Raw genomic sequence first — 53849 nt, forward strand, 5'->3', positions numbered from 1 at the left:
CGCGATCAGCCGCAGCTCATCGACCTGCTCGACGAGATCCGCCGGCACCCTGGCGTCGCCGCCATCCAGCCGATCATCGTGACCTCCCTCGCGAAGGACTACAGCTGGGGCGGCCTGCGCGGCACCGCCGGGCAGAGCATCAGCGACCCCGACGGCTGAGCCCGCCGCTCGGTCTGCGCTCGGTTGTCGCGCGGCGCCGTTCGGTCGTCGCGCGGCGCCGTTCGGTCGTCGCGCGCCGTCGCTCAGTCGCCGAGCTGCGCGCGCGGCGAGGGCTCGCGGAAGCCCTGCCAGAGGTAGGTGTCCTTGCGCACCTCGAGCACGGTGAGCGTCTCGAGGTCGGAGATGCCGCGGATGCGGCGGAGGTCCTGCAGCACGATCTTGCCGAGGGCCTGGGCGTCGGGCGCGAGCACGTCGAGGATGATGTCGTAGTAGCCGAGCGTGCACGCCACGTACTTGATCTGCGGGTGGTCGGCGAGCTGCTCGGCGACGCGCGCGACGGGCACCTCCGCGACCCGGATGCCGACGTGCGCGGCGATGCCGCCGATCTTCGTCTCGTCGTACATGCCGGCGACGTAGATCACGCCCAGCGAGACGAGGCGGTTGTAGCGCTGGCGGATGGTCGGCTCGGAGAAGCCGATGCGCCGGCCGATCTCGGCGAAGGAGCGGCGCCCGTCGACTCGGAGCTGATCGATGATCTCCCGGTCGACGTCGTCGAGGATCGGATCCCTCGGATGACGCGCGGCTTCCACGGAGTCAGCGTAGTCCCTCTTCGGCGCCCTGCCCCCGGTGCGCCACTTCGGCCGCGTTGCGACACGTGTACTGGCGCGACGCAACGGAAGTGGCGCGGACGCCCTGAACGGGACGGGCACCGGCACCGGCACTGCGACCGGCACCCGGCAGCAGCCGCGGCGGCTACAGCCGGTCGACGAGCTCGTCGGCGAGGCCCGTGTACGAGGCCGGGGCCAGGGCCAGCAGGCGCTGCTTCGCGGCATCCCCGATCTCGAGTCCCTCGACGAAGGCGGCGAGCTCGGTCGCGCCGACCCGCTTGCCGCGCGTGAGCTCCTTGAGGAGCGCGTACGGGTCGCTGATCGTCGAGCGGCCGGCCACGACCTCGCCGCGGATGACCGTCTGGATCGCCTCGCCGAGCACCTCCCAGTTGCCGTCGAGGTCGGCGAGCAGCAGCTCCCGGTCGAGGTCGATCTCGGTGAGGCCGCGCTGGATGTTGTCGAGGGCGAGCACCGAGTGGCCGAAGCCGACGCCGATGTTGCGCTGCGCGCTCGAGTCGGTGAGGTCGCGCTGCAGCCGCGAGGTGACGAGCGTCGCCGCGAGCGAGTCGAGCACGGCGCTCGAGAGCTCGAGGTTCGCCTCCGCGTTCTCGAAGCGGATCGGGTTGACCTTGTGCGGCATCGTCGAGGAGCCCGTCGCGCCGGCCGCCGGGATCTGGCGGAAGTAGCCGAGCGAGATGTACGTCCAGATGTCGGTCGCGAGGTTGTGCAGCACCCGGTTCGCGTGCGAGACCTTGGCGTAGAGCTCCGCCTGCCAGTCGTGCGACTCGATCTGCGTGGTCAGCGGGTTCCAGTCGAGCCCGAGCGAGGTGACGAACTCGCGCGAGACGTCGGGCCACGAGACATCCGGCACCGCGAGGATGTGCGCCGAGAACGTGCCCGTCGCGCCCGAGAACTTGCCCAGGTACTCGGTCGCCTCGATCTGCGTCGCGATGCGCTCGAGCCGGTGCGCGAAGACCGCGAGCTCCTTGCCCATCGTGGAGGGCGTCGCCGGCTGGCCGTGCGTGCGGGAGAGCATCGAGGCATCCCGGTGCTCGCGCGCGAGCTCGGCGATCGCCGCGACGACCGCGCGGTACTTCGGCAGCCAGACCTGCTGCACGGCGTCGCGCACCGTGATCGCGTAGGAGAGGTTGTTGATGTCCTCGCTCGTGCAGGCGAAGTGGGTGAGCTCGGCGATCGCGTCGAGCCCGAGGTCGCTCAGGCGCCGGCGCACGTAGTACTCGACGGCCTTGACGTCGTGACGGGTGGTCGCCTCGAGGGAGGCGAGCTCGTCGATGTCGGGCTGGCCGAAGTCGGCGACGACCTGCCGGAGCGCCTGCTTCTGGTGCTCGCTGAGGGGCGAGGTGCCGAAGAAGCCCCGGTCGGTCTGGGCGATCAGCCACTCGATCTCGACGTGGACGCGGGCGCGGTTCAGGCCCGCCTCCGACAGGTGCTCGCCGAGGTCTCCGACGGCGGCGCGGTAGCGTCCGTCGAGGGGGCTGAGCGGCTGGGGAGGCAGCGAAGTCATCGGATTCCTTGTCTGAGAGCCGGCGCGAGTTGCCGGAAGAGCGCAGTGGTCGACCGCTCTATCATCTCAAGCACGCGATCGAACATCGCATCGTCGGAGTAGTAGGGGTCGGGGACGTCGACGAGCCCGGTCGGCTCCGGCTCGAACTCGAGCAGCAGGCGCACCTTGTCGAGCTCGCCGTCGTGGTGCGCCCAGTTGCGCAGGATCCGCGCCTGGCCGCGGTCGAAGGCGACCACGAGGTCGAGCTCGCGGAACCACTGGGGCTCGAACTGGCGCGCCCGGTGCTGCGTGCCGTCGTAGCCGGCGCGCTCGAGCGCGGCGATGGTGCGGTGATCGGCCTGCTCGCCGACGTGCCAGTCGCCCGTGCCCGCCGAGTCGACCCGGAGCGCGCGCTCGAGTCCGTGCTGCGCGGCGAGATCGCGCAGCACGACCTCCGCCATCGGCGACCGGCAGATGTTGCCGGTGCACACGAACGAGATCCGGAAGGGCTGCGCGGGCGCGCCAACGGGCTCGGCTCGCGTCATGGCTCCATTCTGCTGGAATCGGCGAGCGGCGAACAGGGGGCATCCGCTGCAGGGATGCCCCGGCGCTACGCTGGGGCGGCACTGCGACTCGACGGGGGGAACACGATGGACGCGCCGAGCCCGGACGTCGAGGTCGACGAGGCCCTCGCCGCGCGACTCGTGGACGAGCAGCACCCGGATCTCGCGGGGCCGGTGCGGCTGGTCGCGAACGGCTGGGACAACGCGATGCTCCGGCTCGGCGAGCAGCACCTGATCCGGATGCCGCGGCGCCGGCTCTCGGCCCGGCTCGTCGAGCACGAGCTGCGCTGGCTGCCCGAGCTCGCCCGGCACTCCCCCGTGCCGCTGCCCGTCCCGCTCCGTGCGGGAGCGCCGGGCGCGGGCTACCCCTTCGTCTGGAGCATCGGCCCGTGGTTCGAGGGCGTCCCGGCCGCCGACCTCGACCCCGCGGCGCGGCGGGAGGCGGCTCCCGCGCTCGCCGCGTTCGTCGCCTCGCTGCAGCGGCCCGCACCGGCGGATGCCCCGGTGAACCCGTACCGGGGCGTGCCGCTCGCCGAGCGCGATGCGGTCGTGGGTCCGCGGATCGCGTCCGGGGTGCTCGACGCCGTGGCCGACCGGGCACGACTCGAGCGGGTGTGGCGGCTCGCCCTGGCGGCGCCGGGATGGCGGGGGCCGGCGGTCTGGTTGCACGGCGATCTGCACCCCGGCAACCTGCTGCTCGCGCGTCCGGACGGTCCGCTCGCCGCGGTGCTCGACTTCGGCGACGTGACCTCCGGGGATCCCGCGACCGATCTCGCGGCCGCGTGGCTCTGCCTCGACGCGGAGGGCCGCCGGCGGTTCCGCGACGCGCTGCCCGGCTTCGACGAGGCGGACTGGGCCCGCGCACGGGGGTGGGCGCTCGCGGTGGCGTCGGCGATCGTCGAGACGGTCGGGGTCGCCGGCCCGATGGGACGGGTCGGCGCGCTCGCGCTCGCCGAACTCGCCGACGGCTGAGGGCCGCGGCCGCGCCCGGAACCGTCCCTCCTCCCCAGCCGGCTGAGACGGGTGCCGCTCCACAGATTCCGCCGGACGCGGGAGGCGAATGCCGTGGCCGCGGGATGCTCGACCGGTGCAGCTCGGAACCCCGCTCCCGTTCTCGTCCATCCACGCCCGCTCCCCCGGACCGGCGGACATCGGCTCGCTCGACGCACTCGCACCGCCGCTCGCCGAGCTCGACCGTCGCATCGAGACGGTGCGCAGTGCGGTGATCGACGTTCGGGCGCTGCTCGCCGAGCTCCCGCTGCTCCAGCAGGCGCTGCCGCTCGTCGGCTGCGCGGCCTGGCGCTCGGCGGCCGCCGAGCACTACGAGGCACGGCTCGACGAACTCGTCGCGCGCGTCGGCCTCGCCCGCTCGGCGCTCGAACAGGCGGAGCTCGAGCTCACCGCGACGGTGCTCCGCCTCGAGCGCGAGCGCGATGACGCGGCCCTGCAGCTGAGCCTCGCCGGGGCGTCCGCCGCGACACCCGCGCCCGGCGGTGGGTGGCGATGACGGGCGAGCTGATCGTGTCCGGCGGCGGCAGCACGGCCGTCGCCGTCGACGAGCTCTTCGCCGAGGCGGCGAGACTCGCCGCGGGCGAGGCCGGCTGCGCGCGACTGGCGGAGCTCGCGGGCGGCCTGCTCGGACGGCTCGGGCGCGCCGGCGGCGGTGCCGGGCGTTCCGAGCACGAGCTCGCGCTCGCGACGCATCAGCTCACCGAGGCCGCGGAGCTCGCCGCCGATCTCGGCCGGCGGCTCGAAGAGGCGGCGCTGCGGTACGGCTCCGTCGAGCAGCGGCTCGGCGCCCTCCGCTCCCTCGCCTCCCAGCTCGCCGCGTGGACGCTCGGGGCGTCGCTGCGGGTCGCGGTGTGGCCGCTCCTCGCCGCGGCCGGCGGCGTCTTCCTCGGCGACCGCCTGCTCGCCGCGCTCGGCGTGCCGCGCGATGCCGGCCTTCCCGCTCTCCGACGTCTGCTCGTGCAGCCCGGGGCGGCCGGAGCGCTCGGCGCCGGGCTCGACTCGGTCGACGAATTGGCGGCTGGAGCGATCGGCGTCCCGTTGCCCGTCGCCGTGAGCGCCGGCACCCTGATCGAGACGCCCGACACCGCGGCGGCGGTGCTGCTCGGGGCGTCGGCGCTCGGCGGGCTCGGCCGCGGGCTCCTGGTCGAGGGGCGGGTCGCCGTGCGGCCGGTGCCCGGGCCGGCGGGTGGGCCGGGCACCGGGGTCGTGGGCGCGAGCGCGGGCGCTGCGGCGGGAGCGGGCGCTGCGGCGGGAGCGGGCACGGCAGCGGGCGCGGGCGCGGTGGCAGGTGGGAGTGCGATGCCGGGCGCCGGTGCCCGCGCGGTGCCGGTCGCTCCCCCGGTGGGCGTCGGCGCGCTCGCCGCCCGCATCCCCCCGCCCCGCGAGGGCGGGCCGCAGATCCGCCTCGAACGGTACCCGGCACCGGACGGGACGAGCGGGCGCTGGCTCGTCTACGTCACCGGCACCGTCGATCCCGCGCTCGCCGCGGGCAGGCAGCCGCTCGACATGACGAGCAACGTGCACACCGTCGCGGGCCGAGGAGGCAACGCGTCGCCGTCCGCGCTCCTCGAGCCCGGGGCGGGCGAGCGTGCCGTCCGCCAGGCGCTCGCCGAGGCCGGCGTGCAGCCGGGCGACGAGCTCATCGGCATCGGCTACTCCGGGGGCGGTGCGATCGTCGCCGACCTCCTGGGCGATCCCGAGCTCGGCTTCACCGCGGGGGCGAACCTCGGCGGGCCGGCTCGCGTCGACCCGGGGGTGCCGCTCCTGAACATCGAGCACGCCGACGACCTCGTTCCCGGCTCGGGCGGCGGCGACCGCCCGCTCGGTCCGCTCCTCGTGCAACGCGAGGTCGCGACGCCGCCCGACCAGCCGGGTCCGATCCTCACCGCCCACGAGCTCGACGCCTACCGGCGGACGGCGGAGCTCGTCGACGCCTCCGGCGATCCGAGGCTCGCCGAGTTCAGCGCGCTCGTCACCGACTTCACGGCGGGACGCGACGGCGGGGCGACGTTCTGGCTCGCCGAGCGGGAACCCCGGTCCGCCGAGCGGGACCCGGAGGCGCCGCCCGACGGGGAGCCCGGGATCAGTCCTTCGACGGGCGCACGATGAGGCCGATCAGCCAGCTGATCAGGCCGAGCACGAGCGCACCGAGCACGCCCCACCAGAAGCCGTCGACCTGGAGGCCGAAGCCGAGGAGGCCGCTGATCCAGTCCACGAGCAGCAGCAGCAGGCCGTTCACGATGAACGAGATGAGGCCGAGCGTGATCACGTAGATGGGGAAGGCCACCACGCGGATGAGCCCGCCCACGATGGCGTTCACGACGCCGAAGATCGCGGCCACCAGCAGGTAGGTGAGGATCGTGGCGAGCTGGGTGTCCTCGTAGGGCACCACGGAGACGCCCGCCACGATGAACGTGGTCAGCCAGAGCGCGAGCGCGACGACGATGGTTTTGACGATGAAGCGCATGCCTCAACTCTCCCAGAGCGAGCCCAGTCTGCGAAGGGGGCTGGCCCCCGAACTTCGATTCGATCTGAGATTCGCTCGAGGCGGGCGGGCCGGGGGATGTGGCATCGGGGCCGGGCCGGGGGATGCGGCATCGGCCCAGGCAGGGGGCGGGCCGGGGGATGCAGGCGGCCCGAGACGCGCGCCGATCACGGAATATGCAACGGAGTACGGTGGAACGCGTGACCGCAACGGAGTCTGTCAGCACGGGGGTGCGCCTGCGCCCGGAGATCGCGGCCCTGCCGCCCTACCGTCAGGGGCGCCCCGCGCCCGAGGACGGGTTCAAGCTCTCGAGCAACGAGAACCCCTTCGACCCCCTCCCCTCCGTGCGGGACGCGGTCGCCGCGACCGCCGACTCGATCAACCGCTACCCCGACGCCACGGCGCTCGCGGTGCGCGAGGCGCTGGGCGAGCGCTTCGGCGTCTCGGCCGACGAGGTCATCATCGGCGCCGGCTCGGTCGCGCTGATCGCGCAGTTCGTGCTCGCGGCCGCCGGGCCCGGCGACGAGGTCGTCTACTCCTGGCGCTCCTTCGAGGCCTACCCCGGACTCGTCACGATCGCGGGCGCGACGAGCGTCGCCGTGCCGAACCGCGCCGACCACGGTCACGACCTCGACGCCATCGCCGCCGCGATCACCGAGCGCACCCGCGTCGTCATCGTCTGCACCCCGAACAACCCCACGGGCGTCACCGTCACCCGCGACGAGTTCGACGCCTTCATGGCGCGCGTCCCGGCCGACCGCCTCGTCCTCCTCGACGAGGCGTACGTCGAGTTCGTCCGCGACCCCGACGCCGTCGACGGCCGCGAGCTCCTCGGCCGATACCCGAACCTCGTCGTGCTCCGCACCTTCTCGAAGGCGTACGGGCTCGCCGGGCTCCGCGTCGGCTACGCGATCGGCCCCGTCGAGATCCTCGACGCGGCGCGGGCCACCGCCATCCCGCTCGGCGTCACCGCCGCCGCGAGCGCCGCGGCCCTCGCCTCGCTCGAGCCGCTCGCCGAGGCCGAACTCCGCGCCCGGGTCGAGATCATCGCCGAGCGCCGCGACCGCGTGCGGGCCGCGCTCCTCGCCCAGGGCTGGGCGGTCCCGGTCAGCCAGTCGAACTTCGTCTGGCTCCCCGTGGGCGAGCGCACCGCCGAGATCGCCGAACGGCTCTTCGACGCCGGACTCGTCACGCGCGCCTTCGCCCCCGAGGGCATCCGCGTCTCGATCGGCGAGGAAGAATCTGTCGACACCCTCCTCCGGATTCTCGGAGAGCTTGTCGAGGCCTGACAAGAAGCCCGTCGAAACGAACGGATAGCGTGGAACAGTGGTAGCCCGCGAACGAGACTTCACCGTACCGACGGTTCAGTTCCTGACCCCCGAGGGTCGGCTGCAGCCGACCGCCGAGGCCGAGCCGTACCTGCCCCTCGTCGAGGCGCTCGACGACGCGGCGCTCGAGCAGTTCTACCGCGACATGGTGCGCTCGCGCCGGCTCGACATCGCCGGCGCCAACCTGCAGCGCCAGGGGCAGCTCGCCCTCTGGGTGCCGAGCCACGGTCAGGAGGCCGCGCAGGTCGGCTCCGCGCGGGCGAGCCGCCCGCAGGACCACCTCTTCCCCTCCTACCGCGAGCACATCGTCGGCATCATCCGGGGGCTCGACCCCGTCGCGATCCTCTCGCTGCTCCGCGGTGTGACGCTCGGCGGCTGGGACCCGGCGGAGAACGGCAACTTCCACCTCTACACGCTCGTGCTCGCCTCGCAGACGCTGCACGCCACCGGCTACGCGATGGGACTCCAGTTCGACGGGGCCACGGGCACCGGCGACCCCGAGTCGGACGCCGCGGTGCTCGTCTACTACGGCGACGGGTCCACCTCCCAGGGCGACGCGAGCGAGGCGCTCGTCTTCGCCGCCAGCTACCGCACGCCCGAGGTGTTCTTCGTGCAGAACAACCAGTGGGCGATCTCGGTGCCGGTCTCACGGCAGTCGCCGAGCCCGCTCGCGCTCCGGGGCAGCGGCTTCGGCATGCCGAGCGTGCAGATCGACGGCAACGACGTGCTCGCGAGCTACGCGGTCACCCGGCAGTCGCTCGAGGAGGCGCGGGCCGGGCAGGGGCCGAGCTTCATCGAAGCCGTGACGTACCGAATGGGCGCGCACACGACCGCCGACGACCCGACCAAGTACCGCACGCAGGACGAGGTCGACCTCTGGACGACGCGCGACCCGATCACCCGCTACCGCGCCTGGCTCGAAGGTCGCGGCGCGAGCGAGGCGTTCTTCGAGGATGCCGACACCGAGGCGCAGGACCTGGCGGCCGATGTGCGTCGGCGCGCGCTCGACCTGCCGGCCCCGACGCGCGAGACGATCTTCGAGCACGTCTACCAGGAGCCGCATCCGGTGATGGCCGAGCAGTACGCCTGGCTCGACCGCTTCGAGCGCTCGCTCGACGGGAGCGACGCATGAGCCTCGCCGGCGACACCGTCCGACCCCTCGACGAGCCCGGCACGGCCCGGGCGCAGGATCAGGAGGTCCCCGTGACCAACGACTCGACGGCCGAGGCATCCGCCCGGCCCGCACAGCAGGATGCCGAGCCCGCCGTCCGCGGCGTGCAGACGCTGTCCATGGCGAAGGCCATCACCGCAGGTCTCCGCGACGCCCTGCGCGCCGACGAGAAGGTGCTGCTCATGGGCGAGGACATCGGCCCGCTCGGCGGCGTCTTCCGCGTGACCGAGGGTCTGCAGGCCGAGTTCGGCGACCGCCGGGTGCTCGACACCCCGCTCGCCGAGTCGGGCATCGTGGGCACCGCGATCGGGCTCGCGATGCGCGGCTACCGGCCGGTGATCGAGATCCAATTCGACGGCTTCATCTTCCCCGCGTTCGACCAGATCACGACGCAGCTCGCCCGGATCAACCTCCGGCACGGGGGCGGCATGCCCATGCCGGTCGTGATCCGCGTGCCGTACGGCGGCCACATCGGTTCGATCGAGCACCACCAGGAGAGCCCCGAGGCGTACTTCGCGCACACCCCGGGCCTCCGGGTCGTGAGCCCCTCGAATCCGCACGACGCCTACTGGATGATCCAGGAGGCCATCGCCTCGAACGACCCCGTGCTCTACTTCGAGCCGAAGAGCCGGTACTGGCCGAAGGGGCCGGTCGACCTCGACCACGCCGGCATCCCGCTGCACGCGAGCCGGGTCGTCCGCCAGGGCACCGACGTCACCGTCGTCGGGCACGGCGCGATGGTCGCGACGCTCCTCCAGGCCGCCGACATCGCGGCCGAGGAGGGGACGAGCCTCGAGGTCGTCGACCTGCGCAGCCTCTCCCCCATCGACTACGGGCCGCTGCTCGAGTCCGTGCACCGCACCGGCCGCCTGGTCGTCGCGCAGGAGGCGTACGGCAACGTCTCCGTCGGCTCCGAGATCGCCGCCACCGTCGCCGAGCGGGCGTTCTACTCGCTCGAAGCCCCGGTGCTGCGCGTCTCGGGCTTCGACACCCCCTTCCCGCCCGCGGCCCTCGAGACCGAGTACCTGCCGAGCCCCGACCGGGTGCTCGAGGCGGTCGACCGGGCCCTGGCCTTCTGATCCGATGCATGCCGGGGTCCGCATGCGCCGTCGGGCAGGCTTGAGGCCTGTGCCCCTGACGCAGCACGACCCTTCGAACGAGAGGCGCACCCGCCCATGAGTGAGATCCGGTTCCCCCTTCCCGACGTCGGCGAGGGCCTCACCGAGGCAGAGATCGTGCAGTGGAAGGTCGCCCCCGGCGACCGCGTCGTGCTCGACCAGGTGTTCGTGGAGATCGAGACGGCGAAGTCGCTCGTCGAGCTGCCGAGCGCCTACGAGGGCGTCGTCGCCGAGCTCCTGGTCGACGAGGGCGCGACGGTCGACGTCGGCACCCCGATCCTCGTGATCCAGACGGATGCCTCGAACGGCATGAGCACCCCCGCCCCCGCCGTTCCGGGCGACGCGCCGGCCGCCGCGCCCGCTCCGGCGCCCGCCGCCGACGCCGCCGAGCTCGTCGCGGACACCGCCGCCTCGATCGCCGGTGACGAGGGCGGCGCCGTGCTCGTCGGGCACGGCGCATCCGGTCCCTCGCGGAGCCGTCGCCGTCGCCACCCCGTCGCGGACGGCGCCCACGCGCACCTCGGCGACGCCCACGTGCCGCCCGCTCCCCCGACCGCGCCCGCCGCCGAGGCCGCGCCGATCGCGGCGCAGCGACCCGCCGCCCCGCGTCCCGCGGCCGAGTCGCAGATCCCCGTGATCGCGAAGCCGCCGATCCGCAAGCTGGCGAAGGACCTCGGGGTCGAGCTGAGCCGGGTCACGCCGACCGGGCCGATCGGTGACATCACCCGCGACGACGTGATCCGCGAGGCGACGCAGGCGAGCGTGTTCCGCAACATCCAGACCCCCGAGCTCCCGGAGGACCGCGAAACCCGCATCCCGGTGAAGGGCGTCCGCAAGGCGATCGCGAACGCGATGGTCCAGAGCGCCTTCACGGCGCCGCACGTCTCCGTCTTCGCCGACGTCGACGCGACGCGCACCATGGAGTTCGTGAAGCGGCTCAAGGCCTCCCCCGACTTCGCGGGCGTGAAGGTGTCGCCGCTCCTCATCATGGCGAAGGCGATGATCTGGGCCGTGCGCCGCAACCCGACGGTCAACGCGCAGTGGACCGACGAGGAGATCATCGTCAAGCACTTCGTGAACCTCGGCATCGCCGCGGCGACCCCGCGCGGGCTCATCGTGCCGAACGTGAAGGACGCGCAGAACATGTCGATGGTCGAGCTCGCGACCGCGCTCGAGCAGCTGACCCTCACCGCCCGCGAGGGCAAGACGCAGCCCGCCGAGATGCAGAACGGCACGATCACGATCACGAACATCGGCGTCTTCGGCATGGACACGGGCACCCCGATCCTGAACCCGGGCGAGGTCGCGATCGTCGCCCTCGGCACGATCAAGCAGAAGCCCTGGGTCGTCGACGGCGAGGTGCGCCCGCGTTACGTGACGACGATCGGCGGTTCCTTCGACCACCGCGTGGTCGACGGCGACGTCGCGAGCCGCTTCCTCGCCGACGTGGCCGCGATCATCGAGGAACCGGCGCTGCTGCTCGACTGAGCGCGCCGCTGCTCGACCGATCGGCGCCGCCCCCTCACTCCCAGGGGGCGATCGGTCGCGCCGTGGCCGGCAGCGGTGGTCGCACGGTCAGGGCGAGCCCGGCCTCCTCCGCGAGGCGGGCGAGTTCCGGCGCCGCGCTCTCCGGGGTGTCCTCCCGCAGTTCGACCGTGACGGCGCCGTCCTCGATCGCGACGGTCCCCGTGCCGAGCTCCTGGGCCCGCTCGACGAGCGGGAGGAACTGCGCGAGGTCGTCGTCCGCCGCGAGCACGGCCGCGAGGTGCACGTGATCGGGCGTCGCGGGATCGCCGTCCTCGTCCCAGGTGCCCCGGAAGTCGAGCGGGATGCCGGGCAGCTCGGCGCGCACCGCGCGGAGCGACGCGAGCAGGCGCCCGCGTTCGACCGCGCTCGTCGTGGCGACGACGGGGTCCGCGCCGTCGTCCTCGTCGGCCGGCACCGCGAGGGCGACCGTGAAGCGGCCGTCGAACTCCCCGCCGAGGTGCAGCATCGCCGCGCTCGCCTGCGCGAAGCGGGCGAGGCCTTCGTCCGACAGGCAGGTGGTGCCCGATTCCGGCGAGAACACGTCCAGCACCGTGCCCGGTGCGAGCGGATCCTCGCTCGTCGCGACCGAGATCACCGACACCTCCGCCTCGTCCGCGCAGCTCGCCTCGGCGATGGCGCGGGCCTCCTCCTCGCTGAGCGCGGGGTCGAGCACGATCCGCAACCGGTGCTCGGCCGGCGACACGACTCCCCCGGCGAGTTCGGCCTCCGCCGAGACGACGCCCGGCAGCCCGTCGATCCGCGCCGCGAGGCTCTGCAGTGCGGGCGCCTGGCCGACGCATCCGCTGAGGAGGACGACGGTCGACAGGCCGAGCAGGACCCCGGCACCCCGTCGAACGCGCATCACCCCATCATGCCGTTCGCGGAGGATCAGGCGAAGCGGCGCTCGTAGACGAGCTGGCCGTCGACCTCGGTCGTGCGCTGCATCCCGGCGCGCTCGAGCGCCCGCCGGGCGGGCAGGTTCTCGACCTCAGCCTGGGCGCGCACGAGCCGGGCGCCCGCCGAGCGGGCGAGCTCGAGCGCGGCGACGACGGTCGGCACGGAGAGGCCCTGCCCGCGCACGGCCGGGACGAGTCCGAAGGCGAACTCGACCGCGCCGTGCTCGTCGGGCGGTCCGAAGAGGTTCACTCCCCCGATGGCCGCGCCCTCGGCGCCGCGGTGCACGAGGTAGGGGCCGAAGGGCGCCGGGTCGCCGTCCTCGTGCACGGTGCGCACGAACTCCCGCAGCAGCTCGGGCTCGTCGGTGAAGGCGTATCCGCCCTCCCAGCCGGCCGTCGCGTCGACCTCGCCGGCGAGCAGGCGCTCGGCTTCGGCGACGGTGAACGGATGCAACGTGATGGGCTCGGTCGTCGTATCCACGTGCTTCACTCTCCCACGTTCCGGTGACGGGCAGGTTTCCGATCCGCGTCCGGCGTCACGCAGTGACGTCCCGAGACGGCGGATGACCCGGCCGGAGGCCGCTGGAAGCGCACTGGGCTCCGCGCCGTGATGGTTTTGACAATCATTATCAATAAGCGTACCGTCGAAGCCATGACCGCACGACGCCGCATCCGCCGCCCCGCCATCGCCCTCGCCTCGCTCGCGATCGGCACCACCGGGGTGCTCGTGCTCGCCGGCTGCGCCGGCGGGGGAGCCGCGGCCGACGGGGGCGACGGCGTCTCGATCGTCGCCACGACCACGCAGGTCGGCGACTTCACCCGCGAGCTCGTGGGCGGTGAGGCGAAGGTGACCCAGCTCCTCGGGCCCGGCCAGAGCGCGCACGGCTTCGACCCCTCGGCGGCGCAGCTCGCCGCCATCGCGGGAGCCGACGCGCTCGTCGTGAACGGCGCCGGACTCGAGGGCTGGGTCGACGACGCGATCGCCGCCTCGGGCTTCGACGGCAGGCTGATCGACGCCAGCACGGGCATCGAGCTCTTCGGCACGCACGACCACGACCACGACCACGGCGACGAGGGCGCGGACGAGGGCGACGCCCACGCCGACGAGTCGGCCGAGGAGCACGCCGACCACGATCACGGCGACGCGGCGGAGGAGAGCCACGACGGGCACGACCACAGCGGCGGCAACCCGCACATCTGGACCGCCCCCGGGCTCGCCGAGCAGATGGTCGAGAACATCGCCGACGGGCTCGCCGAGGTGCCCGGGCTCGACGCGGCGGCGATCGGGGCGAACGAGACGGCGTACTCCGCGAAGCTCGAGGCGCTCGACGCGTGGATCGAGCAGAACGTTTCGCAGGTGCCCGTCGCGGACCGACTGCTCGTGACGAACCACGACGCCTTCACCTACTTCGTCGAGGCCTACGACCTCACCTTCGTCGGCAGTGTCATCCCGAGCTTCGACGACAACGCCGAACCCTCGGCCGCCGAGATCGACGAGCTCGTGAAGAAGATCCGCGAGACGGGCGTGAAGGCCGTCTTCTCGGAGGGGTCCATCTCCCCGAAGGCCGCCGAGACGATCGCGAAGGAGGCCGGGGTCGCCGTCTACTCCGGCGAGGACGCGCTGTACGGCGACGCGCTCGGCGCCGAGGGCACCGACGGGGCCACCTACCTCGGCAGCCAGGAGCACAACGTGCGGCTGATCCTCGAGTCGTGGGGCGTCGTGCCGAGCGAGCTCCCCGCCGTGCTGCAAAAATGACGGGCATGACCGAATCCGTCCTGGAGCTGCGGGGGGCCGCGTTCACGCACCCCGGCGGCTCCGGCGTCTCGGGGCTCGACTTCGCGATCGCCCCGGGGGAGGCGGTCGCGCTCGTCGGGCCGAACGGCGCCGGCAAGTCCACCCTGCTGAAGGGGCTGCTCGGCCTGGTGCCGAGGACCGCGGGGCGGGTGCGCATCGGCGGCAGCGAACATGCCGCGAACGGCATGATCGGGTTCCTGCCGCAGACCGCCGAGCTCGATCCGGAGTTCCCGATCACCCTCGAGCAGGTCGTCATGCAGGGGCGGTACCGCAAGCTCGGACTCCTCCGCTGGCCCGGCCGGGCCGATCGCGCCGCAGTGCGCCGGGCCCTCGAGGCGGTCGGACTCGGCGCCCTCGCCAAGCGGCGCTTCGGCGAGCTGTCGGGCGGCCAGCGCCAGCGCGGGCTGCTCGCCCGGGCGCTCGCCTCGGAGCCGGTGCTGCTGCTCCTCGACGAGCCGTTCAACGGCCTCGATCAGCCGAACCGCGACGCGCTCATCGACACCCTGCGACGGCTCAAGGCCGAGCGGGTCGCCGTGCTCGTCTCGACCCACGATCTCGAGCTCGCCCGGCAGGTCTGCGATGCCGTGCTCTTCGTGAACCGGGAGCAGCTGGCCTTCGGGCCGGTCGACGAGGTGCTCACGCTCGACAACGTGCAGGAGTGCTTCGAGGGCGTCGAGGTCGAGGTCGACGAGCACACCCTCGTCGTGCCAGGCCACGAGGGGCATTGATGCCGCAGGCAGCATATGTTCGGCCGGGTCACCCGGGTGGTGCGTCGGGGGAGCGGGGCGCATGAGCCTCGGCGACGCCCTCTTCGGCGCATTCGCGCTCCCCTTCATGGGTCGAGCCCTCCTCGTGATGCTGGTGCTCGCGATCGTCGCGGGCGTCATCGGGGTGCTCGTGAACCTCCGCGGACTGGAGTTCATCACCGACGGGCTCACCCACGCCGTCTTCCCCGGCCTCGCGATCGGGCTCGCCCTCGGCGGCACCGCCGGGCTCATCCCCGGCGCCGCCGTCGCGGCGCTCGTCGCCGCGGTGCTGCTCACCTGGCTCGACCGCGCCGGGGTCACCTCCGACGCGGCGATCGCCATCGTGCTGACCGCGACCTTCAGCATCGGCGTCATCGTGGTGTCGCGCAGCGACGACTACGCGGGCGAGCTCGAGGCGCTCCTCTTCGGGCGGGTGCTCACGGTGCCGCCCGAGCAGCTCGTGCCGCTCGTGGCGGTGTCGCTCCTGGCCCTCGCCGCGATCGGCGCGACCCTGAAGCAGCAGCTCCTCCGGGCGTTCGATCCGGCAGGGAGCCGCGCCGCGGGGGACTCCGCGCTCGTACTCGATCTCGTGCTGAACGCCGCCGTGGCCCTCGTCGTCGTGGCCGCCTCCGCGACGATCGGCTCGCTGCTCGTGCTGGCGCTGCTCATCGTGCCCGGCGCGGTCGCGCGACTCGTGACGGTGCGGCTCTGGTGGCTCTTCCCCATCGCGGCGGTCTTCGCCGGGGTGGCGGCCTGGCTCGGGCTCGCGACGAACTACGCGGTGTCCCTCGGCGCAGGCATCGATCTGCCCGCAGGCTCCACCATCGTCGCGGTCTTCGTGATCGGCTACGCGCTCGTGCTCGCCGCGGCGCTCCTCGTCGGCCGCCGCGGCGGACGCGGTGGAATCGGCGGGCGCCGGGGATCGCGCGCGCTCCGCGCACGCGCCGACGATCACGCGACGGCGACGGCGACGGCGGGGGAGGCGTGATGGGCTACTTCGAGCGCGCCCTGCTCGCGGCCGTCGTGATCGGCGCCGGAGCGGGCTTCGTCGGCGCGCTGGTCGTCCTGCGCCGCCGCACCTTCTTCGCCCAGGCGCTCACCCACGCCACGTATCCCGGTGCCGTCGCGGCCGCCGCCCTCGGGGTCAGCGTGCCGCTCGGCGCGGCGGTCGCCTCGGTGGTCATCGTCGCGATCATGGCGGGGATCGCGCGGGTGCGCCGCCAGGGGGCGCAGGTCGCCGCCGGTGTCGTGCTCACCGCCGGCTTCGCGGCCGGCGCGCTGCTGCAGGCGAGCCTGCCGGGGATGCCGGTGCACGCCGAGTCCTTCCTCGTGGGCTCGATCCTCACGGTCACCGACGGGGACATCGCGCTCGCGGCCGGCGTCGCCGTCGTCGCGGTGCTCCTCGTCGCGGCGTTCGGGAAGCAGATCGTGTACTCGACCTTCGACCCGCAGGGCTTCCGGGCGGCGGGCTTCCGCGAGTGGCCGATCGAGCTGCTGGTGCTCGCGCTCATCGCGGCATCCGTCGTGTCCTCCTTGCCCGCGGTCGGTGCGATCCTCGCGATCGCGCTCATCGCCGCTCCGGCGGCCGCCGCCCGCCTCGTCGTGCCGAGCTATCGCGGGGTGCTCCTCGTCGCTCCGGTGATCGGCGCGGCGTCCGGCGTCATCGGGGTGCTCGTCTCGCGCGCGTTCGCGATCGCGGCGGGGCCGTCGATCGCCCTCGCCGCGACCGCGTTCTTCGCCGTCGCCTTGGGTGTTTCCAAGCTTCGACGGCTACCGTGGAGGGAGCAGATCCCGGTCGAGACGGCAGAGGACGCACGCATCGCATGAAACGCAACACCTGGCAGCGCGAGGCCGTTCGCGAGGCCCTCGACGACACCGAGGGCTTCATCAGCGCGCAGGCCCTGCACTCCGCCCTGCACGCGAACGGCTCGCCGATCGGGCTCGCCACCGTCTACCGCGCGCTCGGCGACCTCGCCTCGAGCGGCGAGGCCGACTCCCTCCAGTCGCCCGAGGGCGAGGCGCTCTACCGCGCCTGCTCGACGACGGGGCACCACCACCACCTCATCTGCCGGAACTGCGGCCTCACGGTCGAGATCGCGGCCGACGAGGTCGAGGCGTGGGCGAAGGGTGTTGCCGCGGAGCACGGATTCACCCAGGCCGCGCACGTCGTCGACGTCTTCGGGCTCTGCGCGAACTGCACCAAGCTCGCGGCATCCGAGTGAACAACCCCTGGTCAGCACACATTTCCAACCGTTCGGTTTGAGTTCTGCTCCGAAACGCCGATAGCGTGGACGCGGTCCTCGTGACCGTTTGAACCCAGTCCGCGGCCCCGCGGCAGACCGTCGCACGGGGTCGTATGGTGGGGGCGTGGTGACCGGTCCCGATGGCCGCTCGCGCTGGATCCCCGGATCGCTGGACCGCGTATCGCGCTCCGCTCCCGGATCCCGGATCGCCCTGACCCGGCCGTGACTCGTGCGCGTCAGCACACAGCACCCTCCGCCGGCGCGCCAGGAGCACCATCGCTATGCCCGTGCGCTCGCAGCAGCCCGAGAATCCGACCCGACCCGATCAGCAGCCCGACCCGCTCGCCCTCCGTCCAGCCGGCGCGGAGGCCCCGGCCGGCGCCGAGACCCCCGCCGTCGAGGTGCGCGGGCTCACCAAGTTCTTCGGCCGCCGTCCCGGCGAGGCCCTCGAGCGCTTGCGCCGCGGCGCGAGCCGCGAGGAGCTCGCCGGACTCGGCACCGCCGCCGTCATCGACGCGGAGTTCGAGGTCGCCCAGGGCGAGATCTTCGTCGTCATGGGCCTCTCCGGCTCCGGCAAGTCCACCCTCATCCGCATGCTCAACGGCCTGCTTCCCGCCACGGCCGGCACCGTCTCGGTGATGGGGGAGCGCATCACCGGCATCGCGCCCAAGCGCCTCCGGGAGGTGCGTCGCCGTCGCATCTCGATGGTGTTCCAGCACTTCGCGCTGCTCCCGCACCGCAGCGTGCTCGACAACGCCGCCTACGGCCTCGAGATCCAGGGCGTGGCCCCGGCGGAGCGCCGCGAACGCGCCGAGCGCATCCTCGAGCGCGTCGGCCTCGGCGGCTGGGGCGACAAGCTCCCGGCCGAGCTCTCCGGCGGCATGCAGCAGCGCGTCGGCCTCGCCCGCGCGCTCGCCGCGGACACCGACATCCTGCTGATGGACGAGGCGTTCAGCGCGCTCGACCCGCTCATCCGCCGCGAGATGCAGGAGCAGCTCATCGAGCTGCAGCAGGAGCTCGGCAAGACCATCGTCTTCATCACCCACGACCTCAACGAGGCGATGTTCCTCGGCGACCGCATCGCCGTCATGCGCGACGGCCGCATCGTGCAGCTCGGCACCGCGGAGGAGATCCTCACCGACCCCGCCGACGACTACGTGGCCCAGTTCGTGCAGGACGTCGACCGCGCCCGCGTGCTCACCGCCGCGAACGTGATGGAGCCGCCGCGCGCGGTCGTCTCCGCCTCGGCGGGCCCGCGCGGAGCGCTCCGCACCATGCGCGACCTGCAGACCTCGATGGCCTTCGTGGTGACCGGCGGCCGGCGCCTCCGCGGCGTCATCCGCGACCGCGACGCGCTCCGCCTCGTGCAGCGCGGCGACCGCTCCCTGGAGAGCGCGATCCGCGACGACCATCCGGTCGTGCACCCCGACGAGCACCTCAGCGAGCTCCTGGAGAGCTCGGTGGAGAGCCCGCTGCCCCTCGCCGTCGTCGACGACGCCGGGCGCCTGCTCGGCGCGGTCCCGCGCGTCACCCTGCTCGCCGCGCTCGGCAACGTCCCAGCCGTGACCGGCGAGCTCGAGATCGTGGAGCCGCCGGCGACGGTCCCCGTCGACGTCGTGACCGCGACGCTCCGGGAGACCGCGGACGGCGGGCGCGCCGACGGCGAGGAGGCCGCCGCCGAACGTCGCGCGGCCGAGCGCGACCGGGGCGCAGGCGACGCGGGCGCAGGCGCAGGCGACGCGGGCGCAGGCGACGCGGGCTCGGGCGACGCCGGCGCGGCCGGGGGAGCGGCGGCCGCTCGGCCGGTCGTCGCCACGATCGAGGGAGGTGCCCGATGAACGACTTCCGCCTGCCGCTCGGAGAGTGGATCGAGACGCTCTTCCGCACCATCACCGACGTCGCCGGGGGCTTCTTCTCCGCGCTCCGCACGATCTTCCTCGCCGCCTACGACGCGGTCGACTGGATCTTCTCCGCGCCGCCGTTCTGGGCCGTGATCCTCGTGCTCGCCGCGATCGCCTGGTGGGCGCGCGGCTGGAAGCTCGGGGTGGGCACCGCGGTCGGCCTCCTCGTCATCCTCGGCGTCGACCAGTGGGACAACGCCATGGACTCCCTCGCCCTCGTGCTCGTCGCGAGCGCGATCGCGATCGCCGTCGCGGTGCCCCTCGGCATCCTCGCCGCGCGGAACGACGTCGCATCCCGCATCATCCGGCCGATCCTCGACTTCATGCAGACGATGCCGGCGATGGTCTACCTCATCCCCGCCCTCGTGCTGTTCCGCGTCGGCGTCGTGCCGGGCATCGTCGCGACGATCGTCTTCGCGATGGCCCCGGGCGTGCGGCTCACCGAGCTCGGCATCCGCGGCGTCGACCGCGAGGTGGTCGAGGCCGGCCAGGCCTTCGGCTCCTCCCCGGGCCGGATCCTCCGCCAGATCCAGCTGCCGCTCGCGATGCCGTCGATCATGGCGGGCGTGAACCAGGTGATCATGCTCTCGCTGTCGATGGTCGTCATCGCCGGCATGGTCGGCGCGGGCGGCCTCGGCGGCCAGGTCGTCGCGAGCCTCACCCGGCTCGACGTCGGGCTCGGCTTCGAGGCGGGGCTGTCGGTCGTGATCCTCGCGGTCATCCTCGATCGGATCACGGGCGCGTTCGGCGGCGGCTTCCGCGGCAAGGCCGGCAAGGCCGGCAAGGCCGGCAAGAGCGGTAAGGCGGGCGCGGGCACGGCGACGGCGACGGCGAAGACCGCGCCCCAGCAGGCCTCCGCCGAGCCCGATGCGGAGCCCGCGCCGCCGCGCGTGCCCGCCGCGACCGCCTGAGCGGCGCTGAGACTCGCGGACGGCGGCGTCTCGACGCCGTCGCCCGTCGATCCCGCGCGGCACCCCCGCGCGGACATCCCCAACACCCGCGACACAGCACGCGGGAGGAAAGGAACACCATGAAGAAGCGACACCTCACCACGGCGCTCGCGCTCGGCGCGGCCGCGACCATCGGACTCGCCGGCTGCGCGGGCGACGGCGGGGGCGGCGGCGACGCCGCCTCGGACAAGCAGCTCACGATCGCCGTGTTCAACGGCTGGGACGAGGGCATCGCCGCCTCCGAGCTCTGGAAGGCCGTCCTCACCGAGCAGGGCTACGACGTGACCCTCGAGTACGCCGACGTCGCCCCCGTCTTCTCCGGACTCTCGACCGGCGACTACGACCTCACCCTCGACGTCTGGCTGCCGCAGACGCACGCGAGCTACCTCGAGCAGTTCGGGGCCGACATCACCGACCTCGGCGCCTGGAACGACGAGGCCTCGCTCACGGTCGCGGTGAACGAGGACGCCCCGATCGACTCGCTCGCCGACCTCGCGAAGCACGCCGACGAGTTCGACAACCGCATCGTCGGCATCGAGCCCGGCGCGGGCCTCACCGAGGCCGTGCAGAACGAGACGATCCCGACGTACGGCCTCGACGGCATGGAGTTCGTGACGTCCTCGACGCCCGCGATGCTCTCCGAGCTGACCGCGGCGACCGAGGCGGGCGAGAACATCGTCGTCACCCTCTGGCGCCCGCACTGGGCCTACGACGCCTTCCCCCTGAAGGACCTGAAGGACCCCGAGGGCACGCTCGGCACCGCGGAGGGCATCCACGCCTTCGGCAGCGGCAGCTTCGCCGACGACCACCCCGAGGTCGCCGAGTGGCTGTCGAACTTCAAGATGGACAGCGAGCTGCTCTACTCGCTCGAGAACGCCATGTTCAACGAGCACACGGGCGACGACTACGACCAGGTGGTCGCGGACTGGATCGCCGACAACCAGGAGTGGGTCGACGGCCTGACGAAGTAGGCGCGACGCGCGCACCCACGGGTGCGATGCGGCGCAGGATGCCGCGGGCCCGACCGGCCCGCGGCATCCGTCGTCTCCGGCTCCCTCTGGACGCCGCTCGTGATCTTCCGTAGCATCCGAATCGGATGCAGGTTCGGGGGAGCCCATCCGTCGCCGCCCGCGGCATCCGCGCCGGCACCGACCGCCGGTGCCGGAGTTCTCGATGCTGGGGGGCCACATGTCCGATCGACTCGATTCCGATGAGACGCCGAACTTCTCCAGGCCGGGCGAGGCGACCGTCGCCGCGCGGCACCGGATCCCGCAGGGCGAGTCCCTGCCGGACACCGCGTACCAGATCGTGCACGACGAGATCATGCTCGACGGCAACTCGCGGCTGAACCTCGCGACCTTCGTCGGCACCTGGATGGACGACGAGGCCAAGAAGCTCTACGAGGACTCGTTCGACAAGAACATGATCGACAAGGACGAGTACCCGCAGACCGCGGCGATCGAGGACAACTGCTGGCGGATGCTGGCGAACCTCTGGAACGCGCCGGACGCGGCGACGGCGATCGGGACCTCGACGATCGGCTCCTCGGAGGCCTGCATGCTCGGCGGCCTCGCCTTCAAGCGCCGCTGGCAGCAGGCCAGGCGCGCGGCCGGCAAGGACGCGAGCTCGCCGAACCTCGTCATGTCGAGCGCCGTGCAGGTGTGCTGGGAGAAGTTCTGCAACTACTTCGACGTCGAGCCGCGCTTCGTGCCGATCTCCGAGGAGCACAAGACGCTCGACGGGCACGACCTCGAGAAGTACGTCGACGAGAACACGATCGGCGTCGTCGCGATCATGGGCGTGACGTACACGGGCATGTACGAGCCCGTCGACGAGATCGCGAAGGCGCTCGACGCCATCCAGGCGAAGACCGGCCTCGACATCCCGATCCACGTGGACGGCGCCTCCGGGGCCATGATCGCGCCGTTCCTGCAGCCCGACACCGTCTGGGACTTCCGCCTCGAGCGGGTGCACTCGATCAGCACCTCGGGTCACAAGTACGGGCTCGTGTACCCGGGCCTCGGCTGGGTGGTCTGGCGCGAGGCGCAGTGGCTGCCCTCGGATCTCGTGTTCAAGGTGAGCTACCTCGGCGGCGAGATGCCGACGTTCGCGCTGAACTTCTCCCGCCCGGGCGCGCAGGTGCTGCTGCAGTACTACGCGTTCCTCCGGCTCGGCATCGACGGCTACACGGCGGTGCAGCAGGCCTCGCAGGATGTCGCGAAGTTCCTCTCCGCCGGCATCGAGAAGATCGGCGCCTTCGCGCTGTGGAACGACGGCAGCGACATCCCCGTCTTCGCGTGGCGGCTGAAGGCCGGGCACACGAAGAACTGGAACCTGTACCACCTGCAGGACCGCCTCAGGATGAAGGGATGGCTCGTCCCCGCGTATCCGATGCCGGACGACCTCGCCGACCTCACGGTGCAGCGCATCGTCGTGCGCAACGGGCTCAGCATGGACCTCGCCGAGGATCTGCTCGAGGCGATCCAGACCGAGACCGCGTACCTCGACGCCCTCGAGTCGCCGATGCCCGTCGAGGGCCAGCACCCCGGGTTCCACCACTAGGGGCGTGAGATGGCTCAGCATCGGACCGAGGCCGCGCGGGCGTCGAACCATCCGCTCGCGCCGCACAACCCCGCAACCGCCTTCCTCGGCGTCGGCCAGCTGGCCCTGCTCACCCTCGTCGTCGTCGCGAGCCTCCGCTCGCTGCCGGCGATGGCGGTGTTCGGGCTCGGCAGCATCACCCTGTACCTGATCCCGGCGATCTTCTTCCTCATCCCGACGGCCCTCGTCGCCGCCGAGCTCGCGACCGGCTGGAAGGGCGGCGTCTACATCTGGGTGCGCGAGGCGCTCGGCAACCGTTGGGGGTTCACCGCGGTCTGGCTGCAGTGGATCCAGAACGTCGTCTGGTACCCGACGCAGCTGTCGTTCATCGCGGCGGCGCTCGCCTTCGTGTTCTTCGACCCCTCGCTGTCGAACTCCGGCTTCTTCACCGCCGTGGTGATCCTGGTGCTCTACTGGGGCTCGACGTTCATCACGCTCCGCGGCGGCAACCTGTTCGCGAAGCTCGGCTCCTGGGGCGGCATCCTGGGCACCCTGCTGCCCGCGGCGCTGCTGATCGTGTTCGGCGCGATCTGGGTGTTCAGCGGCGAGAAGAGCCAGGTGCCGCTCGAGGCGTCCGCCATCATCCCGCCGTTCACCGGCCTCGCGTCGATCGTGCTGATCGTGTCGAACGTGCTCGCCTACGCCGGCATGGAGGTGAACGCCGTGCACGTGAACCAGATGAAGGACCCCGGCCGCGGATACCCGCGCTCGGTGCTGCTCGCCTCGGTGCTGATCCTCGCCGTGTTCATCCTGCCGACGCTCGCGATCTCCGTCGCCGTGCCGCAGAAGGAGCTCGGCCTCACGAACGGGATCATGCTCGCCTTCGGCGAGTACTTCCAGCACTGGGGGATGGGGGAGTGGGCGACCGCGGTCGTGTCCGCCCTGATCGCGGCGGGCGCGCTCGCCTCGGTCATCACCTGGGTCGCGGGCCCGTCGAAGGGCGTGCTCGCCGCCGCCGAGACCGGGCTGCTGCCGCCGCTGCTGCAGAAGCGCAACAAGGAAGGCGTGCAGTCGGGCATCCTCATGCTGCAGGGCACGATCGTCACCGTGCTCGCGGCGATCTTCATCATCGTGCCCGACGTCAGCTCGGCGTTCGTCGCGCTCATCGACATGGCCGCGGCGCTCTACCTGATCATGTACATGATGATGTTCGCCTCGGCGATCGTGCTGCGGCGCACGCAGCCGGACGTGAAGCGCGCGTACCGAGTGCCGGCGCTCGACTTCGTCGCCGGGGTCGGCTTCCTCGCGTGCCTCGCGGCGTTCCTGCTCGCGTTCATCCCGCCCGACGGGTTCAGCGCCTTCTCGCCCGCCGCCTACCCGTGGATCGTCGGCGTCGTCATCGTCGTGCTCGGCGTGCCGCCGCTCATCTTCTACGCCGTCAGACGGCCGAGCTGGGACCGGCGCAGCGACGCGGACAAGCAGAAGCACGGCACGCACGAGGAGGACGGCTGAGCGCGCCGCCGCAGATCCCCCGATTCGGCCCGGACCGGGGGATCTGCTAGGCTGGCTCGTTGGCTGGGTACATCCACTGCCCAGTTCGTAGGCGAATCCCTCGTATCTTCCGCGCAAGCGGTGGGAGTCGCCTGCAGACAAGAGACCTTGGGAGGGGCGATCCGCCCCTCGGTATTGGAGGAAACCAATGGCAGCAGTGTGCCAGGTGACCGGCGCCGTTCCCGGCTTCGGTCACAACATCTCGCACTCGCACCGCCGGACGAAGCGCCGCTTCGACCCGAACGTGCAGAAGAAGACGTACTACGTGCCGTCGCTTCGTCGCAACGTGACGCTGAACGTGTCCGCCAAGGGCATCAAGGTGATCGACGCCCGTGGCATCGACGCCGTCGTCCGTGACATCCAGGCTCGTGGGGTGAAGCTCTAATGGCGAAGCAGCAGGACATCCGTCCCATCATCAAGCTCCGTTCGACGGCCGGCACCGGGTACACCTACGTGACCCGCAAGAACCGTCGCAACAACCCCGACCGTCTCGTGCTCAAGAAGTACGACCCCGTGGTGCGCAAGCACGTCGACTTCCGAGAGGAGCGCTAAGACATGGCGAAGAAGAGCAAGATCGCGCGCAACAAGCAGCGCCAGGAGGTCGTGGACCGCTACGCCGCCAAGCGCGCCGAGCTGAAGAAGGCGCTCGTCGACCCGAACGGCACCGACGAGTCCCGCGAGGCCGCCCGCGTCGGCCTGCAGAAGCTCCCCCGCAACGCCTCGCCGGTCCGCCTGCGCTCGCGTGACGCCATCGACGGCCGCCCCCGTGGTGTGCTCTCGAAGTTCGGCATCTCGCGTGTCCGCTTCCGCGACATGGCGCACAAGGGCGAGCTGCCCGGCATCACCAAGTCGAGCTGGTAAGCCAGCCCGCACCCGCTTCACGACGAGGGGCGTCCCGGTTCTCCGGGGCGCCCCTTCTCGCGTCTCCGGGTCGCCCGCTTCCCTCCGCCCCGCCCCGCGCCCTCCGCACCGTACCCTTCGCATCGGCCAGGGGGTCGAATCGCGACATCCGGATGCCTCGACGGCGAGCGCGCGGTCGGAAAATGACCCCCGCGCGGAACCGACCGGGCGGGATGCGTTCGCCGTGGGCGCACGACACGCCGGTGCGAGAATGCTCGAACGACCCGGAAATCCGCGTGATTCCGGGGAATTCTGTTACATTCGAGGCGGCCTGAACGGCCCCGGGGGTGGTTGAACGATCGTTCCCGAGTTCTTCAACAAGTGCTGTTCCCACAGCGAACGTCCGAGGAGGACACTCAATGGCTGACAAGTCGCTGAACAAGACCGAGCTCGTCGCGAAGATCGCCGCCTCGACCGGTCAGAGCCAGGCCACCGTCGACTCCGTGCTCGGCGGCCTGTTCGAGGCCCTCGCCGAGTCGGTCGGCTCGGGCACCAAGGTTTCCATCCCGGGCTGGCTCGCCGTCGAGCGCTCGCACCGCGCTGCGCGCACCGGCCGCAACCCGCAGACCGGCGCCACCATCGAGATCCCGGCCGGCTACTCGGTCAAGGTCACCGCGGGCTCGAAGCTGAAGGCTGCCGCCAAGTAAGTCTTCGCGACGCTCGAAGGGCGATCGGCTCCGGCCGGTCGCCCTTCGTCATGCCCGGGCGGGTGGCGGCCCGACGCGGGGGCCCGGCTGCCCGGCGTGCGGGCGTCGCCGGTGGAGGAGGCCCGCACCGGCGGAGGAGGCCCCCAGATACAGCGCCTAGGCTGGTGCGGTGCCCCGTTCCGTTCGTGTGCTCGGCCCTGCCGTGCTCGTCGCCGCCGCGCTCGTCGCGGTGCTCGCGGGCCTCGCCTTCGGCGGCGGTGCCGACCCGGTGCTGATCCAGGACCCCGGCCCCCTCGTGCGCTGGAGCCTGCCGATCGCGAAGCTGCTCGTGAACCTCGGCGCCGCGGGCATGATCGGCTCCCTCGTGCTCGCCCTGTGGGCGCTCACCCCCGAGCGCGAGGAGTTCAACGCCGCGCTCGATGTCGCGGCCGCCTCCGCCGCGGTGATGACCGTCGCGTCCGCCGCGACCGCGCTGATCACGTTCCTCGACGTGACCGGCGTCCCGTTCGATCTCGGCGAGCGCTTCGGCATGCAGCTCGGCCAGTTCGTCACGAGCATCGGGCTCGGCCAGGCCTGGCTCACCACCACCCTCGTCGCCGCCGCGGTCACGGTGCTGTGCTTCGCGGTGCGCAACCACACGGCGCTCGTCTTCGTCGCGGTGCTCGCGGTGTTCTCCCTCGTCCCGCTCGCGCAGCAGGGGCACGCCGCCGGCGCCGCCGGTCACAACGAGGCGATCACCTCGCTCGGGCTGCACCTCGTGTTCGCGGCGGTCTGGCTCGGCGGCCTCATCACGATCGTGCTGCTGCAGCGCCGGCTCGAGGGGGAGCGGCTCGTCGTCGTGCTCGCCCGCTACTCGACCGTGGCGCTCATCTGCTTCATCGTCGTGGCGATCTCGGGCTACGCGAGCGCGGCGCTCCGCATCGGCTCCTGGGACGCGCTCGGCACGCCCTACGGCATCCTCGTCATCGCGAAGGTCGGCGCGCTCATCGCGCTCGGCTGCTTCGGTGCGCTGCAGCGCACCTGGCTGATCGGGCGGATGCAGCGCAAGCAGCTCGCGGCCGGGGCATCCACCGCCGGGGCATCCACCGCCGGGGCATCCGCGGCAGGGGCGAAGGCGACGGATGCCCCGCCGCGGAAGCCGTTCGCCGAGTTCTGGTGGTTCGTGGTCGCCGAGCTGGCGTTCATGGGCATCGCCTCGGGCGTGGCGGCCGCGCTCGCGCGCACCGCGACGCCCGTCTCCGAGGACGTCGCGGGCGACCTGGCCCGCACCCCCGCCGAGATCCTGACGGGCGAGCTGCTGCCGCCCTGGCCCGACTGGTACCGCTTCGTCACCGAGTGGAAGCCCGACCTCATCTGGCTGCTCGCCTGCGGCTTCGGCATCTTCTTCTACCTCGCGGGCGTGCGCCGGCTGCGCCGCCGCGGCGACAAGTGGCCGATCTACCGCGCCGTGCTCTGGGTGTCGGGCCTGCTGCTGCTCGCCTACCTCACGAGCGGCGGGGTGAACGCCTACCAGGAGTACCTGTTCTCGGCGCACATGCTCGGGCACATGGGCCTCACCATGGCGGTGCCCGTGCTGCTCGTCCCCGGTGCTCCGGTCACGCTCATCGCGCGCGCTGTGCAGGCGCGGAAGGACGGCTCCCGCGGCGGTCGCGAATGGGTGCTGCTCGCGGTGCACTCGAAGTTCGCCGGCATCATCGCGAACCCGTTCGTGGCGGCGGCCCTGTTCGTCGGCTCGCTCTGGGTGTTCTACTACTCGCCCCTGTTCCGCTGGTCGATGGTCGACCACATCGGGCACGAGTGGATGATCACGCACTTCCTCATCACGGGCTACCTCTTCGTGCAGTCGCTCGTCGGCATCGATCCGGTGCCGTACCGGCTGCCGTACGCGTTCCGCCTGCTGCTCCTGCTCGGGACGATGGCGTTCCACGCCTTCTTCGGCCTCGCGATCATGATGTCGACGGGGCTGATGCTCGCCGACTGGTACGGGGCGATGGGCTGGGGCACCGACGCGCTCGCGGATCAGCAGCTCGGCGGCGGCATCGCCTGGTCGATCGGCGAGATCCCGACGCTGGCGCTCGCGGTGACGGTCGCGATCCAGTGGGCGCGGAGCGACGAGAAGGAGTCGCGCCGCCGGGACCGGCACGCGGATCGCACCGGGGATGCCGAGCTCGAGGCGTACAACGCGCAGCTCGCCGCGATCGCCGAGCACGACCGCTCGCCGCGCGGCTGAGTGCCGGGCAGGGCTGAGCGCCGCGTGCGCGGCGCGGCGGCTCGCTACTTGAGCTGCACCGCGATCGATCCGTCGGGCTTGATCCTGGCGTCGAGCGCGACGGTGAAGCCGCGGTCCTCCTCGAGCGTCGATACGCTGCCGTCGAAGAGTGACTGCACCTCGACCGAGATGTGCGCCGTGCCGGCCGTCGCCGGCATCTCGAACGCGGACTCGCCGGCGGTGAGCGTCACCGTGGGGCTCGCGACGATCGACCACACCGGATCGCTCAGGATGCGGTCGTCGATGTCGATGCCGAAGGGGCAGTCGGTCGGGTTCAGCACCGGCTGCGTCGTGCAGCCGTCGAGGTAGAGATCGAGTTGCGCCTGCACCCGGTCGACGAACGCCTGGGTCGGCTGGGCGTCGACCGTGACGGCGCCGCGGACGCCGGGCTCGGCGACCGCGATGACGTGCGGGGCCTGCAGCAGCTGGGAGTCGTACTCGAACTCGTACGCGGCGGGTGCGATCGCGAGGTACGGCGTCGTCTGGATGAAGTTCGCGAGCTCGTCGTCGGGCTTCGTGGCCCGGGCGTCGAGCGTGAGGTCGCCGACGGTGAACTGCGGCGAGTGGGCCGCGGTCACATCGATGATCGCGAGCGGGCTCTGGGCGAAGGCCCAGCGGTTCAGCACGCCGTAGAGCGGCTCGATCGGCTTCACCTCGAAGGTCGTCTCGGCGATCGCGGTGTCGATGCGGTAGCTCGCGGTGACCGAGTGCGTGCCGTCCTCGTGCGCGACGTCTTCGATGATGCGGACGTCGGCCGGGCCGGCGTCGATGATGCCCGAGCGGAGCATCGCCGTGGAGACGTCGGTCGGCAGCCCGAGCGCGTCGAGCGCCTTCGCGTCGAGGGCGACGCCCGGGGTCGTGGCGGCGGTCGCGAGGTCGTCGTCGGCGATGGCCGAGAGGTAGCGCTCGACGAAGTTCGAGGCGCCGTAGACCGTCTGGTTCAGCCCGCCGAGCGCGGCGAAGAAGGCGCCGACGAGCAGCGCACCCGCTCCGACCCAGCCGAGCACGGCCAGCGGCGAGATGCGCCCGCGTGCCGCGTCCCGCTTCCCCACCCGGCCAGTCTATGGGCGGCCCGCAGACGCAAACTGAGGATGTCCCGAGCCGGACGCCTCGGCGCTAGGGTGGGAGCGCGCCCGGCGGGCGCACCGCGGCGGATGCCGTCGCGGCATCCCTCCACGAGCAGAGACCACCGAGCAGACTCCCGTGCAGACCGTCACCCTCACCCGTGAGCAGGCCGCGGTGTTCGAGGCGATCGAGCACACGAGGGAGCACGTCTTCGTCACCGGCCGGGCCGGCACCGGCAAGTCGACCCTGCTCAACCACCTGAACTGGAACACGAAGAAGCAGATCGTGATCTGCGCACCGACGGGCGTCGCCGCCCTGAACGTCGGCGGGCAGACCATCCACTCGCTGTTCCGCCTGCCGATCGGGGTCATCGCCGATCACGCGATCGACCAGAACGATCAGGTGCGGAAGATCCTGAACGCGATGGACACCCTCGTCATCGACGAGGTGTCGATGGTGAACGCCGACCTGATGGACGCGATGGACCGGGCGCTGCGTCAGGCCCGGCAGCGCAAGGACGAGCCCTTCGGCGGCGTGCAGGTGGTGCTCTTCGGCGACCCGTATCAGCTCGCGCCGGTGCCCGGCGACGGCGAGGAGCGGCGCTACTTCGCCGACACCTACCGCTCGATGTGGTTCTTCGACGCGAAGGTGTGGACGGAGACCTCGCTGCGCATCTTCGAGCTCGGCGAGGTGCACCGGCAGAGCGACGACCGCTTCAAGTACATGCTGAACGCGGTGCGGCACGGCATGGTCACCGCCGAGATCGCCGGCGTGCTGAACGAGACCGGCGCGCGGCGGCCGCTGCCCGAGCAGGGTGCGATCACGCTCGCGACCACGAACGACACCGTGAACCGCATCAACCGGGCGCAGCTGAAGCGGCTGCCCGGCGAGCCGCTCGCGAACCCGGCCGAGGTGACCGGGGACTTCGGCGGACGCACGTTCCCGGCCGACGAACGGCTCGAGCTGAAGGTGGGCGCGCAGGTGATGTTCCTGCGCAACGACACGGCGGTCGGGCCCGACGGGCAGCGCTGGGTGAACGGCACGATCGGCACGGTGACGTCGCTCGACCGCGAGGTGCTCGTCGAGGTCGACGGCGAGGAGCACGAGGTCGAGCCGGTGACGTGGGAGAAGTACCGCTACCGCTGGGATCCTGCGGCGAAGAAGCTCGAGCGGGAGATCGTGGCGGAGTTCACCCAGTTCCCGCTGCGGCTCGCCTGGGCGGTCACGATCCACAAGTCCCAGGGGGCGAGCTACGACACCGCGATCGTGGATCTGGGCTCCCGGGTGTTCAGCCCCGGCCAGACGTACGTGGCGCTCAGCCGGCTGACCTCCCTCGAGGGGCTCTACCTGGCGCGGCCGCTGCGGCCGAGCGACATCATCGTGGACCGCGACGTGGAGCGCTTCATGTCGGGGGCGATGCGGCCGCGGCTCGGGGAGTAGCCGGGAGGAGTCGCCGGGGAACAGCTGCGGAGCCGCGCGCGGGCTGCCGGGGAGCAGCTGCGGAGCCGCGTGCGGGCAGCCCAGGAGCAGGTGCGGAGGAGATTGACCGCGGCGGAGGATGCTGCGCCGCCCCGCTTCCTCCCTTCGTGCCGATCTCCTCCCGCGCGGGAGCGGGATCGCGGGCGAGGAGCGGGGGAGCGGGCGCGCGGGGCGGGTGCCGTAACTTCCTCAGTCGGTTACCACCGGGGATTCAGGGTTCGCTCGGGGAACTCCCTGACGAGCGCCGGTGGCAGCCCGGGGTAGAATCGCCTCGGACACAAGCTAGGGGGGCTGGTGGCTGAGCAACGGCATTCTTCGCGCGCGCAGCGCCCACGGCGACGTGGTCGCGTCGTCGGAGCCGCCGCCGCACTCGCCGTGGTCTCCCTCGTCCTCACCGCCTGCACCGGCGGCGGGCCCGATCCGGCCCGGAGCTTCGACGAGCTCGATCGCGCCCTCCCCGACTCGACGGTCGAGCAGCTGCAGGGCGTCCTCGAGGAGGCCGTCCGCCAGAGCGGCTCGAGCGGCGGGCTGGCCGGGGTCTGGGCCCCCTGGTCCGGCACCTGGGAAGGCGTAACCGGCACGACCGGTTTCGAGGACCACGCCCCCAAGGTGACCCCGCAGACGAAGTTCCGACTCACCACCGGCACGACCGAGATCACCTGCACCGTGCTGCTCCGCCTCGCCGACGCGGGAGTGGTCGGCCTCGACGACCACGTCAGCAGCTACGTCGACGACACGCCCGGCATCGACGGCATCACCCTGCGCCAGCTCTGCCAGCAGACCTCGGGCCTCGGCGACTTCTACCCGACGCTCCGGGGGCACTTCGCGGCCAACCCGCAGCGCGTGTGGAGCGAGACCGAGCTCATCTCCGGCGGCCTCGCCGCCGGCCGGCAGTCGGCGCCCGGCGAGGGCTGGGCGCCGTCGCAGGCCGGGGTGATGCTCCTCGCGCAGGCGCTCCGCAACGCGACCGGCCGCGACTGGAACTCCCTCGCGGACGACTACGTCTTCGGCCCGCTCGGCATGGACGACACGGCTCTGCCGGCGCCGAGCGAGGTCGACCACCACGGTGTGCTCGGCGGCTACGTGGCGAAGCCCGGGGCCGACGGTGCGCCCGACTGCACCGCTCGCTTCGACGATTCGAAGCAGTCGAGCTCGATGGGCGGCGCGGCGGCCGGAGCGATCACCACGCTCGCCGATGCCCAGGCGCTGAGCGAGGCGTTCGCGACCGGAGCGCTGCTCGGCGAGCAGACGTCCCGCGAGCAGTGGACGCTCGTCCCGATGAGCGGCGACGCGCCCGCGTGGCAGGGCTACGGCGTGGGCGGGGCCCAGTACGGGCCGATGCGCGGCACCGCGGGCGAGGGCGCCGGCGCGCTGACCGCCGCGTTCACCGACCCGAAGTCGGGGCTCACCGTCGTCGTCGCGCTCAACGACTCGACGGCCGGCGCCGACTTCGTGCGGGAGACGGCGTTCGCGCTCGCCTCGATCGCCTCGAAGGCGACGGCGGCGCCGGAGCACGAGCGCCCGATGGTTGAGCTGCCCTGGTCGCTCGACCAGTCGGTCGCCAAGATGGCGGAGCTCGCCAAGTGCCCCATCGCGGAGGCGCCCCCGGCGGAGTGAACGGCGGCCCGCGACGCCCGCCGGCACGGCGCGCCGCTCGCCTCGGAGGAGATGAGACGGATGTGCAGATGGCTCGCCTACTCGGGTGACGCGTTGCAGATCTCCCGGGTGGTGCTCGACGCGAAGCACTCGCTCGTGGCGCAGGCGCTGAACTCGCCGCTCGGCGCGGAGACCGTGAACGGCGACGGCTTCGGTCTCGGCTGGTACGACGCCGCCCGCCCGGCCGGCGATGCGCCGGCCGTGTTCCACAGCATCGAGCCCGCCTGGCACGACGAGAACCTCCGCGAACTGGCCCAGGCGATCGAGAGTCCGCTCTTCTTCGCCCACGTCCGTGCCGCGGCGGGGCCGCCCATCCAGCAGACGAACTGCCACCCGTTCCGCTACGGCCGGTGGCTCTTCATGCACAACGGGGCGATCGCCGGCTTCCCCGCGATGAAGCGGGAGCTGATGCTCGAGGTCGCGCCCGAGTTCTTCCTCGGCATCCGCGGGACCACCGACTCGGAGCTCGTCTTCCACCTGGCCCTCGGCTACGGCCTCATGGACGACCCGGTCGCGGCGATGGCGCGCACCCTGCGCCGTATCGAGGAGGCCGGCCGCGCACACGGCGTCGCGGCGGCCGTGCAGGGCACCTTCGCCGTGACGGACGGCGCGACGATGTGGGCGTTCCGCTACTCGAGCGAGCACCGGAGCCGGACGCTCTTCCATTCGGAGGACATCGACGTGCTTCGCGCGATGTACCCGGACTTCGAACGGCTGCGGGTGTTCGGCACCCGGGCGCGGCTCGTCGTGAGCGAGCCGCTCAACGATCTGCCCGGGGCGTTCATCGAGGTGCCGGAGTCGACGGCCGTGGTCGTCACCCCGGACGGGGCGTACACGCACGAGCCCTTCCTCGCCTGACCGGACGCGACTCCCACGCGAGCCATCCATCCCGGCGCACCGAAAACCCCGGGTCGCACCGACGTTCATGGACGTCGGGCGACCCGGGGTTCTGGTGTCTGCTGGACCCGCTCGGCGGATCAGGCCCCTCGGCGACCCGCGATGGATCGGATCAGCCAGCTGATCACGGCGATCGCGAGCAGCACGAGCCCCACCCACAGCAGGAAGTTCAGGGACTGCACGAGTCCTCCGGTGATCGCCAGGATGATGGCGATGACGACGATGATGATCAGCAGGATGTTCATTGGAACCCCTTCCTCGGGACGGCGCATCCGACGTGGATGCCCGGTGGGACGACGCATCGGACGTGGATGTCCGATCGCAACACCTTCACGTTAGGGCGGTTCCGAGACTCGCCCACGGGGGTTGACGCGGACCGCTCCGACGTGGCAAGACCCACGGAGATCCGGGGGAGCGGGCCCGTTTGCGGGGCGGAATGTCGAGTGTCAACCCCCTGAACGCCGTCCGCCGTGCTGCCTACCGTGGGCTGGGAACCAGAGGAGGAGACCATGGCACGCACCGCGACGCTCATCGATCCGACTACGAAGCATCCGCGGGGCCCGTTCCCGCGGCAGGAGCAACCGGCGCCCGGGGTGACCGCCGACATGACGCCCACCCCCGACCACGGCGAGGAGAGCTACCGCGGCTCGGGCCGTCTGCAGGGCAGGCGGGCGCTCATCACCGGCGGCGACTCCGGCATCGGCCGGGCGACCGCGATCGCCTTCGCGCGGGAGGGCGCGGATGTCGCGATCGGGTACCTCGAACGCGAGCACGCCGACGCGGAGGAGACCGCGCGCTGGATCGAGGAGGCCGGCGGGCAGGCGCTCCTGCTGCCGGGCGATCTGCGGTCGGAGGCGCACTGCGAACTCATGATCGAGCGGGTGTGCGACACCTTCGGCGGCATCGACCTGCTCGTGCTGAACGCCGCGCACCAACGGGACCGGGGCGGCATCGACGAGATCCCCACCGCCGACTTCGAGACCGTGATGCGGGTGAACCTGTTCGCGCCCGTGTTCCTCGCGCGGGCGGCGGTGCCGAAGCTGAAGCCGGGGTCGAGCATCATCACGACCGCGTCGATCCAGGGGTTCGACCCCTCGTCGAGGCTCGTCGACTACGCCATGACGAAGGCGGCGCTCGTCGCCTTCACGAAGGCGCTGGCCGAGGAGCTCGGGCCGCGAGGCATCCGCGTCAACGCCGTGGCCCCCGGCCCGATCTGGACGCCCTTGATCCCCGCCACTGGGTGGCCGGACAAGCTGCCGCAGTTCGGGAAGAACACGCCCCTCGGGCGGGCCGGCCAGCCGGCGGAGCTCGCGGGCGCCTACGTCTACCTCGCCTCCGAGGAGGCCTCCTACGTCTCGGGCGCGATCCTGCCGGTCACCGGCGGGCGCGGGCTCTGACCGCCGGCCAGGGGACGAGGGATGCCGCGACTGCGCCGGGTGCAGCCCTACGTGTCGCCCGGCTACCGGCGCAGGCGCCGCGGCGCCGGCTTCGAGTACCGCCACGTCGACGGCGGCCTCGCCGGGTCGGCCGAACGGCGGCGCATCGAGGACCTCGCGATCCCGCCCGCGTGGACGGAGGTCTGGATCGCGGATGCCCCGAACGCCCACATCCTCGCCGTCGGCGTCGATGCGGCAGGGCGTCGTCAGTACCGCTACCACCCCGCCTGGCGGGAGCGGCAGGACGCCGAGAAGTTCGAGCGGATGGTGGAGCTCGCCCGCGTGCTGCCGGACGCCCGTCGCTCGGTGCGCCGCCAGTTGGGCGCGGAGGGGCGGGGGCGGGAGCGGGCGCTCGCCGCGGCGTTCCGCACCCTCGACCTCGGTGCGCTCCGCGTCGGCGGGGAGGAGTACCTGCTCGCCGCCCGCACCCGCGGGCTCACGACGCTGCTGATCCGCAACGCGACGGTCGACGGCGAGCTCGTGCGGCTGCGGTTCCGCGCGAAGGGCGGGGCGCTGCACCGGATCGAGCTCGAGGACGCCGGGCTCGTGGGCTTCGTCGTATCCGGGGCGGACGCCCGGCCGAGCTCGCGCCTGTTCAGCTGGCGCGCGGAGGATGCCGCCCGCTCGGCGCTCCGCGCGATCACGGCGAGCGAGGTGAACGACGACATCCGCGAGCGCACCGGCGGCGACTTCACGGCCAAGGACTTCCGGACGCTGCGGGGCACCCTCGTCGCCGCCGAGCGGCTCGCGGCCGAGGGTGCGGCCGGGACGGCGCGGGCGCGGAACGCCGCGATCCGGGAGGCGTACGTCGCGGCATCCGAGGTGCTCCGCAACACCCCGACGATCGCGAAGTCGAGCTACGTCGACCCCCGGGTCGTCCGCGCCTACGAGGCGGGCCTGCTGCTCGAGCCGAGCCGGCGCCCCGAGGCGGCGCTCGTCGCGCTCCTCGAGCGCGAGCTCATCGACGAGGCTGGCTGAGTCCCGCCGAAGCCGCGCCTTCCACACCGCGCGCGGGCTGTCAATCCCTTGGCCGTTCACGCGGGGTGATGCGACGGTGGAGTGGTCGGCGCCGAACGGCGCCGCAGAGCGAACCGAACTCGAAGGGAGACCGACATGGGACTCGGAGACAAGGTCAAGCACACCGCCGAAGAGCTGACGGGCAAGGCGAAGCAGGGCATCGGCAAGATGACCGGCAACGAGGAGCTCGAGGCCGAGGGCCGTGCCGAGGAGGCGAAGGCCGACCTCAAGCAGGCGGGCGACAAGGCCAAGGACGCCGGCAAGGACGTCAAGGACGCCCTCACCGATCGGGACTGATCGCAACAGATCACGACTTGCCCGACTTCCATGGAAGTCGGGCAAGTCGTGGTTCCGGGGCCCGGGCGACGAGTCGTCGCCCGGGCCCCGCTCCGTTCCCGCGGACCCTCAGGCGGACGCCGCGAACAGAGTCTCGCCCACGAAGCCGCCCTCCTCCGCACCCGGCGGGATCGCGAACACCGCCGAGCCGATCGGCGTCGTCCACTCGTTCAGCAGATCGAGCTCGTCGAGCCGCCGCTGCAGCGGCACGAACTGCCGGTCGACATCGGCTTGGAACGAGGCGAACAGCAGCCCCGAGTCCGAGATCCCGCCGCCGCTCGGCGAGGCGTCGTAGTTGTACGCCCGCCGGTGGATCCGCTCGCGCGGATCGTCGGACCGCGCTCGCCGCAGGTGCGAGAACTCGGGGATGACGGGGAAGCCGATCGCGGTCCTCGCCTCGAAGTCGGGCTCGTCGTGCTCCTCGGTCCCGGTGAGCGGGGCGCCGTTCGCGAGGAAGCGGCCGACGGACTGCTCGCGCCCGCCGCGGTCGAGGCGATCCCAGCGGTCGAGGTCCATCCGGATGCGGCGCAGCACGAAGCCCGTGCCGTGCTGCAGCCAGCCCCCGTCGGCGCCGACCCAGACGAGTCCGTCGAAGTCGGCGTCGCCCGGGCGGGGATTCACGGTCCCGTCGACCTGGCCGAAGAGGTTCCGCATGGTCGTGCCGTCGGGCACGGAGCCGGCCGCCCGACGGAACCCGGACTGCACCCAGCGCACGCTCGTCGCGCTCCGGGCGTCCTTCAGCAGCATCCGCACGGCGTGCGCGACGGTGAACGGGTCGTCCGCGGCGATCTGCAGCAGCAGGTCCCCGTCGGACCAGTCGGGCTCGAGGCGGTCGATGCCGAACGGCGGCAGCGCGCGCAGCCACTCGGGCGCGGCATGCGGGGCCACGCGGCGCACGAGCTCCGAGCCGAAGCCGAAGGTCACCGTGAGCCGCGCGGGGACGGCGGCGAGCTCCGGTTCGGAGTCCGCGAGGGCCGGCCGGCCCTGCGTGAGCCGGGCGGCGTCGTCGCTCAGCACCGAGAGCAGTCGGCGGATGCCGTCGCGGTCCGTCTGCGGCAGCAGCTCGAGCCCGACGAAGCTCGCGTGCGCCTGCGGGGTCGTCGCGATGCCCGCCTGGTGGCGCCCGTGGAACGGCTCCGTCGCGAGCCCGACGGCGGCGGCCGTCGCGGCATCCGCTCCGCCGCCCGCCGGGTCGCCCGGGTTCCGCTCGGCGTCGGCACCGGCGCGGATGACCGCGTCCGCGCCGACCGCCGCCGCGGCGCCGAGGCCGGCGACGGCCCCTCCGAGGAGGAGTCGCCGCCGGGTCAGCCCGCGGTCGGCCTGTGGGGATCGGCCATCGGACATCAGTGCCCCGCGTCGCCCATGTCCATGCCGTCCATGTCGCCGCCCTCGTAGTTCTCGTTCGCGCCGGCGTAGTCCTTCGCGGGCGCGGTGAACGTCGAGCTGGACCCGTCGGCGAACGTCAGCGTGAAGGTGTACTCCTCGCCGGCGAGGATCGGCCCGCCGAGCTCCATGAGCATCAGGTGGTTGCCGCCGGGCTCGAGGCTCAGGGAGCCGCCGGCGGGGATCGCGAAGCCGCCGTCCTTCTCCCGCATCACCATCTCGCCGGTCTCGTTCTCGACGGTCTCGTGCAGCTCGACACGGCCGGCGAGCTCGGTCTCGGCGGAGACGATCGTGATCGGATCCTCGCCGGTGTTCTCGAGCTCGCCGAACGCGGCGGACATGGCCTCGTCCCCGGCCTTCACCCAGGCGTCGGTCACGGTGAGGCGCTCGGCCTCGGTCGCGGCGGCGCTCGTCGCGGCCGGAGCGGCGGTGCCGGCGCAGGCGCTCAGCGCGAGCGCGGCGGCGGCGGCCAGGGCGAGGGCCGCGATGCGGCGGGTGCGGGCGGTGGTCTGCGTTGCGGTGTTCATTCGTGGTCTTCCTTCGTTCGTTCGTCGAATCGGTTCGTCGCTCCGGCGCGCTTCCGGCGGGCGAAAAGCACCGCGAGCCAGACGAGCAGCGCGGCGCCCGCGCCGCCGGAGGCGAGGAGCAGGGTCCGGATGGTGGGATCGAGGCCGTCCGCGGGAGCGGAAGCCTCGGCGGGTGGTGCGGCGTCCGCCTCGGTCGCGGGAGCCGATGCCGAGGCATCCGTCTCGGCCGGGGGTGCGTCGCCGGGCTCGTCGCCGGCCGGGGCATCCCCGACCGTGAACGGGACGAGCCCGGTGATCGGATGCCCGTCGGACGAGACGACGCGCCAGCGCACCTCGTAGCGGCCGTCGGGCATGCCGGGGCGCACCTCGGCCCGCACCGTGTCGCCCTCGAGCGACACGGCCGAAGCCGTCCAGTCGGTGCCGTCGGCGTCGGCGACGACGATCGCCGCACCGAGCGGCAGCACCTCGTCGGAGAAGCGCAGCGAGACGTCGGCCGGTGCCGCGGCGAGGGCGTCGCCGGCTGCCGGTTGGCTGCCGAGGAGTTCGTCGTGCGCCGCGGCCGGCAGCGCCGACGCGAGGCTCAGGGACGCCGCGAGCGTCGCGCCCGCGAGGGACGCGACGAGAAGGCGGCGCCCACGACGGTGGGTGGGCATGGAGTTCCTCCAGGGGTCATCGCCGTGCGGGCGCGCCGAGGCGCCGCGCGACGCGGTCGGGTGCGGCTCGTGCCGTCGCCGACGGCGCGCTCGGGCGTCGACCGGCGCGCGAGGGCGGCCGGTCGCTCCGGGAGCGGTCGGTTACGGCGTGACGAGGCGCGGCGGACCGCGGACCGGGGTGACCGGGTCGGCCGTCCGTCGGAGCGGGACGGCCAGGGCGAAGACGCCGGCGACGATCGGCGCCGCCGGGCGCGGGGAGAGTTCGGCGGTGAGGCGGGGCAGTACGGCCGCCCACACGCGGTCGCGGACGGCGACGATCGCCTGCAGCACCCGCTCGCCCTGGTAGAGCGCCGCGATCGTGACGACGGCGGCGAGCGCGTGGGCCGCCCACATGTCGGGCTGCGCGTGCGCGAGGTGCACGGCGGGCTCGGCGAGCGAGATCGTGCCGCCGTGGCCGGCGTGCGCGGCCGTGGCGGCCTCGCCCGTGGCGCGAGTGAGCGGGCCGGGCGTGCCGAGCACGAACAGGCTGTGGAAGAGGGTCTGGCTGATCGCGACGGAGAGGCTCAGCCGGATGAGCGAGAGCCGCCGGCCGGCGAGCAGCACGCAGACCAGCAGCGAGAGCGCGAAGGGCACCGCGACGCCGGCGAAACCGGGCAGTGCGCCGCCGCCGAGGAGGTGGCCGAAGAGGGCGACGAAGGTGGCGACGGACGCGGCGAGCAGCCCCCGGAGGGTGCGGACGCGCCTGGCTTCGTGCACGTGACCATCCTCGCAGACGGGCTGGTCGTGCGTGTCGCGCCCGCGGGCGAGGTGGACGGCCCTGCTGCGCGAGACTCGCGCAATGGTCAGTCGCTGCTGTATGGTCAGCGTGTGCTGACCATTGCGACCCGCCTCGACGTGCTCAACCGGCTCGGCCGGGCCATGGCCGATCCGACGCGCTCGCGCATCCTCCTCGCACTGCTCGAACGGCCGGGCTACCCGGCCGAGCTCGCGCGCGACCTCGAGCTCACCCGGACGAACGTCTCCAACCACCTCGCCTGCCTCCGCGGCTGCGGACTCGTCGTCGCCGCCCCCGAGGGGCGTCGCACGCGGTACGAGATCGCCGACCCCCACCTCGCCCGCGCGATCGGCGAGCTCGTCGAGACGGTGCTCGCGGTGGACGACGGCGCGCCCTGCGTCGACGAGCACTGCGACGTGCCGCTCTGCTGCGGGCCCGGCGCCGCATGAGCGAGGAGTGCTGCGGGCCAGACACGCCCGCGGGTGCCGGGCCGCTCGCGCTGCACGCCCCCGGACGCGTCGCGGAGCCCGTCGAGGAGCACGAGCCGCGACCGCCGTGGTGGCGCGATCCGGCCCTCCTCCCCTCGGCCGGCTCCGGCGTCGCGCTCGCCGTCGGGACGGCGCTCGACTGGGCCGGCCTCGGCATCCCCGCCCTCGTGCTGCAGTGGCTCGCCCTCCTCGCGGGCGCCTGGACCTTCGTCCCCGGGGCGATCCGCCGGCTCCTCCGCGGCCGCCTCGGCGTCGGCCTGCTGATGACGATCGCCGCGACCGGCGCGGTGCTCCTCGGCCACGTCGGCGAGGCGGCCGCGCTCGCCTTCCTCTTCTCCCTCGCCGAAACCCTCGAGGACCGGGCTATGGACCGCGCGAAGGACGGGCTCCGGGCCCTCCTCTCCCTCGTCCCCGAGCGGGTCCGGGTGGTGCGCGCCGGCGGCGAGCCGCTGGTCCCCGCGGCCGAGCTCCGCACCGGCGACGTGCTCGTCGTCGGCGCCGGTGAGCGGATCGCCACCGACGGGGTGGTCGTCTCCGGCCGCTCGAGCATCGACGCATCCGCGGTGACCGGCGAGTCGATCCCGATCGCCGTCGATCCCGGCGACGCGGTGCCCGCCGGGGCGATCAACGGCCCCGGCCTGCTCCGCATCGAGGCGAGCGCGGACGGTCGCGACAACACGCTCACCCAGATCGTCGCGCTCGTGGAGCAGGCCCAGGCCCGAACGGGCGAGCGGGCCCGGCTCGCCGACCGCATCGCCCGCCCCCTCGTGCCCGCGGTGCTCGTCGTCGCCGCGCTCATCGCCCTCGTCGGCGTGGTCGTCGGCGACCCCGGCACCTGGATCGAGCGCGCGCTCGTCGTGCTCGTCGCGGCGTCCCCCTGCGCGCTCGCGATCGCCGTGCCCGTGACGGTGATCAGCGCCATCGGCGCCGCCTCGAAGCTCGGTGTCGTCATCAAGTCGGGCGAGGCCTTCGAACGGCTCGGCACGATCCGGCGCATCGCCCTCGACAAGACCGGCACCCTGACGCGCAACGAGCCGCGCGTCGTCGAGGTGCGCACCGCGCCCGGCCAGGAACGGGAGCGGGTGCTCGCGCTCGCCGCGGCGGTCGAGGCGGGCAGCACCCACCCGCTCGCCGCGGCCGTCGTCGCGGCCATCCCGGGGCCGCCGTCGGCGCACGGGGTCGTCGAGGATGCCGGCCGGGGCGTCGCCGGCCGGGTCGACGGCGTGCACGTGCGGGCGGGCAGCACCCGCTGGCTCGACCCCGCGGCGCTCGCGGCGGATGCCGAGGCGATGGCCGCGGCCGGGATGACCGTGGTCGTCGTCGAGCTCGACGGCACCGTCGCGGGACTGATCGGCATCCGCGACGAGCTCCGACCCGAGGCGGCCGAGACGGTGCGCCTGCTGGGGGCGCAGGGCATCGCCGCGGTGATGCTGAGCGGCGACGACGCGCGCACGGCGCGGGCGCTCGCCACCCAGGCGGGCATCGCCGAGGTCCACGCCGAGCAGCTCCCCGCCGAGAAGGCGGCCGTCGTGCGCGCCATGCTCGCCGAGTCGCCGACGGCGATGGTCGGCGACGGGATCAACGACGCCCCGGCTCTCGCGACGGCGACGGTCGGCATCGCGATGGGCGCGCGAGGCTCCGCCGCGGCGGTGGAATCGGCCGACGTCGCGTTCACAGGGCACGACCTGCGGCTGCTGCCCGCTGCGTTCGCCCACGCCCGACGCGGTCGGCGCATCATGACCTGGAACCTCGGCCTCGCGCTCGCGGTCATCGTCGTGCTGTTCCCGCTCGCGCTCTTCGGGGTGCTCGGGCTCGCCGCCGTCGTGCTCGTGCACGAGGTCGCGGAGCTCGTGATCATCCTGAACGGCGTCCGCGCCGCGCGCCGGCCGGCGGTCGATCGCGCCTGAGGCTGCCTCCAGTGCGGTTTGCTATCTTGGCCGGGACCCCCGACCCCCTGGGAGCCCCGGTGCCGATGCCCCCGCGTGCGATCGTGCCGCTGCGAGCGGCACTCCTCGCGATGCTGCTCGTCGTCGGCACGTGCCTGGCGCTGCTGTTCGGGCACACGCTCGACTCCGCGCACGCCGCCCCGGCCGGACCCGGGCCGAGCGCCGCGGTGAGCGCGAACGCCGTAGCTGTTCCGGGTGCCGTCGGTGCGCTCGAGGCATCCGCCCCCTCCATCGGCGTGCCCGGTGAGCCGGGCGACGGGGGCGAAGGGCTGCTCGCGCTGTGCCTCGGCGTCGGCTGCGCGATCGTGCTCCTGTTCGTCGGCCTCCGGCTCGGAGCCGCCCCACGGGTGCGGTCGTGGCGCGTCGCGCGCGCGGTCCGGCGCCGCCCGATGCGCGCACTCGTCGCATCCACCGCGTCGGTGAGCCTGGACGCGCTCGGCATCAGCCGGACCTGAGCCGCCGCGTCCCGGTCGCCCGACCGGGCCCCGCCCGCTCCGCTCCCAGCCACCTGGCGCCGCTTCGCCGCGCCACTCCTCGAAGGACCCCAATGTCTCAGCACGCCCCCAAGCCCGCCGCCCGCCGCCGGGTGCTCTGGATCAACCTCGGCCTCGTCGGCGCCTTCCTGCTCGTCGTCGGCCTCGCGTTCGCCTTCCTGCGGCCCGGTGCCGCCGCCCCCGCCGCTTCTCCGAGCGCTGGGGAGACGCCCGGCGCAACGGCCGCGCCGACCGTTCGCGACGACAGCCACGTGCTCGGCGAGCCCGGCGCGAGCGGCGTCACGGTGGTCGAGTTCCTCGACTTCGAGTGCGAGGCGTGCGGCGCGTTCTATCCGCTCGTCGAGTCGCTGCGCGAGCAGTACGCGGGTGAGGTCACCTTCGTCGCCCGGTACTTCCCGCTCGACGGCCACAAGAACTCGAAGAACGCGGCGGTCGCCGTGGAGGCCGCCGCGCAGCAGGGCGCGTTCGAGGCGATGTACGCGAAGCTGTTCGAGACCCAGGCCGAGTGGGGCGAGCAGGCGGAGTCGAAGGCGCCGCTGTTCCGGGAGTTCGCCGCGGAGCTCGGGCTTGACCTGGCGGCGTACGACGCGGCGGTCGCCGACCCGGCGACGCTCGAACGGGTGCAGTCGGATCAGGCGGATGGCTTCGCGCTGGGCGTGCAGGGCACGCCGACCTTCTTCATCGACGACCGGATGGTGCAGCTGCAGAGCTACGACGACCTCGGCATCGCGATCGAGGCCGCACTGGAGCAGCGCGATGGAGACAAGGGTGTGGGCTGAATTTGGTGTGAGTTAAGGACTTGAGCTGAATAAGAGCACTCCGTTGCGTGCGGTGACTGCCTGGCCGAGTGCGGCACGGCGTGCCTGCACCTCATTGGGGTGAGATGGCTACGGCTCCCGCCTCTTCCGAAGGGCGAAGACGCCGCCGACAGCCACACCGAGGGCGATCCCGCCTGCGGTGATCCATTCCCAGGGCGACGACGGTGCGTGGAGCACGCTGGCCCCCAGGAGTGCAATCGCGCCCGCGAGGCACGCGCCGACCGCGACCCGTGCGACCACAGTAATGGGGATCAACACGGCCAATGCTCCAACTGCGCCCCCAGTCCCACCCAGCATGATCGCGACCATGAGAGAAAGGCCGAACCATGAAGCGGCAGGGAAGCCTGCCAGCATGAACGGGATGATCGCGAGCGTGCTCACTGCCCCGCATACCGCGCCCGCGGACATCAGGAGAGCGAGACGTCCTCTTCGGATCGTGGTCATCTCGCTGCCGAGAGCCGCTTCGCGTAATTGGTCCATGCCTGGATCGCCCCGCCCTTGTACTGTGCGTTGTTCAGCCACGCGTTCCCCACCTTCGCGGTCGCATCGAGACCTTGCCGGGATCCCAATGCAACGCACTCGTGTGCCAATATAACGAGGTACAGCTGGCATCGCGCGCCAATCTCCGGAATGAAAGGATACCAACGGCAAGCCAACTTCCGGTTCCCGTTGAGTCGTGTCGGGTGGCAGGATCTGGACCGCGAAGCGGCGGCACGCCGGATGCCCAGCGCTGGTAACGAAACCGCGTGAGGCGGAAACAACGTAGAGACAGCGCCACCGAGCCGAATGCGGAGGACAACATGTCAACGAAGGGAGGGGAGTTCCCCGCCCGGGCGGCCGACGCCGACGTCGCCGGCAACGCCGGGGACGTCCCCGGGAAGGACTCCTTCCGCCCCGGCGTCAGCGGCATGCTCATGCTCGCGGTGCTCGGGGGTGCCGTCGTCGCATTCCTTCTCGCCGTCGTCTTCTCTCCGCTGTGGATGCTGCTGGTCCTGGCTCTGGCACTCGCCAACATCGGCGCGCAGATCTTCGGCATCAGCACCCGGGGTCCCCGTGGATATCGGTTCGCGCTGATCCTCATCAATCTGATGCTGTTCTCCATCGCGCTGATCTGGCTCCTCAACGAATCGCTCGGGAGCGCTTGAGCGAGCGGAGCGGCCCACTGGGTGCGGCCCGGCTGGGCAGAACGGACCGGTCATGAGGGAGGATCACCGATGAACACCGTGAGCTCGAGCGGGCCCGAGAACTTCCCCACCTCGCGCGCCGGCCTCCTGGTCGGAGCCGGGATGGTCGCGTTCATCCTGTTCGGTTCAGCGGCGCAGGCTGCAGGCGTCTGGTTCCTCGGTAGCTCGCTGACGGTCATCCTGATCGTCACCATGTCCGCTACCTTGCCGCGGGTGCTCAAGCCCCGAGGGACCGGGCTCCGCGCCCCGGTCTCGCAGCGACAGTCCGGTTGGATCTACCTCGGGGTCGTCGTGTTCGGCTGCATCTTCGTGACGACGACGCTGATGACCGGCCAACCCCTCTGGTCGCTCGTGGCCGGCATCGTGCTGGCAGCCGGGACGCTCGCGGCGCTGCTCGTCATCGTGCTGCGTCGGAGCGCGACCGAAGCCGGGTCGGTGGATGACTGAAGGGTGTCTGCTCCTCGCCGAGGGTCGCCGCACCGAAATGGCTGATCCGAGTTGGTTCAGGGCCGGGCGTAGCGCTCGGTGAGCGCCCGGCCGATCGCCGCCAGCCGCGCACGCAGCTCCTCGGGGGCGGTCACCTCCAGCCAGGGCACCAGCCCCGCCAGCTCACCGGCCAGCAGCTCCTCGTCGGTGCCGCGGATGACGACCTGGATCCGGCCGTCCTCCGCGGCGGCGCCGACCTCGAGCCGGCCGCCGAAGCCGATCCTGAGAATGCCGAGCCCCTCCGGCGCGCACCGTGCGTGGGCCTCGAGCGGGGTGCGTCGCCGGTCGACCTCGTCGGCGATCTCGCGCCAGCTGTCGGCCAGATCGAAGTCCGCCGGTCGCTCCACCGGGTCGTCGCTCGCGACGACGGCGGACACCCGGTCGATCCGGAACGTGCGCCGTCCCGCTTCGGTGTGGGCGACGAGGTACCACGCGGGCCCCGGACCCTTCGCGACGATGCCGAGCGGGTGCACGGTCCGCTCCGTCTCGGCGCCGTGGCGGTCGACGTAGCCCAGGGTGACCTGCACGCCGCGGATCACCGCGTCCTGGAGCTCGTCGAGGAAGCGCGGGGGTCGCGGATCCCTCCGTCCGGAACCCCACTGCTCGGGGTCGGTGAGGTGGGAGGATGCCGCCGCCTCGGCCTGGTCGCGGAACGGTTCCGGGAGCGCCCGGACCAGCTTGCGGAGCGCCGCCCGCACCGCCGGGGTCGTCGCCGACGCGGGGCCCGCGACGAGGAAGAGCGCCCTGGCCTCCCCTGCGGTCAGCCCCGAGAGGTCGGTGCGCGCGCCGCCGAGGAGCCGCCAGCCGCCGCCCCGGCCCTGGACGGAGTAGAGCGGGACCCCGCCCATGGCGAGGGCGTCGAGGTCGCGGCGGGCGGTGCGCTCGGAGACCTCCAGCTCGCGCGCGACCTCGGGCGCGGTCACCTGGCCGCGCCGTTGCAGCATCAGGAGGATGGCCACCAGCCGATCGGTTCGCACTCGATCACACTCTCATTCAAGACCGGTCATGAGGTGACCGGTTTTGCTCTCTTTACCTTGGCATGACCCCGCTCCCGAACCCAGCGAATCGGCTGGAGCCGACTCGGGAGCCCAGCCAGAAAGAGGACGTGCAATGTCTGAACCGATCGACTTCCCCCGCCCCGCCCGCATCCCCGTCAACGGCGTCGAACTCGAGGTGTTCGAAGCCGGGCGGGAGAACGCCGGCCGACCGCTCGTGCTCTGCCACGGCTGGCCCGAGCTCGCCTACTCGTGGCGGTTCCAGATCCCCGCGCTCGTCGAGGCGGGGTATCACGTGATCGCCCCGAACCAGCGCGGCTACGGCGCCTCCCCGCGCCCGAGCGAGGTGACCGAGTACGGCATCGCGCAGCTGTCGGGCGATCTCGTCGGGCTCCTCGACCACTTCGGCTACGACGACGCCGTCTTCATCGGGCACGATTGGGGCGCCGCGGTCGTCTGGGGCCTCACGCTGCTCCACCCGGACCGGGTGAGCGGGGTGATCGCGCTCAGCATGCCGTACCTCGACCGCGGGGAGCAGCCGTGGATCGAGTTCCTCGAGGAGCTCGTCGGGCCCGACGACTACTTCGTCCACTTCAACCGGCAGCCGGGCGTCGCCGACGCCGTCTTCGACGCGAACGCCGACCGCTTCCTGCGCAACCTCTACCGGAAGAACGAGCCGCCCGTGGCGCCGCAGCCGGGCATGCCGCTGATCGCGCTCGCGACGGCGGACGCGCCCCGCGGCGAGCCGCTCATGGACGATCGGGATCTCGCGGTGTTCGTCTCCGCCTTCGAGGAGTCCGGCTTCACGGGCGGCATCAACTGGTACCGGAACCTCGACCGCAACTGGCACCTGCTGGCCGACGTCGAGCCCGTCATCCAGCAACCCGCCCTCATGATCTACGGCGATCGGGACACCGTGCAGCGCGCGCCGCGGCTCGCGCAGTTCGTGCCGAACGTGGAGGTCGTCAGTCTGGACAGCGGGCACTGGATCCAGGAGGAGCGGCCGGAGGAGGTGACCCGGGCGATGCTGGACTGGCTCCAGCGCCAGGAGTCCCGCCGCGGAACGCGATCGAGCTGAGCACCGACGTCAGCGCGGCGAGCGCGCCGACGGAGGCGAGCTGCACCGGGTCGATCTGCAGGATGCCGGTCGCCCCCGCCCCGAACGCGCCGATCGCGGCCTGGGAGAAGGTCGCGATCGCGCGGTCGGCGGTGTCGACCCAGAACTGCGGGTCGGCGTACTTCGAGGTCATCGTCTGCTCCAGGGGGTGAGGTGGGGGCGGGGGCGCGCGCCGGTGGCGGGGTCGTCGCCGGGGTCGTGCCGTAGCTCGTCGTGGAGTTCGTCCTCCAGGCGGCGATCGGCGGCGCGGAGCTCCTCGGCGGCGGCGGCCAGCGCGTCGATCCGGGCCGCGAGCCGCGCGAGCTCGCCCTCGAGGCGCCGGCCCGTGCCGAGCGCTTCGCTGAGCTCGTCGCGCAGGTTGGTGTCGTGATCGTTCTCGACCTGGCGGCGCAGTCGGTGCACCGAGGCATCCGTGCGCTCGATGAATCCGGGGAGGGTGTCGAGCGCCTCCACGAGCGCGACGACGCGCCGGAGCCAGGGCCACAGCCGCACGAGCACGCGGATGCCGAGGGCGGCGACGACCACGGACAGGGCGACCGGCACGAGGTCGACGCCCGCGAGCCAGTCGGCGACGGCGGGGAGCCAGTCGGGGGAGATCGAGGCGGGCATGGGGTCCTCCGTTCTTCGGGTCGTGGTCGGCGGGCGGGCTGAGATGCGGCGGGGCGGGCCGGGGTGGGGCGGGTGGCGTGCGGTCCGGTGGCCGGCTCAGCGCCGACGTGCGTGCCGAGGCGCGCGGTCGTGGCACCCGCGCGGGCAGCGCAGCTCGTATCCGCACGGGCCGAGCATCGCGGGCGTGCCCCGTCGGCACTTCGCGCAGCACGGCGCGGGGTCGCTCGTCGCTTCGAGGTAGGCGATGATGCGCTCGAACTCGAGCTCGCGCGTCGCGGTGATGGTCTTGTCTGGGATGCGGTTCATCCGTGGCTCCGTTCGTTCCGTTCTGAATTGCATGAATGCAATGCAATTGCGTGAGATCAATATGGGGGATGCATTGCGTGAATGCAAGTCGATTGCGGCGCGTCGTCATCCGCCGTACGCTGGAGCCCGTGAATGAGCGGATGCGGTGGAGCGCCTACCTCGATGCGACGAGCGACGGTGTGCGGAACAGTGAGATCGCCCGCCGTGCCGGCGTCGATCCGGCGACGGTCGGCCGGTGGCGCGGCGGTGCGACCGACCCGAACCCCAGGCAGGTCGTGGCGTACGCGCGCGCCTTCGGGCGGCCGCCCGTCGAGGCCCTCATCGCCGCCGGGTACCTGACCGCCGAGGAGGCCGAGGTGCCGGTCGCCGTCGCGCCCGCCGATCCGCTCGCCGCCGTCTCGACGGGCCGCCTGCTCCGCGAGGCGCTGCGCCGGGTCGAGGCGGATGCCGCCGCCGGTGTCGGCGGCGACGCCGAGGATGACTACGAGTTCACGCCGGAGGCGCCGTCGCCCGACGACTACCGCCTCGCGGCGCGAACGGGGACGCGCAAGTAGCAGGACCGCATCGGGGGATCGGGTGAGGGCATTGGTTCGGGTGGCGGCCGCGCTCGGCGTGCGGCTGCACGCGACTCACCTCGACGAGCGGACGCTGGGGCTCTACTCGCCCGACGAGCAGCGCATCTACTTCGACATCCGGCTCACGCCGAACGAGCGGCGGGTGACGATCGCACACGAGCTCGGTCACGCGTACTACGGGCACGACCACTCCAATCCGAAGCACGAGCGGCAGGCCGAGGTGTTCGCCGCCGAGCTCCTGATCGACCCCGAGGAGTACGCCAGGCTCGAGCGCGTCGACCCCGACCCGCACCGCCTCGCCGACGACCTCGGCGTGACGGTCGAACTCATCCGCACCTACGAGCAGCACTGCCTCGAGCGGGTGCGGGGCGTCACCTACGCGCGTCCGCGGATGGGCGCCGGCCAGTGGGAGTACCGCGGCGTGCGGGCGGACGCGGAGTCGGCGAGCGGGTAGCTCCTCTCGGCGCGCCGCCTCGGCGGGAGGCGCCGAGCCCCGGGCTCTCAGCCCATCGGCTCGAAGCGGCGCGGCTCGTGGGTGCGGGCGACGAGGTCGCGCAGCGCCTCCAGCGAACCGCTCACGAATCCGGCGGCCCGCGCCTGCACGAGGAAATTGCCGAGCGCGGTCGCCTCCACCGGGCCCGCGAGCACGGGCACCCCGGCCCGGTCGGCGGTGCGCTGGCAGAGCAGCTCGTTCTGGGCGCCGCCGCCGACGATGTGGATGGTGCGCAACTCGATGCCGCCGAGCCGGGCGGCGGTCACCGCGGCATCCGCGAACGCCTGGGCGAGCGACTCGACGATGGCGCGCGCGAACTCGGCCCGGGTGCCGGGTGCCGCGAGTCCGTGCTCGGCGCACCACGCGCCGATCCGCGCCGGCATGTCGCCGGGCGGCAGGAACCGCGGATCGTCGACGTCGAACACCGGCACCGAGTCGGCGGGCACCTCGGCGGCGGCGGCGAGCAGCGCGGGCAGCTCGACCGCGTGCCCCTCGCGCTCCCAGCCCCGCACCGTCTCGCTCAGGATCCACAGGCCCATCACGTTGTGCAGCAGCCGCACCCGCCCGTCGACGCCGCCCTCGTTCGTGAAGTTCGCGGCGAGCGCCTCCGGGGTGCGCACCGGCTGCGCCACCTCGACCCCGACGAGCCCCCAGGTGCCGCAGGAGATGTAGGCCGAGGCATCCGCCCGCATGGGCACGGCGACGACGGCCGACGCCGTGTCGTGCGAGCCGACGGCGACCACCTCGGCCCTGCCGCCGATCGACTCGGCGACCCGGGGGAGCAGCGGCCCGATGCGCTCGCCGGGGGCGATCAGCGGCGGCAGGATGCCGCGGACCCCGGCCGGCAGACCGAGCTCCGCGATGAGGGCGTCATCCCAGTCCCGCGCCGCCCAGTCGAGCAGTCCCGTCGTGGACGCGTTCGTGAGCTCGGCCCGGGCCTCGCCGGTCAGCCAGGAGGCGAGCAGGTCGGGGACGAGCAGCGCCCGATCTGCGAGCGCGAGCACCTCGGCGGGCTCGGCGGCGAGCTGGTAGAGGGTGGTGAACGGCAGGAACTGCAGGCCGTTCCTGGCGAACAGCGCGGCGTGCGGCATCCGCGCGTGCACCGCCGCGACGCCGCGCGAGGTGCGCTCGTCGCGGTAGTGGAAGGGGATGCCGAGCAGGCGGCCCTGCCGCAGCAGCCCGTAGTCGACCGCCCAGGAGTCGATGCCGAGGCTCGCGATCCCGGGCTCCAGGCGGAACGCCTCGCGGAGGCCCGCGAGCACGTCGCCGTAGAGGCCGAGCAGATCCCAGTGCAGCCCGTCCCCGGCGAACACCGGGGTGTTCGGGAAGCGCGCGACCGTCGTCGCCTCGAGCGTGTCGGGACCGACGCGGCCGAGCACGACCCGCCCGCTCGTGGCGCCGAGATCGACGGCCGCGACCGGGCCGGCCGACCGCGGCGCGCCCGCGCGCGCCCCGTTCATCGCAGGAACGCGGCGGCGACGCCCGAGTCGACGGGGATGTGCAGACCGGTGGTGCGGCTGAGCTCGGGGCCCGTGAGCACGTACACGGCGTCCGCGACGTTCTCGGGCACGACCTCGCGCTTCAGGATCGTGCGGTTCGCGTAGAACTGGCCGAGGTCCTCCTCGTCGACGCCGTAGGTCGCGGCGCGGTTCGCACCCCAGCCGGAGGCGAAGATGCCCGAGCCGCGCACGACGCCGTCGGGGTTGATGCCGTTGACGCGCACGCCGTGCTCGCCGAGCTCGACCGCGAGGAGGCGCACCTGGTGCGCCTGGTCGGCCTTCGTCGCGGAGTAGGCGATGTTGTTCGGCCCGGCGAACACGGAGTTCTTCGAGGAGATGTAGACGAGGTCGCCGCCGAGCTTCTGCGCGATGAGCACGCGCGCGACCGCCTGCGACACGAGGAAGGAGCCTTTGGCCATGACGTCGTGCTGGAGGTCCCAGTCGGCCTCGCTCGTCTCGAGCAGCGGCTTCGAGAGCGAGAGCCCCGCGTTGTTCACGACGAGGTCGACGCCGCCGAAGGCGAGCACGGTCCGGTCGATCGCGGCCTGCACGGCGTCGGCGTCCGCGACGTTCGCGGCCACGCCGATCGCGACGTCGGTGCCGCCGAGCTCGGCCGCCGTGGCGCGCGCCTTCTCGAGGTCGAGGTCGGCGACGACGACGCAGGCGCCCTCCGCGGCGAGGCGGGTCGCGATGGCCTTGCCGATGCCGCTCGCCGCCCCGGTCACGAACGCGATCCGGCCCTGGTGGGACTTCGGCTTCGGCATCCGCTGCAGCTTCGCCTCCTCGAGCGCCCAGTACTCGATGCGGAATTTCTCCGCGTCCGAGATGGGGGAGTAGCTCGACACGGATTCCGCACCGCGCATCACGTTGATCGCGTTCACGTAGAACTCGCCGGCGACCCGGGCGGTCTGCTTGTTCGCCCCGTAGGAGAACATGCCGACGCCGGGTACGAGCACGATGAGCGGGTCCGCGCCGCGCATCGCCGGGCTGTCGGCCGTGGCGTGCGCCTCGTAGTACGCCCGGTAGTCGGCGCGGTACGCCTCGTGCAGCTCCGCGAGACGGGCCAGCTGCTCCTCGACGCTCGCGGTGGCGGGCAGGTCGAGGATGAGCGGCCGCACCTTGGTGCGCAGGAAGTGGTCGGGGCAGCTCGTGCCGAGCGCTGCGAGCGCGGGCGCCTGCTCGGCGGCGAGGAAGTCGAGCACCGCCTCGGAGTCGGTGTAGTGCCCGATCATCGGCTTCTCACTCGACGCGATCCCGCGGATGGCGGGGGCGAGCGCCGCGGCGCGCGCGTGCCGTTCGGCTTCGGGCAGCGCCTCGAAGCCGGGGCGCACGCCGCCGAACGGCTGCGGATCGCCGTGCTCGGCGAGGTACGCCGCGGCGGTGTCGATGATCCACCGCGAGTTCGCCTCGGCCTCCTCGGAGGTGTCGCCCCACGCGGTGATGCCGTGACCGCCGAGGATCGTGCCGATCGCCTGGGGGTGCTCGGCCTTGATCGCGGCGATGTCCAGGCCGAGCTGGAACCCGGGGCGGCGCCACGGCACCCACACGACGCGGTCGCCGAAGATCCGGACGGTCAACTCGGCGCCGTCGGCGGCGGTCGCGATCGCGATCCCGGAGTCCGGGTGCAGGTGGTCCACGTGCGCGGCGTCCACGAGCCCGTGCATCGCCGTGTCGATCGACGGCGCCGCACCGCCCGTGCCGTGCAGGCAGTAGTCGAACGCGGCGACCATCTCGTCCTCGTGCTCGACGCCGCGGTACACGCCCTGGAGCGCGCGCATCCGGTCCAGGCGCAGCACGGCGAGGCCCTCCGGCTTCAGGGTGCCGAGGTCGCCGCCCGAGCCCTTCACCCACAGCAGCTCGACCGGCTCGCCCGTGACCGGGTCGGCGGCGACGCCCTTCGCGGAGGTGTTGCCGCCGGCGTAGTTCGTGTTCCGCGGGTCCGCGCCCAGGCGGTTGCTGCGGGCGATCAGCTCCACGACGGCGGGATTCGTCTCGTTCGGCTTCGTCATCTCAGGCCCCCCATCCGGCCTGCACGCCGCCGACGCGCTCCTCGGCGATCCGCTGCTGGTAGCCGGAGGCGAGGTAGGCGGCCATCGGATCGGCGGCAAGCCCGCGCTCCTCGCGCCAGGCGGCGAGCTGCGGGCGCACATCGGTGTAGAAGGCATCCATCACCACCGCGTTCGCGGCGAGCACGTCGTTCGCGTCCTGCGCGGCGGTGAGCGCCTCGCGGTCGATGAGCAGCGCCCGCGCGGTCATCTCCTGCACGTTCAGCACGGAGCGGATCTGGCCGGGGATCTTGTCCTCGATGTTGTGGCACTGGTCGAGCATGAACGCCACGTCGGGGTTGTTCAGGCCGCCGCCGCGGATGACCTCGGCGAGGATGCGGAACAGCTGGAACGGGTCGGCGGCGCCCACGATCAGGTCGTCGTCGGCGTAGAAGCGGCTGTTGAAGTCGAAGGAGCCGAGCTTGCCGAGGCGGAGGAGCTGCATCACGATGAACTCGATGTTCGTGCCCGGTGCGTGGTGGCCGGTGTCGAGGCAGACCATGGCCTTCTCGCCGAGGGCGCTCACCTGCGCGTAGCTCGTGCCCCAGTCCGGAACATCGGTGTGGTAGAACGCCGGCTCGAAGAACTTGTACTCGAGCACGAGGCGCTGCTCGTCGCCGAGGCGCGCGTAGATCTGCTGCAGCGAGTCCTGGAGCCGGTCCTGGCGATCGCGCATGTCGTTCTGGCCCGGGTAGTTCGAGCCCTCGGCGAGCCAGATCTTCAGGTCGCGCGAGCCGGTCTCGTCCATGATGTCGATGCACTCGAGGTGGTGATCGATCGCCTTGCGGCGGATGCGCGCGTCGTGGTGGGCGAGGGCGCCGAACTTGTAGTCCTCGTCCTGGAAGGTGTTCGAGTTCACGGTGCCGAGCGTCACGCCGAGATCCTCGGCGTGCCGGCGGAGGGCGTCGTAGGACTCGACCCGGTCCCACGGGATGTGCAGGGCGACCGTCGGCGCGAGCTTCGTGTAGGCGTGCACCTGGGCGGCGTCGGCGATCTTCTCGAAGGGATCGCGGGGCGTGCCGGGCGTCGCGAACACGCGGAAGCGCGTGCCGGAGTTGCCGAAGGCCCAGCTGGGCAGTTCGACCGACTGCTGCGCGAGGGCGGAGAGGTGCTCGGAGGAGAGGGCGGTCATGATGCGGGGCTTTCGTGGTCGGTGGCGGCGGTGGCCGTCAGCTGGTCGTGCAGGTTGAAGACTTCGACGAGGGGCGTCGCCGCCTGGTCGGCTCGCCCCTCCAGACCGACGAAGAACTCGGCCATGGATGCCTCCCAGCGGGCCGCGACGGGCGAGGCGGCGAGGTGGCGGCGGGCCGCCTCGTCGTCGTCGGTCTCGTAGTAGCCGAAGAGGGTGCAGCGCTCGCGGTCGAGGAAGATCGAGTAGTTTCGCCGGCCGGCCGCCGCGATCTCGCGGAGCAGCTCCGGCCACACCGGGCTGTGGCGCTCGACGTAGGCGTCGATCAGCTCGGGGCGCACCTGGAGGGTGAACGCGACGCGGGGCATGGCACTCCTTCGTGGGCTCGCGGGGTTCGAACGGCTCGGTCGGCACCGAAATGAATCGATCCAGCCGTGAATCGTTTCAAACTGTAATGTGGTCCCCAAGGATCCGTCAAGCGATCCGCAATCACCGACCGTCAGGGCGAGGGGCCACCTATGTCAGTGA

Annotated in this window: 61 protein-coding genes (2 of these 61 cut by a window edge); 40 read left to right on the forward strand and 21 right to left on the reverse strand. The window is 72.6% G+C overall.

The window, feature by feature from the left end; genetic code table 11:
* On the forward strand, positions 1–159 hold the end of the coding sequence (locus ROT00_RS07905; protein ID WP_404773777.1) for an Lrp/AsnC family transcriptional regulator. The gene continues 318 nt to the left of window position 1, outside the view; 159 of the gene's 477 nt are visible here — the last part of the coding sequence; the start codon falls outside the window, past its left edge; its stop codon occupies positions 157–159.
* 83 nt (positions 160–242) lie between these two features.
* Here the strand turns inward: ROT00_RS07905 and ROT00_RS07910 are convergent, their stop codons facing one another.
* From ROT00_RS07910 to ROT00_RS07920, 3 genes are all read right to left on the reverse strand, one after another.
* Positions 243–749, reverse strand: coding sequence for an Lrp/AsnC family transcriptional regulator (locus ROT00_RS07910; protein ID WP_404773778.1), 507 nt, complete (start codon positions 747–749; stop codon positions 243–245).
* A gap of 163 nt (positions 750–912) precedes the next feature.
* Positions 913–2292: an adenylosuccinate lyase gene (gene purB, locus ROT00_RS07915; RefSeq protein WP_404773779.1), complete on the reverse strand. Its 1380-nt coding sequence runs from the start codon at positions 2290–2292 to the stop codon at positions 913–915.
* Positions 2289–2816, reverse strand: coding sequence for a low molecular weight protein-tyrosine-phosphatase (locus ROT00_RS07920; protein WP_404773781.1), 528 nt, complete (start codon positions 2814–2816; stop codon positions 2289–2291). The genes purB and ROT00_RS07920 overlap by 4 nt, the downstream gene beginning before the upstream one ends.
* A gap of 54 nt (positions 2817–2870) precedes the next feature.
* Here ROT00_RS07920 and ROT00_RS07925 point away from each other — a divergent pair, with 54 nt between their 5' ends.
* The 3 genes from ROT00_RS07925 to ROT00_RS07935 all read left to right on the forward strand — a co-directional run bounded on the left by ROT00_RS07925 (position 2871) and on the right by ROT00_RS07935 (position 5954).
* Positions 2871–3806 (forward strand): aminoglycoside phosphotransferase family protein, encoded by a 936-nt coding sequence (locus ROT00_RS07925; RefSeq protein ID WP_404773783.1) that lies wholly within the window; start codon positions 2871–2873, stop codon positions 3804–3806.
* Positions 3807–3921: 115 nt separating this feature from the next.
* The gene (locus tag ROT00_RS07930; protein ID WP_404773785.1) at positions 3922–4341 is read left to right on the forward strand and encodes a hypothetical protein; all 420 of its coding nucleotides are present in this window, start codon (positions 3922–3924) and stop codon (positions 4339–4341) included.
* Complete coding sequence (locus ROT00_RS07935; protein ID WP_404773786.1) at positions 4338–5954, forward strand: hypothetical protein; 1617 nt, start codon at positions 4338–4340, stop codon at positions 5952–5954. The genes ROT00_RS07930 and ROT00_RS07935 overlap by 4 nt, the downstream gene beginning before the upstream one ends.
* Here the strand turns inward: ROT00_RS07935 and ROT00_RS07940 are convergent.
* Entirely contained in the window at positions 5929–6312 is a 384-nt protein-coding gene (locus ROT00_RS07940) for a phage holin family protein (RefSeq protein ID WP_404773787.1), read from the reverse strand. The two genes, ROT00_RS07935 and ROT00_RS07940, sit on opposite strands and share 26 nt — an antisense overlap.
* A 194-nt stretch (positions 6313–6506) precedes the next feature.
* Here ROT00_RS07940 and ROT00_RS07945 point away from each other — a divergent pair, with 194 nt between their 5' ends.
* From ROT00_RS07945 to ROT00_RS07960, 4 genes are all read left to right on the forward strand, one after another.
* A complete protein-coding gene (locus ROT00_RS07945) occupies positions 6507–7619 on the forward strand; it encodes a histidinol-phosphate transaminase (protein ID WP_404773789.1) in 1113 nt (370 codons plus the stop codon).
* A gap of 37 nt (positions 7620–7656) precedes the next feature.
* Positions 7657–8790, forward strand: a complete 1134-nt coding sequence (locus tag ROT00_RS07950; RefSeq protein WP_404773790.1) for a thiamine pyrophosphate-dependent dehydrogenase E1 component subunit alpha — start codon at positions 7657–7659, stop codon at positions 8788–8790.
* Between the two features lie 158 nt (positions 8791–8948).
* The gene (locus ROT00_RS07955; RefSeq protein WP_404774072.1) at positions 8949–9908 is read left to right on the forward strand and encodes an alpha-ketoacid dehydrogenase subunit beta; all 960 of its coding nucleotides are present in this window, start codon (positions 8949–8951) and stop codon (positions 9906–9908) included.
* Between the two features lie 96 nt (positions 9909–10004).
* Positions 10005–11435: a dihydrolipoamide acetyltransferase family protein gene (locus tag ROT00_RS07960; RefSeq protein WP_404773792.1), complete on the forward strand. Its 1431-nt coding sequence runs from the start codon at positions 10005–10007 to the stop codon at positions 11433–11435.
* Between the two features lie 34 nt (positions 11436–11469).
* On the opposite strand, the gene ROT00_RS07965 is transcribed toward ROT00_RS07960, so the two are convergent.
* Positions 11470–12336: a hypothetical protein gene (locus ROT00_RS07965; protein ID WP_404773794.1), complete on the reverse strand. Its 867-nt coding sequence runs from the start codon at positions 12334–12336 to the stop codon at positions 11470–11472.
* A gap of 26 nt (positions 12337–12362) precedes the next feature.
* Positions 12363–12851 (reverse strand): GNAT family N-acetyltransferase, encoded by a 489-nt coding sequence (locus ROT00_RS07970; protein WP_404773796.1) that lies wholly within the window; start codon positions 12849–12851, stop codon positions 12363–12365.
* Positions 12852–13022: 171 nt separating this feature from the next.
* Between ROT00_RS07970 and ROT00_RS07975 the strand changes: the two genes are divergently transcribed.
* From ROT00_RS07975 to ROT00_RS08045, 15 genes are all read left to right on the forward strand, one after another.
* Positions 13023–14126 carry a metal ABC transporter substrate-binding protein gene (locus ROT00_RS07975; protein ID WP_404773798.1) on the forward strand — a complete coding sequence of 368 codons (1104 nt, stop codon included), beginning with the start codon at positions 13023–13025 and terminating at the stop codon, positions 14124–14126.
* Between the two features lie 5 nt (positions 14127–14131).
* Positions 14132–14893 carry a metal ABC transporter ATP-binding protein gene (locus ROT00_RS07980; protein WP_404773800.1) on the forward strand — a complete coding sequence of 254 codons (762 nt, stop codon included), beginning with the start codon at positions 14132–14134 and terminating at the stop codon, positions 14891–14893.
* 61 nt (positions 14894–14954) lie between these two features.
* Positions 14955–15899 (forward strand): metal ABC transporter permease, encoded by a 945-nt coding sequence (locus ROT00_RS07985; protein WP_404773802.1) that lies wholly within the window; start codon positions 14955–14957, stop codon positions 15897–15899.
* Positions 15899–16738, forward strand: a complete 840-nt coding sequence (locus ROT00_RS07990) for a metal ABC transporter permease (protein WP_404773804.1) — start codon at positions 15899–15901, stop codon at positions 16736–16738. The genes ROT00_RS07985 and ROT00_RS07990 overlap by 1 nt, the downstream gene beginning before the upstream one ends.
* A complete protein-coding gene (locus ROT00_RS07995) occupies positions 16735–17133 on the forward strand; it encodes a Fur family transcriptional regulator (RefSeq protein ID WP_404773806.1) in 399 nt (132 codons plus the stop codon). The genes ROT00_RS07990 and ROT00_RS07995 overlap by 4 nt, the downstream gene beginning before the upstream one ends.
* Before the next feature lie 302 nt (positions 17134–17435).
* Positions 17436–18992, forward strand: a complete 1557-nt coding sequence (locus ROT00_RS08000) for a quaternary amine ABC transporter ATP-binding protein (protein ID WP_404773808.1) — start codon at positions 17436–17438, stop codon at positions 18990–18992.
* A complete protein-coding gene (locus ROT00_RS08005; RefSeq protein ID WP_404773810.1) occupies positions 18989–19966 on the forward strand; it encodes an ABC transporter permease in 978 nt (325 codons plus the stop codon). Before ROT00_RS08000 ends, ROT00_RS08005 begins: the two co-directional genes overlap by 4 nt.
* Before the next feature lie 119 nt (positions 19967–20085).
* Positions 20086–20976, forward strand: coding sequence for a glycine betaine ABC transporter substrate-binding protein (locus ROT00_RS08010; protein ID WP_404773811.1), 891 nt, complete (start codon positions 20086–20088; stop codon positions 20974–20976).
* 217 nt (positions 20977–21193) lie between these two features.
* Positions 21194–22567, forward strand: coding sequence for a glutamate decarboxylase (locus tag ROT00_RS08015; protein WP_404773813.1), 1374 nt, complete (start codon positions 21194–21196; stop codon positions 22565–22567).
* Between the two features lie 9 nt (positions 22568–22576).
* The gene (locus ROT00_RS08020) at positions 22577–24058 is read left to right on the forward strand and encodes a glutamate/gamma-aminobutyrate antiporter GadC (RefSeq protein ID WP_404773815.1); all 1482 of its coding nucleotides are present in this window, start codon (positions 22577–22579) and stop codon (positions 24056–24058) included.
* Positions 24059–24245: 187 nt separating this feature from the next.
* The gene (gene rpmB, locus ROT00_RS08025) at positions 24246–24482 is read left to right on the forward strand and encodes a 50S ribosomal protein L28 (RefSeq protein ID WP_251204587.1); all 237 of its coding nucleotides are present in this window, start codon (positions 24246–24248) and stop codon (positions 24480–24482) included.
* Positions 24482–24649: a 50S ribosomal protein L33 gene (gene rpmG, locus ROT00_RS08030; protein WP_021760158.1), complete on the forward strand. Its 168-nt coding sequence runs from the start codon at positions 24482–24484 to the stop codon at positions 24647–24649. The genes rpmB and rpmG overlap by 1 nt, the downstream gene beginning before the upstream one ends.
* A 3-nt stretch (positions 24650–24652) precedes the next feature.
* The gene (rpsN, locus tag ROT00_RS08035) at positions 24653–24958 is read left to right on the forward strand and encodes a 30S ribosomal protein S14 (RefSeq protein WP_189084038.1); all 306 of its coding nucleotides are present in this window, start codon (positions 24653–24655) and stop codon (positions 24956–24958) included.
* Positions 24959–25356: 398 nt separating this feature from the next.
* Positions 25357–25644 (forward strand): HU family DNA-binding protein, encoded by a 288-nt coding sequence (locus ROT00_RS08040; protein ID WP_404773816.1) that lies wholly within the window; start codon positions 25357–25359, stop codon positions 25642–25644.
* Positions 25645–25813: 169 nt separating this feature from the next.
* A complete protein-coding gene (locus ROT00_RS08045; RefSeq protein WP_404773818.1) occupies positions 25814–27874 on the forward strand; it encodes a bifunctional copper resistance protein CopD/cytochrome c oxidase assembly protein in 2061 nt (686 codons plus the stop codon).
* Between the two features lie 44 nt (positions 27875–27918).
* Here ROT00_RS08045 and ROT00_RS08050 read toward each other — a convergent pair whose 3' ends face one another.
* Positions 27919–28965, reverse strand: a complete 1047-nt coding sequence (locus ROT00_RS08050; protein WP_404773819.1) for a hypothetical protein — start codon at positions 28963–28965, stop codon at positions 27919–27921.
* Between the two features lie 151 nt (positions 28966–29116).
* Here ROT00_RS08050 and ROT00_RS08055 point away from each other — a divergent pair, with 151 nt between their 5' ends.
* The 3 genes from ROT00_RS08055 (at position 29117) to ROT00_RS08065 (ending at position 32971) form a co-directional block, all read left to right on the forward strand.
* Positions 29117–30418: an ATP-dependent DNA helicase gene (locus ROT00_RS08055; protein WP_404773821.1), complete on the forward strand. Its 1302-nt coding sequence runs from the start codon at positions 29117–29119 to the stop codon at positions 30416–30418.
* Between the two features lie 414 nt (positions 30419–30832).
* Entirely contained in the window at positions 30833–32074 is a 1242-nt protein-coding gene (locus ROT00_RS08060) for a serine hydrolase domain-containing protein (protein WP_404773822.1), read from the forward strand.
* A gap of 60 nt (positions 32075–32134) precedes the next feature.
* On the forward strand, positions 32135–32971 hold the full coding sequence (locus tag ROT00_RS08065) for a class II glutamine amidotransferase (protein ID WP_404773825.1): 837 nt from the start codon (positions 32135–32137) through the stop codon (positions 32969–32971).
* A gap of 119 nt (positions 32972–33090) precedes the next feature.
* Here ROT00_RS08065 and ROT00_RS08070 read toward each other — a convergent pair whose 3' ends face one another.
* Positions 33091–33255, reverse strand: coding sequence for a hypothetical protein (locus ROT00_RS08070; protein ID WP_404773827.1), 165 nt, complete (start codon positions 33253–33255; stop codon positions 33091–33093).
* Positions 33256–33519: 264 nt separating this feature from the next.
* On the opposite strand from ROT00_RS08070, the gene ROT00_RS08075 reads away from it, so the two are divergent.
* The 3 genes from ROT00_RS08075 to ROT00_RS08085 all read left to right on the forward strand — a co-directional run bounded on the left by ROT00_RS08075 (position 33520) and on the right by ROT00_RS08085 (position 35760).
* Positions 33520–34407 (forward strand): SDR family oxidoreductase, encoded by an 888-nt coding sequence (locus ROT00_RS08075; RefSeq protein WP_404773828.1) that lies wholly within the window; start codon positions 33520–33522, stop codon positions 34405–34407.
* A gap of 21 nt (positions 34408–34428) precedes the next feature.
* Positions 34429–35424, forward strand: a complete 996-nt coding sequence (locus tag ROT00_RS08080; protein ID WP_404773830.1) for a DNA topoisomerase IB — start codon at positions 34429–34431, stop codon at positions 35422–35424.
* Between the two features lie 135 nt (positions 35425–35559).
* Positions 35560–35760 (forward strand): CsbD family protein, encoded by a 201-nt coding sequence (locus ROT00_RS08085; RefSeq protein WP_404773831.1) that lies wholly within the window; start codon positions 35560–35562, stop codon positions 35758–35760.
* A 108-nt stretch (positions 35761–35868) separates the two neighbouring features.
* Here the strand turns inward: ROT00_RS08085 and ROT00_RS08090 are convergent, their stop codons facing one another.
* From ROT00_RS08090 to ROT00_RS08105, 4 genes are all read right to left on the reverse strand, one after another.
* Positions 35869–37143: a Dyp-type peroxidase gene (locus ROT00_RS08090; protein WP_404773833.1), complete on the reverse strand. Its 1275-nt coding sequence runs from the start codon at positions 37141–37143 to the stop codon at positions 35869–35871.
* Positions 37143–37709 (reverse strand): copper chaperone PCu(A)C, encoded by a 567-nt coding sequence (locus tag ROT00_RS08095; protein ID WP_404773835.1) that lies wholly within the window; start codon positions 37707–37709, stop codon positions 37143–37145. Before ROT00_RS08095 ends, ROT00_RS08090 begins: the two co-directional genes overlap by 1 nt.
* The gene (locus tag ROT00_RS08100; RefSeq protein WP_404773836.1) at positions 37706–38362 is read right to left on the reverse strand and encodes a copper resistance CopC family protein; all 657 of its coding nucleotides are present in this window, start codon (positions 38360–38362) and stop codon (positions 37706–37708) included. Before ROT00_RS08100 ends, ROT00_RS08095 begins: the two co-directional genes overlap by 4 nt.
* A 141-nt stretch (positions 38363–38503) precedes the next feature.
* Positions 38504–39118 carry a hypothetical protein gene (locus ROT00_RS08105; RefSeq protein ID WP_404773837.1) on the reverse strand — a complete coding sequence of 205 codons (615 nt, stop codon included), beginning with the start codon at positions 39116–39118 and terminating at the stop codon, positions 38504–38506.
* A 111-nt stretch (positions 39119–39229) separates the two neighbouring features.
* On the opposite strand from ROT00_RS08105, the gene cmtR reads away from it, so the two are divergent.
* The 4 genes from cmtR (at position 39230) to ROT00_RS08125 (ending at position 42844) form a co-directional block, all read left to right on the forward strand.
* The gene (cmtR, locus tag ROT00_RS08110) at positions 39230–39586 is read left to right on the forward strand and encodes a Cd(II)/Pb(II)-sensing metalloregulatory transcriptional regulator CmtR (RefSeq protein ID WP_404774074.1); all 357 of its coding nucleotides are present in this window, start codon (positions 39230–39232) and stop codon (positions 39584–39586) included.
* Complete coding sequence (locus ROT00_RS08115) at positions 39583–41532, forward strand: heavy metal translocating P-type ATPase (RefSeq protein ID WP_404773838.1); 1950 nt, start codon at positions 39583–39585, stop codon at positions 41530–41532. The genes cmtR and ROT00_RS08115 overlap by 4 nt, the downstream gene beginning before the upstream one ends.
* Positions 41533–41591: 59 nt before the next feature.
* Positions 41592–42026: a hypothetical protein gene (locus ROT00_RS08120; protein WP_404773840.1), complete on the forward strand. Its 435-nt coding sequence runs from the start codon at positions 41592–41594 to the stop codon at positions 42024–42026.
* A 92-nt stretch (positions 42027–42118) separates the two neighbouring features.
* Entirely contained in the window at positions 42119–42844 is a 726-nt protein-coding gene (locus ROT00_RS08125; RefSeq protein ID WP_404773841.1) for a DsbA family protein, read from the forward strand.
* Between the two features lie 108 nt (positions 42845–42952).
* Here ROT00_RS08125 and ROT00_RS08130 read toward each other — a convergent pair whose 3' ends face one another.
* Positions 42953–43363: a hypothetical protein gene (locus ROT00_RS08130; RefSeq protein ID WP_404773842.1), complete on the reverse strand. Its 411-nt coding sequence runs from the start codon at positions 43361–43363 to the stop codon at positions 42953–42955.
* Positions 43364–43629: 266 nt separating this feature from the next.
* Here ROT00_RS08130 and ROT00_RS08135 point away from each other — a divergent pair, with 266 nt between their 5' ends.
* Together ROT00_RS08135 and ROT00_RS08140 are read left to right on the forward strand one after the other, a co-directional pair.
* The gene (locus ROT00_RS08135; RefSeq protein ID WP_404773843.1) at positions 43630–44028 is read left to right on the forward strand and encodes a hypothetical protein; all 399 of its coding nucleotides are present in this window, start codon (positions 43630–43632) and stop codon (positions 44026–44028) included.
* Between the two features lie 69 nt (positions 44029–44097).
* The gene (locus tag ROT00_RS08140; RefSeq protein WP_404773845.1) at positions 44098–44514 is read left to right on the forward strand and encodes a hypothetical protein; all 417 of its coding nucleotides are present in this window, start codon (positions 44098–44100) and stop codon (positions 44512–44514) included.
* Positions 44515–44570: 56 nt separating this feature from the next.
* Here ROT00_RS08140 and ROT00_RS08145 read toward each other — a convergent pair whose 3' ends face one another.
* Positions 44571–45512: a helix-turn-helix transcriptional regulator gene (locus ROT00_RS08145; RefSeq protein WP_404773847.1), complete on the reverse strand. Its 942-nt coding sequence runs from the start codon at positions 45510–45512 to the stop codon at positions 44571–44573.
* Between the two features lie 151 nt (positions 45513–45663).
* On the opposite strand from ROT00_RS08145, the gene ROT00_RS08150 reads away from it, so the two are divergent.
* Positions 45664–46626 carry an alpha/beta fold hydrolase gene (locus tag ROT00_RS08150; RefSeq protein ID WP_404773848.1) on the forward strand — a complete coding sequence of 321 codons (963 nt, stop codon included), beginning with the start codon at positions 45664–45666 and terminating at the stop codon, positions 46624–46626.
* On the opposite strand, the gene ROT00_RS08155 is transcribed toward ROT00_RS08150, so the two are convergent.
* The gene (locus ROT00_RS08155; RefSeq protein ID WP_404774075.1) at positions 46514–46744 is read right to left on the reverse strand and encodes a holin; all 231 of its coding nucleotides are present in this window, start codon (positions 46742–46744) and stop codon (positions 46514–46516) included. The two genes, ROT00_RS08150 and ROT00_RS08155, sit on opposite strands and share 113 nt — an antisense overlap.
* Here ROT00_RS08155 and ROT00_RS08160 point away from each other — a divergent pair.
* On the forward strand, positions 46689–46817 hold the full coding sequence (locus tag ROT00_RS08160; RefSeq protein ID WP_404774090.1) for a hypothetical protein: 129 nt from the start codon (positions 46689–46691) through the stop codon (positions 46815–46817). The genes ROT00_RS08155 and ROT00_RS08160 overlap by 56 nt on opposite strands.
* Here the strand turns inward: ROT00_RS08160 and ROT00_RS08165 are convergent.
* The gene (locus ROT00_RS08165) at positions 46795–47274 is read right to left on the reverse strand and encodes a hypothetical protein (protein ID WP_404773850.1); all 480 of its coding nucleotides are present in this window, start codon (positions 47272–47274) and stop codon (positions 46795–46797) included. The genes ROT00_RS08160 and ROT00_RS08165 overlap by 23 nt on opposite strands.
* Positions 47275–47370: 96 nt before the next feature.
* Entirely contained in the window at positions 47371–47580 is a 210-nt protein-coding gene (locus ROT00_RS08170) for a hypothetical protein (RefSeq protein WP_404773852.1), read from the reverse strand.
* Positions 47581–47708: 128 nt separating this feature from the next.
* Here ROT00_RS08170 and ROT00_RS08175 point away from each other — a divergent pair, with 128 nt between their 5' ends.
* Both ROT00_RS08175 and ROT00_RS08180 read left to right on the forward strand, forming a co-directional pair.
* A complete protein-coding gene (locus ROT00_RS08175) occupies positions 47709–48134 on the forward strand; it encodes a helix-turn-helix domain-containing protein (protein ID WP_404773854.1) in 426 nt (141 codons plus the stop codon).
* A 22-nt stretch (positions 48135–48156) separates the two neighbouring features.
* Positions 48157–48609 (forward strand): ImmA/IrrE family metallo-endopeptidase, encoded by a 453-nt coding sequence (locus ROT00_RS08180; protein ID WP_404773855.1) that lies wholly within the window; start codon positions 48157–48159, stop codon positions 48607–48609.
* Between the two features lie 47 nt (positions 48610–48656).
* Here ROT00_RS08180 and ROT00_RS08185 read toward each other — a convergent pair whose 3' ends face one another.
* The 4 genes from ROT00_RS08185 to ROT00_RS08200 are packed head-to-tail and all read right to left on the reverse strand — an operon-like array spanning position 48657 to position 53689.
* Positions 48657–50108 (reverse strand): rhamnulokinase, encoded by a 1452-nt coding sequence (locus tag ROT00_RS08185; protein ID WP_404773856.1) that lies wholly within the window; start codon positions 50106–50108, stop codon positions 48657–48659.
* The gene (locus ROT00_RS08190) at positions 50105–52156 is read right to left on the reverse strand and encodes a bifunctional aldolase/short-chain dehydrogenase (protein ID WP_404773858.1); all 2052 of its coding nucleotides are present in this window, start codon (positions 52154–52156) and stop codon (positions 50105–50107) included. Before ROT00_RS08190 ends, ROT00_RS08185 begins: the two co-directional genes overlap by 4 nt.
* A 1-nt stretch (position 52157) precedes the next feature.
* Complete coding sequence (gene rhaI / locus ROT00_RS08195) at positions 52158–53324, reverse strand: L-rhamnose isomerase (RefSeq protein WP_404773860.1); 1167 nt, start codon at positions 53322–53324, stop codon at positions 52158–52160.
* The gene (locus tag ROT00_RS08200; RefSeq protein ID WP_404773861.1) at positions 53321–53689 is read right to left on the reverse strand and encodes an L-rhamnose mutarotase; all 369 of its coding nucleotides are present in this window, start codon (positions 53687–53689) and stop codon (positions 53321–53323) included. Before ROT00_RS08200 ends, rhaI begins: the two co-directional genes overlap by 4 nt.
* 150 nt (positions 53690–53839) lie before the next feature.
* Here ROT00_RS08200 and ROT00_RS08205 point away from each other — a divergent pair, with 150 nt between their 5' ends.
* Positions 53840–53849, forward strand: partial view of a LacI family DNA-binding transcriptional regulator gene (locus ROT00_RS08205; protein ID WP_404773863.1) — the 5' portion only. Its footprint extends 995 nt past the window's final position; only the first 10 of its 1005 coding nucleotides appear in the window; the start codon lies at positions 53840–53842; the stop codon falls past the right edge of the window.

The organism is Agromyces mediolanus (assembly GCF_044917495.1).
Classification (GTDB): Bacteria; Actinomycetota; Actinomycetes; order Actinomycetales; family Microbacteriaceae; genus Agromyces; species Agromyces mediolanus_B.

What these genes read in the sequence shown, in the direction of transcription:
- purB (WP_404773779.1), bottom strand. Translation starts at nt 2,292, where the DNA reads ATGACTTCGCTGCCTCCCCAGCCGCTCAGCCCCCTCGACGGACGCTAC.
- ROT00_RS07920 (WP_404773781.1), bottom strand. Translation starts at nt 2,816, where the DNA reads ATGACGCGAGCCGAGCCCGTTGGCGCGCCCGCGCAGCCCTTCCGGATC.
- ROT00_RS07925 (WP_404773783.1), top strand. Translation starts at nt 2,871, where the DNA reads ATGCCCCGGCGCTACGCTGGGGCGGCACTGCGACTCGACGGGGGGAAC.
- ROT00_RS07935 (WP_404773786.1), top strand. Translation starts at nt 4,338, where the DNA reads ATGACGGGCGAGCTGATCGTGTCCGGCGGCGGCAGCACGGCCGTCGCC.
- ROT00_RS07940 (WP_404773787.1), bottom strand. Translation starts at nt 6,312, where the DNA reads ATGCGCTTCATCGTCAAAACCATCGTCGTCGCGCTCGCGCTCTGGCTG.
- ROT00_RS07945 (WP_404773789.1), top strand. Translation starts at nt 6,507, where the DNA reads ATGCAACGGAGTACGGTGGAACGCGTGACCGCAACGGAGTCTGTCAGC.
- ROT00_RS07955 (WP_404774072.1), top strand. Translation starts at nt 8,949, where the DNA reads ATGGCGAAGGCCATCACCGCAGGTCTCCGCGACGCCCTGCGCGCCGAC.
- ROT00_RS07960 (WP_404773792.1), top strand. Translation starts at nt 10,005, where the DNA reads ATGAGTGAGATCCGGTTCCCCCTTCCCGACGTCGGCGAGGGCCTCACC.
- ROT00_RS07965 (WP_404773794.1), bottom strand. Translation starts at nt 12,336, where the DNA reads ATGCGCGTTCGACGGGGTGCCGGGGTCCTGCTCGGCCTGTCGACCGTC.
- ROT00_RS07975 (WP_404773798.1), top strand. Translation starts at nt 13,023, where the DNA reads ATGACCGCACGACGCCGCATCCGCCGCCCCGCCATCGCCCTCGCCTCG.
- ROT00_RS07980 (WP_404773800.1), top strand. Translation starts at nt 14,132, where the DNA reads ATGACCGAATCCGTCCTGGAGCTGCGGGGGGCCGCGTTCACGCACCCC.
- ROT00_RS07985 (WP_404773802.1), top strand. Translation starts at nt 14,955, where the DNA reads ATGAGCCTCGGCGACGCCCTCTTCGGCGCATTCGCGCTCCCCTTCATG.
- ROT00_RS07990 (WP_404773804.1), top strand. Translation starts at nt 15,899, where the DNA reads ATGGGCTACTTCGAGCGCGCCCTGCTCGCGGCCGTCGTGATCGGCGCC.
- ROT00_RS07995 (WP_404773806.1), top strand. Translation starts at nt 16,735, where the DNA reads ATGAAACGCAACACCTGGCAGCGCGAGGCCGTTCGCGAGGCCCTCGAC.
- ROT00_RS08000 (WP_404773808.1), top strand. Translation starts at nt 17,436, where the DNA reads ATGCCCGTGCGCTCGCAGCAGCCCGAGAATCCGACCCGACCCGATCAG.
- ROT00_RS08005 (WP_404773810.1), top strand. Translation starts at nt 18,989, where the DNA reads ATGAACGACTTCCGCCTGCCGCTCGGAGAGTGGATCGAGACGCTCTTC.
- ROT00_RS08010 (WP_404773811.1), top strand. Translation starts at nt 20,086, where the DNA reads ATGAAGAAGCGACACCTCACCACGGCGCTCGCGCTCGGCGCGGCCGCG.
- ROT00_RS08015 (WP_404773813.1), top strand. Translation starts at nt 21,194, where the DNA reads ATGTCCGATCGACTCGATTCCGATGAGACGCCGAACTTCTCCAGGCCG.
- ROT00_RS08020 (WP_404773815.1), top strand. Translation starts at nt 22,577, where the DNA reads ATGGCTCAGCATCGGACCGAGGCCGCGCGGGCGTCGAACCATCCGCTC.
- rpmB (WP_251204587.1), top strand. Translation starts at nt 24,246, where the DNA reads ATGGCAGCAGTGTGCCAGGTGACCGGCGCCGTTCCCGGCTTCGGTCAC.
- rpmG (WP_021760158.1), top strand. Translation starts at nt 24,482, where the DNA reads ATGGCGAAGCAGCAGGACATCCGTCCCATCATCAAGCTCCGTTCGACG.
- rpsN (WP_189084038.1), top strand. Translation starts at nt 24,653, where the DNA reads ATGGCGAAGAAGAGCAAGATCGCGCGCAACAAGCAGCGCCAGGAGGTC.
- ROT00_RS08040 (WP_404773816.1), top strand. Translation starts at nt 25,357, where the DNA reads ATGGCTGACAAGTCGCTGAACAAGACCGAGCTCGTCGCGAAGATCGCC.
- ROT00_RS08065 (WP_404773825.1), top strand. Translation starts at nt 32,135, where the DNA reads ATGTGCAGATGGCTCGCCTACTCGGGTGACGCGTTGCAGATCTCCCGG.
- ROT00_RS08070 (WP_404773827.1), bottom strand. Translation starts at nt 33,255, where the DNA reads ATGAACATCCTGCTGATCATCATCGTCGTCATCGCCATCATCCTGGCG.
- ROT00_RS08075 (WP_404773828.1), top strand. Translation starts at nt 33,520, where the DNA reads ATGGCACGCACCGCGACGCTCATCGATCCGACTACGAAGCATCCGCGG.
- ROT00_RS08080 (WP_404773830.1), top strand. Translation starts at nt 34,429, where the DNA reads ATGCCGCGACTGCGCCGGGTGCAGCCCTACGTGTCGCCCGGCTACCGG.
- ROT00_RS08085 (WP_404773831.1), top strand. Translation starts at nt 35,560, where the DNA reads ATGGGACTCGGAGACAAGGTCAAGCACACCGCCGAAGAGCTGACGGGC.
- ROT00_RS08090 (WP_404773833.1), bottom strand. Translation starts at nt 37,143, where the DNA reads ATGTCCGATGGCCGATCCCCACAGGCCGACCGCGGGCTGACCCGGCGG.
- ROT00_RS08095 (WP_404773835.1), bottom strand. Translation starts at nt 37,709, where the DNA reads ATGAACACCGCAACGCAGACCACCGCCCGCACCCGCCGCATCGCGGCC.
- ROT00_RS08100 (WP_404773836.1), bottom strand. Translation starts at nt 38,362, where the DNA reads ATGCCCACCCACCGTCGTGGGCGCCGCCTTCTCGTCGCGTCCCTCGCG.
- ROT00_RS08115 (WP_404773838.1), top strand. Translation starts at nt 39,583, where the DNA reads ATGAGCGAGGAGTGCTGCGGGCCAGACACGCCCGCGGGTGCCGGGCCG.
- ROT00_RS08125 (WP_404773841.1), top strand. Translation starts at nt 42,119, where the DNA reads ATGTCTCAGCACGCCCCCAAGCCCGCCGCCCGCCGCCGGGTGCTCTGG.
- ROT00_RS08130 (WP_404773842.1), bottom strand. Translation starts at nt 43,363, where the DNA reads ATGGACCAATTACGCGAAGCGGCTCTCGGCAGCGAGATGACCACGATC.
- ROT00_RS08140 (WP_404773845.1), top strand. Translation starts at nt 44,098, where the DNA reads ATGAACACCGTGAGCTCGAGCGGGCCCGAGAACTTCCCCACCTCGCGC.
- ROT00_RS08150 (WP_404773848.1), top strand. Translation starts at nt 45,664, where the DNA reads ATGTCTGAACCGATCGACTTCCCCCGCCCCGCCCGCATCCCCGTCAAC.
- ROT00_RS08160 (WP_404774090.1), top strand. Translation starts at nt 46,689, where the DNA reads ATGCCGGTCGCCCCCGCCCCGAACGCGCCGATCGCGGCCTGGGAGAAG.
- ROT00_RS08165 (WP_404773850.1), bottom strand. Translation starts at nt 47,274, where the DNA reads ATGCCCGCCTCGATCTCCCCCGACTGGCTCCCCGCCGTCGCCGACTGG.
- ROT00_RS08170 (WP_404773852.1), bottom strand. Translation starts at nt 47,580, where the DNA reads ATGAACCGCATCCCAGACAAGACCATCACCGCGACGCGCGAGCTCGAG.
- ROT00_RS08185 (WP_404773856.1), bottom strand. Translation starts at nt 50,108, where the DNA reads ATGAACGGGGCGCGCGCGGGCGCGCCGCGGTCGGCCGGCCCGGTCGCG.
- ROT00_RS08190 (WP_404773858.1), bottom strand. Translation starts at nt 52,156, where the DNA reads ATGACGAAGCCGAACGAGACGAATCCCGCCGTCGTGGAGCTGATCGCC.
- rhaI (WP_404773860.1), bottom strand. Translation starts at nt 53,324, where the DNA reads ATGACCGCCCTCTCCTCCGAGCACCTCTCCGCCCTCGCGCAGCAGTCG.
- ROT00_RS08200 (WP_404773861.1), bottom strand. Translation starts at nt 53,689, where the DNA reads ATGCCCCGCGTCGCGTTCACCCTCCAGGTGCGCCCCGAGCTGATCGAC.